The organism is Phaeodactylibacter sp., from assembly GCF_040219495.1.
Taxonomy (GTDB): Bacteria; Bacteroidota; Bacteroidia; order Chitinophagales; family Saprospiraceae; genus Phaeodactylibacter.
Genome location: NZ_JAVJSK010000017.1, coordinates 1 through 57,671, shown reverse-complemented (window position 1 = coordinate 57,671; position 57,671 = coordinate 1). Strand labels below are relative to the sequence as shown.

General features: G+C 52.4%; 40 protein-coding genes and 2 tRNA genes (1 of these 42 running past the window's edge). 19 read left to right on the top strand and 23 right to left on the bottom strand.

Features of this window, described 5'->3' with window-relative positions:
- On the top strand, window positions 1-677 hold the 3' portion of the coding sequence (locus RIC19_RS03325; RefSeq protein WP_350176817.1) for a tail fiber domain-containing protein. The gene continues 754 nt to the left of window position 1, outside the view; 677 of the gene's 1,431 nt are visible here — the last part of the coding sequence; its start codon lies beyond the left edge, outside the window; the stop codon is at window positions 675-677.
- A 106-nt stretch (window positions 678-783) separates the two neighbouring features.
- Here RIC19_RS03325 and RIC19_RS03320 read toward each other — a convergent pair whose 3' ends face one another.
- The 3 genes from RIC19_RS03320 to RIC19_RS03310 all read right to left on the bottom strand — a co-directional run bounded on the left by RIC19_RS03320 (window position 784) and on the right by RIC19_RS03310 (window position 4,094).
- The gene (locus RIC19_RS03320) at window positions 784-3,177 is read right to left on the bottom strand and encodes a DUF5916 domain-containing protein (RefSeq protein ID WP_350176815.1); all 2,394 of its coding nucleotides are present in this window, start codon (window positions 3,175-3,177) and stop codon (window positions 784-786) included.
- Window positions 3,178-3,857: 680 nt separating this feature from the next.
- Window positions 3,858-3,930: transfer RNA gene (locus RIC19_RS03315), tRNA-Gly, on the bottom strand.
- Window positions 3,931-4,021: 91 nt separating this feature from the next.
- Window positions 4,022-4,094 (bottom strand) — tRNA-Gly (locus RIC19_RS03310).
- Between the two features lie 587 nt (window positions 4,095-4,681).
- On the opposite strand from RIC19_RS03310, the gene RIC19_RS03305 reads away from it, so the two are divergent.
- Entirely contained in the window at window positions 4,682-10,642 is a 5,961-nt protein-coding gene (locus RIC19_RS03305) for a T9SS type B sorting domain-containing protein (protein ID WP_350176813.1), read from the top strand.
- Window positions 10,643-10,724: 82 nt separating this feature from the next.
- Here RIC19_RS03305 and RIC19_RS03300 read toward each other — a convergent pair whose 3' ends face one another.
- Both RIC19_RS03300 and RIC19_RS03295 read right to left on the bottom strand, forming a co-directional pair.
- Window positions 10,725-12,530 carry an acyl-CoA dehydrogenase family protein gene (locus RIC19_RS03300; RefSeq protein ID WP_350176811.1) on the bottom strand — a complete coding sequence of 602 codons (1,806 nt, stop codon included), beginning with the start codon at window positions 12,528-12,530 and terminating at the stop codon, window positions 10,725-10,727.
- 99 nt (window positions 12,531-12,629) lie between these two features.
- Entirely contained in the window at window positions 12,630-14,084 is a 1,455-nt protein-coding gene (locus RIC19_RS03295) for an aminoacyl-histidine dipeptidase (RefSeq protein WP_350176809.1), read from the bottom strand.
- Window positions 14,085-14,426: 342 nt separating this feature from the next.
- On the opposite strand from RIC19_RS03295, the gene RIC19_RS03290 reads away from it, so the two are divergent.
- Window positions 14,427-14,723, top strand: a complete 297-nt coding sequence (locus RIC19_RS03290; RefSeq protein WP_350176807.1) for a hypothetical protein — start codon at window positions 14,427-14,429, stop codon at window positions 14,721-14,723.
- Between the two features lie 90 nt (window positions 14,724-14,813).
- Here RIC19_RS03290 and RIC19_RS03285 read toward each other — a convergent pair whose 3' ends face one another.
- From RIC19_RS03285 to RIC19_RS03245, 9 genes are all read right to left on the bottom strand, one after another.
- Window positions 14,814-15,755 carry a class I SAM-dependent methyltransferase gene (locus RIC19_RS03285; RefSeq protein ID WP_350176805.1) on the bottom strand — a complete coding sequence of 314 codons (942 nt, stop codon included), beginning with the start codon at window positions 15,753-15,755 and terminating at the stop codon, window positions 14,814-14,816.
- A gap of 68 nt (window positions 15,756-15,823) precedes the next feature.
- Entirely contained in the window at window positions 15,824-17,155 is a 1,332-nt protein-coding gene (locus tag RIC19_RS03280; RefSeq protein WP_350176803.1) for a PDZ domain-containing protein, read from the bottom strand.
- Window positions 17,156-17,286: 131 nt separating this feature from the next.
- Entirely contained in the window at window positions 17,287-18,324 is a 1,038-nt protein-coding gene (locus RIC19_RS03275) for an Rpn family recombination-promoting nuclease/putative transposase (RefSeq protein WP_350176801.1), read from the bottom strand.
- A 70-nt stretch (window positions 18,325-18,394) separates the two neighbouring features.
- Window positions 18,395-22,045: an AAA family ATPase gene (locus tag RIC19_RS03270; protein WP_350176799.1), complete on the bottom strand. Its 3,651-nt coding sequence runs from the start codon at window positions 22,043-22,045 to the stop codon at window positions 18,395-18,397.
- Between the two features lie 24 nt (window positions 22,046-22,069).
- Entirely contained in the window at window positions 22,070-23,296 is a 1,227-nt protein-coding gene (locus RIC19_RS03265) for an exonuclease SbcCD subunit D C-terminal domain-containing protein (protein ID WP_350176797.1), read from the bottom strand.
- Between the two features lie 50 nt (window positions 23,297-23,346).
- Window positions 23,347-25,005: a S41 family peptidase gene (locus RIC19_RS03260; protein WP_350176795.1), complete on the bottom strand. Its 1,659-nt coding sequence runs from the start codon at window positions 25,003-25,005 to the stop codon at window positions 23,347-23,349.
- A gap of 102 nt (window positions 25,006-25,107) precedes the next feature.
- Window positions 25,108-26,391 (bottom strand): porin, encoded by a 1,284-nt coding sequence (locus RIC19_RS03255; RefSeq protein WP_350176793.1) that lies wholly within the window; start codon window positions 26,389-26,391, stop codon window positions 25,108-25,110.
- Window positions 26,392-26,929: 538 nt separating this feature from the next.
- A complete protein-coding gene (locus tag RIC19_RS03250) occupies window positions 26,930-28,114 on the bottom strand; it encodes a hypothetical protein (RefSeq protein WP_350176791.1) in 1,185 nt (394 codons plus the stop codon).
- A 730-nt stretch (window positions 28,115-28,844) separates the two neighbouring features.
- Window positions 28,845-30,008 carry an exo-beta-N-acetylmuramidase NamZ family protein gene (locus RIC19_RS03245; protein ID WP_350176789.1) on the bottom strand — a complete coding sequence of 388 codons (1,164 nt, stop codon included), beginning with the start codon at window positions 30,006-30,008 and terminating at the stop codon, window positions 28,845-28,847.
- 95 nt (window positions 30,009-30,103) lie between these two features.
- Between RIC19_RS03245 and RIC19_RS03240 the strand changes: the two genes are divergently transcribed.
- Window positions 30,104-31,522: an exonuclease domain-containing protein gene (locus RIC19_RS03240; protein WP_350176787.1), complete on the top strand. Its 1,419-nt coding sequence runs from the start codon at window positions 30,104-30,106 to the stop codon at window positions 31,520-31,522.
- Between the two features lie 91 nt (window positions 31,523-31,613).
- On the opposite strand, the gene RIC19_RS03235 is transcribed toward RIC19_RS03240, so the two are convergent.
- The 6 genes from RIC19_RS03235 to pyrF all read right to left on the bottom strand — a co-directional run bounded on the left by RIC19_RS03235 (window position 31,614) and on the right by pyrF (window position 38,294).
- Window positions 31,614-33,080, bottom strand: a complete 1,467-nt coding sequence (locus tag RIC19_RS03235; protein ID WP_350176785.1) for a T9SS type A sorting domain-containing protein — start codon at window positions 33,078-33,080, stop codon at window positions 31,614-31,616.
- A 126-nt stretch (window positions 33,081-33,206) separates the two neighbouring features.
- Window positions 33,207-34,211, bottom strand: a complete 1,005-nt coding sequence (locus tag RIC19_RS03230) for a succinylglutamate desuccinylase/aspartoacylase family protein (protein WP_350176783.1) — start codon at window positions 34,209-34,211, stop codon at window positions 33,207-33,209.
- A gap of 55 nt (window positions 34,212-34,266) precedes the next feature.
- Complete coding sequence (locus tag RIC19_RS03225) at window positions 34,267-34,707, bottom strand: hypothetical protein (protein WP_350176781.1); 441 nt, start codon at window positions 34,705-34,707, stop codon at window positions 34,267-34,269.
- Between the two features lie 102 nt (window positions 34,708-34,809).
- A complete protein-coding gene (locus RIC19_RS03220; RefSeq protein ID WP_350176779.1) occupies window positions 34,810-36,096 on the bottom strand; it encodes a hypothetical protein in 1,287 nt (428 codons plus the stop codon).
- A gap of 43 nt (window positions 36,097-36,139) precedes the next feature.
- Window positions 36,140-37,477 carry a GntP family permease gene (locus RIC19_RS03215; RefSeq protein WP_350176777.1) on the bottom strand — a complete coding sequence of 446 codons (1,338 nt, stop codon included), beginning with the start codon at window positions 37,475-37,477 and terminating at the stop codon, window positions 36,140-36,142.
- Between the two features lie 4 nt (window positions 37,478-37,481).
- Window positions 37,482-38,294, bottom strand: coding sequence for an orotidine-5'-phosphate decarboxylase (pyrF, locus tag RIC19_RS03210; RefSeq protein ID WP_350176775.1), 813 nt, complete (start codon window positions 38,292-38,294; stop codon window positions 37,482-37,484).
- 181 nt (window positions 38,295-38,475) lie between these two features.
- Here pyrF and RIC19_RS03205 point away from each other — a divergent pair, with 181 nt between their 5' ends.
- The 5 genes from RIC19_RS03205 to RIC19_RS03185 all read left to right on the top strand — a co-directional run bounded on the left by RIC19_RS03205 (window position 38,476) and on the right by RIC19_RS03185 (window position 44,338).
- Window positions 38,476-39,480 carry an aminodeoxychorismate synthase component I gene (locus tag RIC19_RS03205; protein ID WP_350176773.1) on the top strand — a complete coding sequence of 335 codons (1,005 nt, stop codon included), beginning with the start codon at window positions 38,476-38,478 and terminating at the stop codon, window positions 39,478-39,480.
- Window positions 39,477-40,076 (top strand): aminotransferase class IV, encoded by a 600-nt coding sequence (locus RIC19_RS03200; RefSeq protein ID WP_350176771.1) that lies wholly within the window; start codon window positions 39,477-39,479, stop codon window positions 40,074-40,076. The genes RIC19_RS03205 and RIC19_RS03200 overlap by 4 nt, the downstream gene beginning before the upstream one ends.
- Window positions 40,077-40,166: 90 nt before the next feature.
- A complete protein-coding gene (locus tag RIC19_RS03195) occupies window positions 40,167-41,600 on the top strand; it encodes an ATP-grasp domain-containing protein (protein ID WP_350176769.1) in 1,434 nt (477 codons plus the stop codon).
- A complete protein-coding gene (locus tag RIC19_RS03190; protein ID WP_350176767.1) occupies window positions 41,597-42,445 on the top strand; it encodes a mechanosensitive ion channel family protein in 849 nt (282 codons plus the stop codon). Before RIC19_RS03195 ends, RIC19_RS03190 begins: the two co-directional genes overlap by 4 nt.
- Before the next feature lie 222 nt (window positions 42,446-42,667).
- Window positions 42,668-44,338 (top strand): formate--tetrahydrofolate ligase, encoded by a 1,671-nt coding sequence (locus RIC19_RS03185; protein WP_350176765.1) that lies wholly within the window; start codon window positions 42,668-42,670, stop codon window positions 44,336-44,338.
- Here RIC19_RS03185 and RIC19_RS03180 read toward each other — a convergent pair.
- Window positions 44,335-44,586: a hypothetical protein gene (locus RIC19_RS03180; RefSeq protein WP_350176763.1), complete on the bottom strand. Its 252-nt coding sequence runs from the start codon at window positions 44,584-44,586 to the stop codon at window positions 44,335-44,337. The genes RIC19_RS03185 and RIC19_RS03180 overlap by 4 nt on opposite strands.
- 287 nt (window positions 44,587-44,873) lie before the next feature.
- Between RIC19_RS03180 and RIC19_RS03175 the strand changes: the two genes are divergently transcribed.
- The 4 genes from RIC19_RS03175 (at window position 44,874) to RIC19_RS03160 (ending at window position 46,805) form a co-directional block, all read left to right on the top strand.
- Entirely contained in the window at window positions 44,874-45,050 is a 177-nt protein-coding gene (locus RIC19_RS03175; RefSeq protein ID WP_350176761.1) for a hypothetical protein, read from the top strand.
- A gap of 13 nt (window positions 45,051-45,063) precedes the next feature.
- Complete coding sequence (locus tag RIC19_RS03170) at window positions 45,064-45,312, top strand: cold shock domain-containing protein (protein ID WP_350176759.1); 249 nt, start codon at window positions 45,064-45,066, stop codon at window positions 45,310-45,312.
- Between the two features lie 42 nt (window positions 45,313-45,354).
- On the top strand, window positions 45,355-45,570 hold the full coding sequence (locus tag RIC19_RS03165) for a hypothetical protein (protein WP_350176757.1): 216 nt from the start codon (window positions 45,355-45,357) through the stop codon (window positions 45,568-45,570).
- 848 nt (window positions 45,571-46,418) lie between these two features.
- Window positions 46,419-46,805 carry a hypothetical protein gene (locus tag RIC19_RS03160; RefSeq protein WP_350176755.1) on the top strand — a complete coding sequence of 129 codons (387 nt, stop codon included), beginning with the start codon at window positions 46,419-46,421 and terminating at the stop codon, window positions 46,803-46,805.
- Between the two features lie 287 nt (window positions 46,806-47,092).
- Here the strand turns inward: RIC19_RS03160 and RIC19_RS03155 are convergent, their stop codons facing one another.
- Window positions 47,093-48,496: an alpha/beta hydrolase-fold protein gene (locus tag RIC19_RS03155; protein WP_350176753.1), complete on the bottom strand. Its 1,404-nt coding sequence runs from the start codon at window positions 48,494-48,496 to the stop codon at window positions 47,093-47,095.
- Window positions 48,497-48,608: 112 nt separating this feature from the next.
- Between RIC19_RS03155 and RIC19_RS03150 the strand changes: the two genes are divergently transcribed.
- The 5 genes from RIC19_RS03150 (at window position 48,609) to RIC19_RS03130 (ending at window position 55,541) form a co-directional block, all read left to right on the top strand.
- Entirely contained in the window at window positions 48,609-49,886 is a 1,278-nt protein-coding gene (locus tag RIC19_RS03150) for an LVIVD repeat-containing protein (RefSeq protein WP_350176751.1), read from the top strand.
- Window positions 49,887-49,924: 38 nt separating this feature from the next.
- Window positions 49,925-50,530, top strand: coding sequence for an outer membrane beta-barrel protein (locus tag RIC19_RS03145; protein WP_350176749.1), 606 nt, complete (start codon window positions 49,925-49,927; stop codon window positions 50,528-50,530).
- Window position 50,531: 1 nt separating this feature from the next.
- Complete coding sequence (locus RIC19_RS03140; RefSeq protein WP_350176747.1) at window positions 50,532-51,086, top strand: RNA polymerase sigma factor; 555 nt, start codon at window positions 50,532-50,534, stop codon at window positions 51,084-51,086.
- Window positions 51,076-52,335: a hypothetical protein gene (locus RIC19_RS03135; RefSeq protein ID WP_350176745.1), complete on the top strand. Its 1,260-nt coding sequence runs from the start codon at window positions 51,076-51,078 to the stop codon at window positions 52,333-52,335. The genes RIC19_RS03140 and RIC19_RS03135 overlap by 11 nt, the downstream gene beginning before the upstream one ends.
- A gap of 62 nt (window positions 52,336-52,397) precedes the next feature.
- A complete protein-coding gene (locus tag RIC19_RS03130; RefSeq protein WP_350176743.1) occupies window positions 52,398-55,541 on the top strand; it encodes an ATP-binding protein in 3,144 nt (1,047 codons plus the stop codon).
- A 329-nt stretch (window positions 55,542-55,870) separates the two neighbouring features.
- Here RIC19_RS03130 and RIC19_RS03125 read toward each other — a convergent pair whose 3' ends face one another.
- Complete coding sequence (locus RIC19_RS03125) at window positions 55,871-56,479, bottom strand: YceI family protein (RefSeq protein WP_350176741.1); 609 nt, start codon at window positions 56,477-56,479, stop codon at window positions 55,871-55,873.
- A 190-nt stretch (window positions 56,480-56,669) separates the two neighbouring features.
- Here RIC19_RS03125 and proC point away from each other — a divergent pair, with 190 nt between their 5' ends.
- Window positions 56,670-57,473, top strand: coding sequence for a pyrroline-5-carboxylate reductase (gene proC / locus RIC19_RS03120; protein WP_350176739.1), 804 nt, complete (start codon window positions 56,670-56,672; stop codon window positions 57,471-57,473).
- Window positions 57,474-57,671 lie beyond the last annotated feature (198 nt).

Sequence of the window (57,671 nt, the reverse complement as noted above, 5' to 3'; positions counted from 1 at the left end):
AGGTCTCGGTAATAAGTGCTAATACCAATTGGAATAGAGGCGTAGTTGGTTCTGTGCAGGGAGGTACGGGAACTAACTGGGGGGTATATGGAGCTGCAAGCAATGGTATCAACAGTGTAGGGGTTTACGGTTTTGGTAGTACTACCGTAGGGGCTACTGGGGTTCACGGCTTCGGACAGGGAGATTTTAGCCGTGGGGTATACGGTGAAGCGAATGGGGCTTTAGCTTTAGCAGGCGCTTTCAATGGCGATGTAAATTATACTGGAGAACTTATGGGGCCTTCTGATGCCAAACTAAAAAAAGAGGTGATGGCACTGGATGGCGCGTTGGAAAAAGTACTTCAGTTAGAACCCAAAACTTACTTCTTTAAAACGGATGAATTTACAGACTTGAACTTACCAACTGGCGCTCAGATGGGCTTCATTGCCCAGGAGGTTCAAGATATTTTTCCTGGGGTGGTTCACGAAACGGCGCACGTGGCGCATCCCAAGCCGGGAGAAGAAACGGAGCTGAGGACAACCGAATACATTAGTATCAATTACCTCAGTTTTATTCCCGTGCTTACCAAAGCCATTCAGGAACAGCAAGAAGAGATCGAATCCCTGAAAAAGGAGAATGAAACCTTACAAGCGCGGCTGGAGCGGTTGGAGGCTCTGGTAGAGGGGCTGCAGAAATAGCAGGGCACTCTATCTGTACGGAACGAAAAGTAAGCAGGCCTTCCCGGAATCAGGAGAGGGCCTGCTCTTTTTGGGATGAAGATTGATCGTGTTCTTAGAAACTACCCTAATCAAAAATCTTATTATAGCTGGAAACCGTATCAAAAAAGTAAACCACCTTCATAGTTATGGTATTGCGCTGCCCTTCTTCCAGCACAGAACGCACATTATTGAAGTAGGACAACTCGATATCCTGTTCGTCCCGCTGAAGGTCATTCTTGTAAACGATATTCAGAAAGCTGCCCGGGCCGAATTGCCAGGCAAAAATCAAGTCAGTGTTGAAGGCATTAAAGTTGAAATCCGCATTCCCTCCAAAGGAGTCATCCCGGATGATATAGCCCTCGGGGTCAAGCCCCCCGTAGTAGTTATAGAGCCCGTAGGACCAGTAGTGCCGTACCCTCAGGGTCAGGGACAGGTTATTTTTGAACAGGTACTTGCCCTGCAAAATATTGACCAGAGTCCTGACATCCCGGACGCCGTACATGGGCTCCCCATCAAAGTACCCGGCAAAGCCCGCTCCATTCAGAAATATCGAGTAGTTGGAAGACGGCGTCAGGGTTAATTTGTCATTGAGCCGGATGATGGGAGAAAGGTTGATATCAAAGTAGTTATTGACAACATAATCAGTAAAATACCCCTCGCCGTAGCCGATGCTGCCATCAAGGGCCAACCGCTTCCGGTAGTCGGTGGATATACCAATCCCGTTGTAGTAAAACTCCGGAATGATAAAGGGCTGCCCATCCACTCTGGCTTCAAAGAGATCAATCCCGTCTCCAATTTGCGAACTCATATTGATAATGATGGCATTGAAGCTTGGAAAAACAAAAGAAAAACGGCCACTGTATCTTCTTTTCAGGATATCGCCCGTCGTATAGTCCTGGTCAAGGCTCAACGTAAACCGATTGGAGTTCCTGTTTAGAATCCAAAAGGGGTTATATTTATTGTATTGCAGCTCTAGGGCGTGCGTCCGGATATTGGTCGCGAAATTCAGGCCGAGATCATTCGGGTTATAGTTTGGCGATTTGCTTTCACTGGATAAGGCATATTTGAAATTGCCTTTGATTTTAGCGATACTGACTGCGTAACTGATGCCATCGTTAGGATTGGCCTTAAAGATATTTTCCAGTAAGCTGGTATCTCGTTGCGTAATGTTGACATTCCCGGAAATGGAATAAGCAGAGCTTTTTGAAACCAGGTTGAACCCGGCAGCGGAAACGTTCGCATCCGTAAAATCACCGGCCCGCATGGTATTGAGGTTGATGAAATAGACAGAGCTGTTGTTGCGCAGGTTTTGGTCCAAAGAGATAATGCTGTAATTGACCAGGGGGTTGGTTTCCACGACTCTGGTTGTTTCCGTTTCGGTATTCTGAATAAGAGCGTTGGTGGGCGCTGTTATGGCATTCATGACTCCTATCCCTAACCCATGCTGGTTTCTGCCGGAAATTTTGGCCACGTTGACCAGTTGGGCAGTCGCAGGGTTCTCCAGGCCCACTTCCATAGTGTCCAGATTAGAAAAGGCCTGACCATACCGGCTCGGCACGCCTCCAATCCGCCTGGAGTAAAACAAGTCGCCCAGGTTAAACAATTCCACCCCTTCCTGAAAGAAGGGCCGCTGCTCTTCAAAGACCACTTCAAAAGCCCCCAGGTTTTTGACGATATTATCAGAGCGCACCTGAGAAAAGTCCGGCAGGAGTGTCATATCAAGCGTAAAGCTTTCGTTCAGCCCCAGTTTCAGGTCGGCCCCTGCCCCGTACCCGATCGTACTTTGCCCGTTGCTGTATTCGGCAAACGAAGAGACATAGGGCGACAGGGAAAGCCGGAGCGGGTCCCTGATGTTGTCCAGGCCTTTCAAAAGCCCCCAGTAGTTGAGCTCTGTTTCCACCTCCTTAGGCACCAAAGCCCACTGCAGCACCGTACGGCTGCGCCGGATTTCCCTTTCAAAGTTCACGCGCCAGACCTGCTCCTCCCCTTTCGGGAAACGAATCGCATAGTACGGGATTTCGATCTCCACAATCCAGCCATCCTCCACCACCTGAACGGCACTTTCCCAAACGGCATTAAACGATCGGTCTGAAATCCGGGAGTCAGACTGCACCCCGGATGCAGATACCGAAAACGTAAAAGCATCAATCATCTGATTGTAGGTATCAAAAGAGACTGTAAACAAGTCGGCATTCAAGTCGTCGTCTCGTTCGCCCAGCTGTGTAAGGATGCTGTCCGGGCGCTCATCATAGCAGTAACCGAGGACGTAAATACTATTATCATCGTAAAGCACCCTCACTTCCGTAGGGAACCTGGGCGGTTGGCCTTCCGTGGGGTTGAGCTCCAGAAAATGGGTAGCGACCTCTGCGTGGCTCCACTGCTGCTCACTATCCAGGCCATCGACCGTCATCTTTTCATAGGTCCGGGACGCGGTCATTTCCTTTCCCTGCCCCCAGGCATAAAAGGAAATGAACAGCATAATCAATATGTTTAGTAATCTGAGCAGTGTATCCAATTGATGCCGTAAAATGGTAGTTTTCAGAATGCCCGCAAATATATGAATATTTGCAGCGGTACACCAACGGCCAAAGCTGCCCGCAACGCAAACCGTATGAGCATCCCCATTCATTGGACAAAGGCACCGGGGCTCAGTTTGGGATATGGGGAAATGGGAACAGCCCTGCTTGCGCAGAGCTGTTCTTTTTTGTACCCGGAGCGGGGCTTGAACCCGCACGGCCGCAATGGCCACAGGATTTTCTTACCAGCTACAGCTTTCGCTGCCCCTGACGGTCAATGTCAGGATTTGTGGTCTGGACTTTCTCTTCGCCCTGCTCTTGAAAAGAGGGTAGGCGCTTCCCGTCAAGTCTCTACACCTTCCCCGGCTAAGGCCGGGGCTTGGCTCGGGATTACCATTCCGATAAAGGAGAAGGCTTCCCCGAATTTGAGAAGTTCTACATCCGGCGTTTCCGCCGGCGCACTCAAATTGCTTTAAGTCCTGCGTGTCTACCAATTCCACCATCCGGGCAATTGGGTACGTTATTTGAAAAAACGGCAATTCAGTTCTACTCCATTGAGCAAAACTTAAAAAGACAATGGCAAGATAACCAAAACGGTAATTACTTGCAATAAAAAAGGTCCTCTGCGCGCAGAAGACCTTAGAGCGGATGACAAGATTCGAACCTGCGACCTCAACCTTGGCAAGGTTGCGCTCTACCAGCTGAGCTACATCCGCTTGTTGTAAGTACACCGCCTCTATCTAAAAGGAAGGGTACGCTCAAGTAATATTTCAAAAAACCAGAACACCTATTTGTCCTGTTTATTAGAGCGGATGACAAGATTCGAACCTGCGACCTCAACCTTGGCAAGGTTGCGCTCTACCAGCTGAGCTACATCCGCTTATCAAAATTTCAAACACCCTTTTTTCAAAGAGCGATGCAAATATACTTTAATCTTTCAGACAAAAGCAAGCCTTTATGCAGACTTTTTTTGCCGTACTCCACAAGTAACTGATCTACAGATTAAAAAAATCGGGAACCTGCAAGATCAGCAAAACTAATATGACCTAAAAGCTACACAACAAAATCCGTAATTAGAGTGGAAAACCTGAGCGCTTCCCGTACATTTGCCGCATAATATACCTGAATCCCTCCCAATCATTCCCTAAAAAGACCAAAAAGAAGAATACTGCAATAGCTATTCGTGGATGTTTTCCAACGTAATGGAGCACAAAAGTTCAGCAAAACCGAGGCTTCAAAGCGTGAAACAGGCCACGTTACTGCGGGCTGGTGCTTTGTCAAGTTTGAAAAGCAGCGTAAGGTGGCCGGAGATGAGTAGAAGGGCATCTCTTCTGCTAGGGATCACATGCGACTTCTCCGAAGTTTTACAGTGCTTATTGGCTTCGCTCTACCCGTTGTTTCATACTTGACAGAGCTCTAACTATTGCAGAGCAGATCTTTATTGATTAGGAACCTTGCAAATTGACTATGGCACAAAGACTACACTTTTTTTGGATTGGCCTGCTGATGGCTTTTACCGTACCCCTCCACGCGCAGTTCGATTGCTGCGCTGCCACGCCCTTAGCGGGGTCCGGGCCGATCAACGTGCCTACCGTCGCGGGGCCGGGCAACGACAACGATAACCTCGCCAACGGCACTTGCCTCGTGGGCGGAGAACACGACACCTACTACTTCGTTTTTGAGGCGACAAGCTCGGGCACCTTTGAAATGCTGGTCACGCCCAACAATCTAAACGCGGATTATGACTTCGCACTGATTGCGAATGCTTGCCCTGGCAGCCCCGGTGCCCAGCAAATTTCCTGCAACTACGTAGGCCCGATCAATACCCCGCCTTTTGTACCTACGGGTATAGCCACGAACCCGGTGGCCTCCTGGGGCATCAATGGTGCAGCAGAATGGGAGAATACCGTCAACCTGACGGCCGGCACGACCTACCTCCTTATCCTCGACAACATCACGGGCAATGACGTGGGCTTTACGATTGAGACCGGCGGCACCGCAACCATCGCGCCGGGCGACGTCGGCGGTGGCCCTCCCCCAACCATCTTCCCGGCTGGGCCTTTCTGCCCCGAAGACCCGCCTTTCCAACTCACTGCCAACCCACCGGGGGGCACCTGGGGCGGCAGTGCCACAAATACCGGCCTCTTTGTGCCTGCCAATAACGGGACGGGGACACACGAAGTGACCTATTCCACCCCGGGCGCCATTTGCCCCAATGAAACCATGCTTGATATTGAAGTGCTTTCCGGGCCAACGATCATCATCAACTCCGGCCAGCCACTCTGCCCGGACTCTCCGCCCACCACACTCACCGCAACACCGCCGGGGGGCACCTGGGGTGGTGTCGCGACGCCTTCCGGGCTGGTCAACCCGCAGGCGCTGGGGCAGGGCTCTTTTCAGGTGACCTACACCGTCACCGGGCCAAATGGGTGCGAAGGCACAGAAACGGGCTTCGTGACTATCCTGCCTCCGCCTACGGTCTCTTTCTCTACGCCGGGCCCTTTCTGTCTGGATGAGGGTGTGGTCACCCTGCAAGCACTGCCCTTTGGGGGCACCTGGTCCGGCGTTGCTTCCGCTAACGGGCAAATCATCACCGGCGCACTGGGGCCGGGGCCGCATACCGCAACCTATTCTTTTACCAATAACAACGGCTGTACCACCACTGAGGACCTGGTCTTTGAAATCGTCCCCAATCCGGTGGTCGCTATCGTGGAGCCTGGCCCATTCTGCCAGGACGACCTCCCGGTGGTGCTCGAGGCTCTTCCTCCCGGAGGTACCTGGGGCGGCGCAGTATCCGCTAACGGCTTATTCGACCCTCAGCAAGCGGGGCCGGGCTTCCACCTCGTGACTTACACGTTTACCGATGTTAACTTTTGCACGAGCACCGATGACTTCCTCATCGAAGTAGCCGCACCGCCTTTCACTTATATCGATGCTCCTCAGGGGCCTTTCTGCAGCAGCAGCCCGCCGGTGCCTCTTACCGGTGTGCCCGGTGGTGGTGTTTGGGGAGGGGAGGCTGCGCCCAATGGCACTTTCAACCCTGCTGGCCGTACCAATGGCACCTATACCGTTACCTACACCTATACGGACCCCAATGGTTGCGAAGCCACTGCGGCCTTCGATCTCGAAATCAGCTCTGATCTGCAGGTTAGCATTCAAGACCCTGGCCCTTACTGTGAAGGGGCCGTGCCGGATACACTGTCCGGCTCTCCTACCGGCGGCAGCTGGTCCGGCGATGTGGATGCGCAGGGCGTTTTTGACCCCTCCGTCCTCCCGCCGGGCAACTACACCGCGGTCTACGATTATACCGACCCGGAAGGGTGCGAAGGCACAGACACCCTGGATTTGGAAATCCTCCCCTTGCCTATGGTGGCGATCGATTCCGTGGGCGTGCTTTGTGAAGATGCAGCACCGGTAAACCTTACGGCCACACCGGCGGGCGGCGTTTGGTCGGGCGATGCTGCTGCAATGGGCACCTTCAATGCCTCAGCCAATGGCCCCGGTACTTACCAGGCTATTTATACCTTTGAAAATGCTGCCGGCTGCTCGGATGCCGATACGGTAGCCATTACGATCGTGCCTTTGCCCGCCCCTATGATCAGCAATGCCGGCCCCTTCTGTGCAAATGATACCCTGCAAACGCTGAGCGCTATGCCGCAGGGCGGGGTTTGGTCGGGTGCCGCAGACGCACAGGGCGGCTTCGATCCTGCCGGGCTGGGCAGCGGCATATATGACGTAATTTATACCCTCACCTCAGACGAAGGCTGTACCGCTGCGGATACCCTGAGCATTGAGGCCCTCGAACTCCCCACCGGCAGCATCAGCGGCAATGGTGATATTTGCCAGGGCAGCAGCGATACCGTACAACTGTCCCTCGACTTCACCGGGCAGCCACCGTTTACTTACACCATCGCTATCGACGGTAACCCGCAGCCGGCTTTGAACAGCAGCGATTTATCGGCCTTCTTTGCGGCTACCCTGCCTGGCAATTATACCTTACTTGAACTCACGGATGCCAATGGGTGTACCATATCCGGGACAGGCTCCGCCACCGTCAACCTCAATACTGCTCCCACTGTCTCGGGCATCATGACCACCTGCGACTCCACCAACACCAGCTACACCCTGAGCTTTCTGATCAGTGGTGGCGACAGTACCAGCTATCAGCTGCAATTTAGCGATGGCTCAACGGTTGATAATGCGCCGGGCAATTACACGACTCCTCCCCTGCCCAATGGCAGTGCCTACAACATCACGGTAACCGATGCCAACGACTGCAACCCTACGGTGGTCTCGGGCACGTTTTCCTGCGATTGCGCAACCGCCGCCGGATCGATGGGCTCCGGGCTGACGACCGTGTGTGAAGATGATACCGCAACCCTGGTGTTTAATCAGGATGCCTTGCTTGACCCCAATGATACCCTGCTGTTCGTACTGCACGACAACAACGGCACTTCTCTGGGCAGCATTCTGGCAGAAAATGATACCCCCGTGTTTGGCTTTCAGCCGGGCATGAACTATGGTCAGACTTATTACGTCTCTGCCGTAGCAACGGATGTGACCGCTGCCGGGGCACCAGATTACAGCAGCCCCTGCCTGTCCGTCTCTATTGGTGCACCCGTAGCCTTCTACGCCCTGCCCACCGGTACGCTACTGGGAGATACCGCCATTTGCGAAGGCAGCACGGCTATTCTGACCTTTGGCCTGACAGGTACCGCCCCCTTCGACTTTACCTACGAGGCTAACGGCATAGCGGATACCATTGAGAATGTCAATACGCCTTATACCCTTCCGGGAATGCCCGGTGCGGCCACAACTTATGTGCTGACCGGGCTTAGCGACAGTTCTCCCGCGAGTTGTAGTAATGTGTTGGCAGACAGCGCCACCGTTGATCTTAATGTCCCGACGAGTTCCAACCAGGCCCTTGAAATTTGCCAGGGCGACAGCCTGCTGATCGGGGGGGCGTTCCAGACGGAACCAGGCACTTACGTGGATACCCTGACCGGGGCCAACAACTGCGATAGCCTGATATTCTCTACGCTCGTGGTCAATATCCCGGATACGACCTTGCTCAGCGGCACCAGTTGCGACCCCGCTCAAACGGGTACGTTTACGGAAGTGCTCACCAATGCGGAGGGCTGCGACAGTGTCATTATGACCACCGTCACCTTGCTGCAGAGCGATACCGTACAGGTACAGCTTGAGTCCTGCAATCCGGCTGATGCAGGCACCACCGAAGAACTACTCGTCAACCAGGATGGGTGCGATAGCCTCGTCATCACCATTACGTCCTTACTGCCTGTTGACACCACTGTCGTGGAAATCAGCTCCTGTGACCCCGCTGAGGTGGGCACCACCGAAGACCTGCTCCTGAACCAGTTTGGGTGCGACAGTCTCGTGGTCACCACCACCGTCTTCCTGGAAAGTGACACCACCTTGCTCGACGCCACTACCTGCAACCCCGCTGAAGCTGGCACCACCGCGGAATTGCTGTCCAATCAGGATGGGTGCGACAGTTTGGTCATTACCACTACTACCCTACTGCCCAGCGATACGACCTTCCTCGATGCCACAAGCTGCAATCCGGCAGAAACCGGCGTCACCGAAGACCTGCTGATGAACCAGTTTGGGTGCGATAGCCTCGTGATCACCACCACTACCATGCTGCCCAGTGATACGACCATGCTCAGCACCACTAGTTGCGACCCCGCTGAGGTAGGTACGGCAGCCGAGCTCCTGACGAATCAATTCGGGTGCGATAGCCTCGTATTGACGACGACCACCTTGCTGCCAAGCGATACCACACAGCTCAATGCCACGACTTGCGACCCGGCAGAAGCGGGCACCACGGAGGCTATACTGACCAATCAGTTTGGCTGTGATAGCCTGATCATTACCACCACTACCCTGCTGCCCAGTGATACCACTATCGTGGAAGCTGGCAGCTGCAACCCGGCAGAGACCGGCACGGAAGAAACCGTGCTCACCAATCAGTTCGGGTGCGATAGCCTGATTGTCACCATCACGTCCCTGCTGCCCAGCGATACGACCCTGATCGCGCAGAGCAGTTGCGACCCGGCTCAGGTGGGCACTACTGAAACGTTATTGGCGAATCAGTTTGGGTGCGACAGCCTGATTGTCACCATCACGTCCCTGCTGCCCAGCGATACGATCATGCTCAGCAATACCAGCTGTGACCCCGCAGACGTAGGTACCACAGCCGAGCTCCTGACGAATCAATTCGGGTGCGACAGCCTCGTGATCACCACCACGACACTCCTGCCCGTCGATACGACCCTCCTCAGCGCTTCCTCCTGCCTTCCGGAAGAAGTCGGCACCGTAACGGAAGTCCTGGTCAATCAGTTTGGGTGCGACAGCCTCGTGATTACCACCACCACGCTCGCCCCGCTCGAAATAGCAGCAGCCATCACCTCCACCTACGGGCCCTATGAGGTCAGCTGTGCCGGAGGGGACGATGGCATGGCAACGGTAGAAATCCTAAGCGGCGACTTCCAACCACCCTTCACCTACGCCTGGTCGAATGGTGCAGCTTCGGCAGCAGTGGACAATCTTGGGGCAGGCACCCACTCCGTGACCGTCACGAGTGCTAATGGCTGTAGCGCAGTGGACTCGATCACCCTCACGGCTCCTGAGGCGCTGCTCATCAACCTCAACATCAGCCCGATCTCTTGTTTCGGAGAAGCCGACGGCGCGGTACAGGTGGTTGCAGAAGGCGGCACCCCGCCTTACGTATACGCCATCGATGATGGAGCCTTTCAAAGTAACAGCACCTTTACCGGCCTGAATGAAGGCAGCTATACCGTTGCCGTTCAGGATGTGAACGGGTGTATTGAATCCGCAGCAATCCTCATCAATCAGCCCCTGGAGCTGGAGGTAAGCCTGGGCGAAGACATCAGTATCGAAGTGGGTGCCGACGCCATCCTCCAAATCCAAACCAATTTGGAGCCTGAGGATATCGATACGATCATCTGGGAACCGCGCTTCCCCACCGAGTGCCCGGATTGCCTGGAACAGGTGGTCACACCACTGGTCACCACCGCGTACTCCGTCATGGTAGTCGACCTCAACGGTTGTACAGCAGGTGATCAGGTCAACGTGCTGGTGGATCAGCGGCAGAGCGTCTACCTGCCCAACGTATTCTCGCCCAATGACGATGGCACCAACGACGTCTTCTATGTTCAGGGAGATGACCGGGTGGAGCAAGTCGATGTCTTCCAGGTCTACAACCGCTGGGGCGAGATCGTCTTCGAAGCCTACAACTTTCAGGTCAACGATAGTCAGTTCGGCTGGGATGGCACCTTCCGGGGCGACCTGATGAACGGTGGCGTGTTCGTTTATTACGTGGTGGCCACTTTTAAAAACGGGACCACAGCAGAGTTCAAGGGCGATGTCATTTTGATGCGGTAAACCGCTTAAAGCCAGAACACAACGCCCGATGAAATTCAATTTTCATCGGGCGTTTTTTATTCCGTAAAGTCCTGACCTTACCCTAACAGATCAGCTCCTTCTCCTCAAGGATCGTCAAGACCACCTCATCCATTAGGATCTGAGACAGGCTGTCGACCTTCGCCAGTTCATATTTGTAGAAGAACTTCAGAGTATGCACCTTACTTTCATAAAAAGCAGCGGTGTAAGTCTGATCTCCAGTCACCAGAGCCTGCTTGGCAGCAGTAGCCATCTTCAGCCACTGCCAGCCCACGGCTACCGTGCTCATCATTTGCATGAAGAGGGTCGCATCAGACAGGTAGCGCTCGTATTGCCCTTTCATAGCGTAGGGCATCAGTTGGCCCAGTACCTTTTGGACCAGCTGCAACTTCTGACCAAGCATACCCGCGTAAGGCTTTAACTCATCGTAGGTCAGTGCCGCCTCTATGTCTTTCTGCACCTCAGCAGCCAGATATTCCAAAGCTTTACCTTTCTGCATCGTCACCTTACGGCCCAGCAAATCCTGCGACTGAATACCGGTGGTGCCTTCGTAAATCGCCATGATGCGGATGTCGCGGAAGTATTGCTGCAGCACAAAATCAGTACAGAAACCGTAGCCGCCCAGCACCTGCAAACCATTGTCCACAGCTTCCCGGCACTTCTCAGAAGGATAGGTCTTGGCAATCGGCGTGAGCAGCTCCAGCAGGAGATAGTACTTCTCGTGGTCGGCCCCTTCCGATACCATTTCCAGGTCGTGGTACAGCGCCGTCTGATTGACCAGGCTGAGCGCCCCTTCGTAAATGGCTTTCTGCAACAGCAACATCCGGCGTACATCCGGGTGGTTGATGATCAGGGTTTGCTCTTCGGAAACATCCTTCGTGCCGTCGTTTTTCAGGCGGCGCCCCTGCGGGCGCTCCTGAGCATACTGCAGGGAAGCATGGTAAGCCGCCGCCGCAATAGATACGGCGCCCCGCCCTACCGCAATCCGGGCCTCATTCATCATCTGGAACATATACTTCAGCCCTTTGTGAGGCTCGCCAACCAGCCAGCCTTTAGCGCCTTCGTTTTCTCCAAAGACCAGGTGGGTCGTGCAGTACCCCCGCTGCCCCATCTTCTGATAGTCTCCCGCTGTCACCACATCGTTGGGCACCAGGCCGCCGCCTTCGGGGCGCTTCTTCGGTACCACAAACAGAGAAATCCCCTTAGTGCCCGCCGGGGCGCCCTTGATGCGGGCCAGCACCAGGTGCACAAAATTGTCGTTGTGCTCGTGGTCGCCACCGGAAATGAAGATCTTCTGCCCCTTAATCTGATAGGTCCCGTCTTCCTGAGGGTAGGCGGTGGTCGTAATATCGGTAAGAGAGCTGCCCGCCTGCGGCTCAGTCAGGCACATCGTACCGCCCCACTGCCCGCCCAGCATATTGGGCACAAAAGTCTCCTTCAGCCATTCATTCCCGAATGCAATGATGAGATGGGCAGCGCCCGCAGTGAGCCCCATATAGCCGGGTACGTTATTATTGGCCGCCTCCATAATATAGTAGGCCGCATGGGAAGCAATGCCTGGCAATTGCATGCCGCCGGCTTCCATGTCGTAAGGGCCCCCAATGACGCCCAGCTCACCGGCTTTCTTCATCGCTTCCCCGATCTTGGGGTGAACGATGATTTTGCCATCCTTGAAATGGGCAGGCGACTCGTCCATTTCCCGGAAAGAGGGGTACAAATCCTGGTCCGAAAAATCTTTGACGGAATCCAAATAGAGGTCTATCGCGTCTTTGTCGTACTCCGCATATCGCGCATACTGAAAAAGCTGCGGCATATCGTGGACCTGATAGAGCTGAAAGCGCAGGGTGTCCATATTAACGTACTCGGCCATGGGTCGTGCTGATTTTTAGTAGGTAATAATTTTACCCGCATAATATCGGCATATTTGACCGGACACGCAATAAAATTTAGCGAAAATTCGCTAAAGTCTTTAAATCCGCTCCAGCGCCCCCACCAAATACCGCCAAAACTTCTGCACCGAAGCAATATTCACCTGCTCATCCGGTGAGTGGGCATGACGGATGGTCGGACCAAAGGAAATCATATCCAGCGCAGGCATATGCTGACTGAGGATACCACACTCCAGTCCGGCGTGACAGGCAGAAACTTTAGGAGCGTCCCCGAATAAGTCTTTGTAAAGGCCCTCCATCGTGCGCATAATTTTGGAATCGGCATTAGGCGCCCAGCCGGGATAATCACCGTCATTCACTACTGTAGCGCCAACCGCTTCGAAAGCAGCGCGTACCGCAAAAGCGACATCATGCTTACCGGACTCAATGGAACTGCGCTGCAGGCTTTGGGTGACGAAGCTGCCCTCCTTGACGATCACCCGCGCCAGGCTGCTCGAGGTTTCCACCAGGTTGGGGATGTCGGGGCTCATCCGCCAGACTCCGTTGGGCACGGCGTACAGGGCGGTCAATACTTTTTCCTGGTCTTCCGGCTTCATGGCCTTTTCGGGCAAGGCCGTTTCGGACTGCTCAATGGACAAACCCGGTTCGATATTGGCGTATTCCCGCCTGAGTTCCTGCCGGCGGGCGTCAAAGGCTTCCAAAAATGCAGTCAGATGGCCATTCGGTACCACGACCACCGCCGAAGATTCCCGGGGTATGGCATTGCGGAGACTGCCCCCGTCAATAGAGACGACACGAAGCCCGTAGGGCCCGCCGGTTTTGTACAGCAGGCGGTTCATAAGTTTGTTGGCGTTGCCCCGCCCTTTGTGGATGTCCATGCCGGAGTGGCCGCCTTTCAGCCCGCGCACCACCAGCTGCAGTGCAGTATGGCCTTCGGGCACCGGCTCTTCGGTGTAGTCCATTTGGGTATTGCTGTCGATACCGCCCGCACAGCCGATGGTCAGCTCATCGTCTTCTTCAGAGTCCAGATTGAGCAGTACTTTACCCTCCAGCATATGGGCATCCAGCCCTTTAGCACCGGTCATACCCGTCTCTTCATCTATTGTAAAAAGCGCTTCGATGGCGGGGTGCTTCAGGTCATCGGCTTCCAGTACCGCCATAATCGCAGCTACGCCAATGCCGTTATCTGCTCCAAGCGTTGTGCCCTCAGCGGTCACCCAGTCGCCCTCAATAGTACTGCGGATGCCTTCGGTGTTGAAGTCAAAATCGGTACCGGCATTCTTTTGGTGCACCATATCGAGGTGGGACTGTAAAATAACGGTGGGGCGGTTTTCCATGCCGGGCGTAGCGGGCTTTTTGATGACGACATTGCCCAGCGCATCGATCAGGGTGAGCAGTTTCAGTGATTCACCGAAGGCGCGCATGAAGGAAATGACCCGGTCTTCCTTTTTGGAAGGGCGGGGCACGGCATTCAGGGCTTCAAAGTTTTTCCAGATGGATTTGGGCTCAAGGCTCAGGGTGGGAATTTGACTCATGGTATTTTTTGCTATTGTTGTCTTGTTCTTTTGATTTAACAGCTTGGGGGGCTTGCAAGGTTCACGGAGGGGGTTCACGCAAAGGCCGCAAAGGGGGCACGCAAAGGCCGTGGAGGGTTTCCCGCTATGTCCGCAAAGGCATTCGCAGCGTCCGCAAAGGACAGCTGCGAAGGGTTTCGGCAGCAACCGTTACCGGTTTTCCATACCGGGATACCTCAAAAAGATGGTAAAAACGAAAAGATGGGCATCCAAAACGCCCAACCGTTGTTTTCAAATACAACCTTACAGGCTATACCGATTGTTCACCGGGAATCTAGCAGAAAAAATTAACCTCTACTAATTATGGATGCGAGAACTTGTCCAAACTGCCAATACCGATACAGCCCCAAAGCGTACCTCAGCGGCATGCTCTTCCGCAGCCTGGGGGACACCTGGGCCTGCCCGGAATGTGGGACGGACCTCCGTTTTGACCGCAAACGGCGGTTGCTGGTGGCACTGGGATTCACGGTTTGGATGGGCGCGCTTTTCCTGCTAAAGGAAGCGCTCGGGCTGAATGGTGCTCAAATTTTGTGGCTGCTTCCGCTTATCCCGTTTGGGGTTCTGTTTTACCTGTTGGACCGCTTCAGACGGGCAGAATAACATTAGTGCCTCAAGCCATAAACCCTTGACACCCCAAGTTTCGTTCTTTTCCGCCTACTCTTCGTTAAAGAACCGCTCCTTTAGCTCGGGCTAGTGCTGCAACAGCCAGCAGTAGTGGATCTTAGGATTGCGGAAGTCCTTGGGGATCGTCGCCCCGGTGATGTCTTTGATGCGGCTGGCCTGTAGCTTTTCCGGCTCCAGCCTGAATTTGCGGAAGTTGGTGGAAAAGTACAACTGCCCTTCCGGCGACAACCGCTTGAGGCAGGCATTGATGAGTTCCGGATGGTCGCGTTGGGTATCCAGAATATCATACATGGCCTTGGAATTGGAGAAGGTGGGCGGGTCCAGCACAATGATATCATAGAGCTGCTCCACGGGCTTTTGCAGCCAGGCTTTCACATCCGCACGGACCAACTCGTGGGGGCCACCTGCAAGGCCATTGAGTTCCAGGTTGCGTTTAGCCCATTCCAGGTAGGTGTTGGACAGGTCGATGGTGGTGGTAGACAACGCCCCGCCGGCAGCAGCGTACACCGTGAATGAACCGGTATAGGCGAAGAGGTTCAGCACCCGCTTGCCTTCCGCCTGTGCCCGTACGGTCTCCCGCGTCGGGCGGTGGTCGAGAAAGAGCCCGGTATCCAGGTAGTCGGCCAGGTTTATAATAAATTGCAGCCCGTTTTCCTGCACCGTAATTTCCGATTGCTGCTCGCTGAGCTTTTCATACTGCTCCCGCCCTTTCTGCGGTTTGCGCTCCTTGTAGTAAATATGCGGATTGGGCACTTCCAGGGCTTCCGCCATTGCCCGCCGCGCCCCGCCCCGCCACAGGCGATAGGACTCTTCGTCCATGCCGTGGTCGCGTTTGTACTCCGCTACGTGCAGGTAAGCTTCATACCGGTCTACCGTAAGCGGAAAACTAGGTAAGTCAGCATCGTAAACCCGGTAGCAGGTGATGTTCTTCTTGCGGGCCCACTTGCGCAAATGTTTGTCCATTTTGCGCAGGCGATTGGCGAAACTCTCAAAGTCGAAGGAAGCCATAAAAACGATTTGCGCCCAAGGTACAAATCTGTCCCCTGGGCGCAAAGATGAATGATCAAGATTCCTGCCTAAACGCGGTTAATCAACAGCAATTGCTTAGTCGTTTGCTTCCCCTCCTGCTGAATGGTCAGGAACAGATTGCCAGGTGTGGCGCCACTCAGGTCAATGGCTTCATCGTAGTTGCCATCAAACTGATTGAGCTGTTGCTGATGAATGACCCTGCCGGAAACATCTGTAACCTGTACGCTCACCGGTGCCGCCTCTGCCGTAAATTGCACGCGGACAGTACCGTAACTCGGGTTGGGGAATGCGCGGTAGCCGGTCAGCTGCAAAGTGCTTGAAGGCAGGTCCATGACTGGTGCGTCTTCCTCAACAATCGCGGGTGCATCCTCTTCCACGCGCTCACAGAGATGAAACTTCGCCCCCAGGTCTTTGATCATCCCACCACGGTTGACGGTCAAAACGAATTCATCGCCGGGCTCGTGCTTGTTCCGCTCCCGCAGCAGCTCGGCATTGCCGTTGACCTTCACGCCGTCCATCGCCAGAATGACATCACCGGGCTGCACACCGTATTCCTCGGCTGGCGTACCCCCAATAATACTGGTGACTTCCGCTCCTTCGCCTTCAGGGCCCTCGCCCCCTACGTATACGCCAATAAAGACGTCGCAGTCTTCCCGGTCTTCATTGAGCACAGTGCGCATATATTCCCTCGACCCCAGCTTCACCGACAGCACCTGCGGCTGCCCATCGCGCAGGACTTTCACCTCCACCTGCTGTCCGGGCTCCACCTTACGCAACACACCGCCTAAACCATAAGTGCCGTTGGTCGCATATCCGGCAACAGACTGTATCACGTCGCCTTTCTGAATGCCGCCGGCTTCCGCTCCTTCCCCGGAGATGATACCGTTTACGGCTACGCCCACCTGATCATCAGTGTCGCCCGGGTAAATGCCTAAAAAGGCTTTGACCGCTTTTACTTTTTTGGTGCGGCTGTTTGGATGCTTGCCGCGAATGCGCTCTTCAATGACTTCCGAAAAGTCGCCGGCATCGCCATTCATGAAAATGCGGACTTCCTCAATTTCTTCGTTTTCATCATCTGAATTGGCACGGCGGAAAAACAGGACCGGTTCCTCCTCTTCACCGTTCGGGTCCACTTCATCCATTACCACCTGAATGTCAACCGTTACGGCGCCCTCCTCATCCGACAGAGTCTTCAGATAAGCTTCCGGGTCTTCATCGCCGGAAAGGCGCTTTTTAACCGTGGTTACGGTACCGTCCTCGTGCGTCACGGTCTTGATTACAGTAATGGAACGATCGCCCTCCTGCGCCTGCAAAGGCGTGCTCAGGACCAGGCAAAAGGCACAGGCGGCCATAAAAAGATAGGTAAAATGCTTTTTCATAAACGTCGGGTGTTTTGATTTTTTATAATTAAATCATCGCCCGGAAGACGATTGATTTACCCAAAAAGTTACATACACCCTTAGAGACAGATAATTATTTGGAGCGTTGCATAAACCGCCAGATAGATTAATCATCGATTTTGCTCCAGAAGCTGCTCAAGCATAAGCATGACCTTTTCTTTTTCCTCCTTCTTCAATTGCACCTCATCAAGCATTTGCACTTTTAAAAAATCCCAAAGCGCCTCCACATCAGCCTTTTGAATGTTATTCTTAAACGCCGTCACGGTTTCCTGAGGAAGTTTGCTGAGCTCTGATAAATCTGATACACTCAGTGTTGGTAGCTTAAGCTGAAGTTGAAGAAAAGTAAGTACGCGCTCTTTTCTGACACCCTCTTCACGCCCCAATTCCAAAAACTGCTCCAAAGTACTCATAGCATCCGGTTTAGTGGTGAATTCTATTTGTTCCAAGTCTTTCATAAACGCTGCTGGCGACCGCTCCGCGACTCCTAATATGTAGGTAATTGTCGCCCGCATTTTGTCTTTATCCGTTGCTCCTTCAAAAATAACATCCAAATACTGAATTATCAAGTCAGGTTTATGCCGCATTGACATGGTAAGCAGCAAACTCCTGAAGTAACTAAGTTCGAGTTTAGCCATTGCTTCCGGAGACAAACGCCCTACATCTTCAAACAGGAAATTGAAGTCCGGCAGGTACTCCTTTATTGTCTCATAGTAGGGCGCTTTATCAAACAATGCTCCGATCGTTTTGGGAGACCAGGATTCTTTCCCGTTGTAAAACACCACGGGCAGTACAGGTTCCGGTTCTCTCCTACCCTGCTTAACAACATTATACATCAGTTGAAATACATATAGCCCAACCTGAATAGCTACATATTTTTCAGGCTTCGATTTATGTTCAAATAAGAGGCAAAAGTAAAAGCTTGACCCCTCCTCTCCTTTGAAACGGCATCTAAAGACAACATCAGCATTAAACAATTGAAGGTTTGGATGAATGGCTGTAGTTTGCTCTTGCTTTAGGCTTTTCAAATCAGCAATCGCTGCAATAGCAGGATAAAAATAGATTAGATAATCACTTACAACCTGTGGATCACTCATCGCCTGACGAAAAAAACGATCGTCAGGCTGAAAGACTTTTTTATTCTTTTTCATACAGAGGGCGATTAGTCACCCCTAAAATAACACAAAATATATTTAATTACAACATTTTTAAACAAAAAAATCACGATACCACCCGCACCATGCTAAACCCATTCCCCTGCTTCGTCACCTGCACCTGCGTAGCGATGCGCTCTTTCAGGGCTTTGACGTGAGAAATGATACCGATAGTTTTCCCGCTCGCCTGCAGGTTTTCCAAGGTGGCTATAGCCAAATCGAGGGTATTCTCATCCAGAGTGCCGAAGCCTTCGTCAATAAAAAGGGACTGTATTTGCGTGTCCCGCCCGGCCAGTTCGCTGAGGCCAAGGGCCAAGGCCAGGCTCACCAGGAAGCTTTCCCCTCCCGAAAGCGTATTCATGGAGCGCCGGTTGTCGGCCTGATAGGTATCTACGATGTCGAGCTCCAGGGTATCGCCTTCCCGCTTTTGGATGAGGTAGCGCCCGTGGAGCTGTTCCAAATGGATATTGGCCAGATGCGTCAGCTTTTGCAGGGTGAGCCCCTGTGCGAACATCCGGAATTTTTTACCATCGGCTTGCCCGATGATGTCGTTGAGTTGCGCCCAGCGGTGATAGCCTTTGCGTTGTTTTTCAAGCTGTTCGACCAATCCGGTGGCTTTGGCTTGCTGTGCCTGTTGCCGACGTTGCTGTTCGGTCAGGGCACCCATCTGCTGCTGTACGGTAGACAAGGCTTCGGCGGCTTCTTCCAGGGCAGCTTCCAACTCCGGAGCTGGGCGATCGGTGAGGGCGCGGGCTTTTTCCTTTTCCAGTTCGGCTTTTGTCTCTTTCAGGCTTTGTTGAACCTGTTGCTGCTGCTGCCGTAAGGTTTCGGCCTCTTTTTCCAGGGCTTGGGCTTCCGGCTCAGGTAGTAAAGCAGACTGCGCGGCGGCGGCATCCTCAAAACCTGCGGAGTGGGCGGCTTTGACCAGCTCGTCTTCAAATCCTTGCAGTTTAGCGGTCAGGCTGATTTGCTGTTCCTGTTTTTCCCTGAGGCTGGATTGGGTGGTGAGCACAGCCTGCTCTGCTTTAACGGCGGCGGATTGTGCCTCGTCCCGCTGTGCTTCCGCCTGATCCTGCCGCTCCTGTAGTGCCTGCCCCACCCTGACCGGGTTTTTGTCGCCAAATAAGGCTTCGCGTTCCTGCTGCAGTTGGGTAAGGGCTAATTGAGATTCCTTTACCGCGGCTTCCTGTTCCTGCACTAATGCCTGCCGCTCTTCCGCCTGCTGATTGAGTTGCTCGAGCTGCGCTTCCAGCACCGCGATTTCCTTTGCCAAGGCCTCGGCTTGTTGTTTTTGGGCAGCCCAGACCTCCCGCCGCTCTTCCAGGGTTTGGAACATAGCTTTGGCCGTTTTCAGCTCAAAGGCAAAACCGTGGGGCTCCAGCAATTGATTAATGCGGGCGGTGCCTTCCTCAAATTGCCGGGCTTTGTCGGACTGCTCTTGCTGCAATCGGTTGACTTCGGCTTCCAGCAGCCGCTGATCGGCGGCGGCATTGTGGTAGCGGCGTTCGGCTTTTTCCAGGTCTGCCTTTATCGCATCCAGTGATTTCAGAACCTGGCTCAGGGTTTTTCGGTCGGCCTGCCGCTGTTCCAATTCGGCTTGTACGGCGGTTAGCTCGCCACTCAGGGACGAAGCTTTCACCCATTGGCTTTCTTTGGGTTGAAGGGCAGCAATTTGCTCTTCATGGGCCACGAGCTGCTCGTATTGCTCCTGCAATTTGCCGGCCAAGTCTTTTTTCTCATCGCCCTGCAACTGCTCGATGCGCATTTCGATCTGCTGTTGCTCGGTCAGGAGTTGCCGTTGCTGCTGCTGGGTTTTTTCCAGTTGCGCTTCCGCACGCTTCAGGTCTTCCCGTGCTTCATCCACAAAGGGCTTCACCTCTTTTTCCCGAAAAGGGTGATGAGTCGACAGGCAAAGCGGGCAGGCCTCGCCTTCCTCCAGGTTAGCACGGTCTTTCTCATAGTTGGCAATGGCCTGCTGCTGCTCAAAAATCCGGCTGCGGTACTGCCGGGTCTGCTGCAATTGATCGATCTGATCGAGGGTGCCCAGGACTTCGGTGTTCAGAATGCGGTCGCGGGACTGCAGCTCTTCCAGTTCGGTTTCCAGACGGCTGTAGGTCGCCAGCAGTTTTTCGTAATCCCGGCTAAGGGTTTGTAGTTTTTCCAGGCGGGTCTGCCGCTGCGTAAGCCCGGTGATTTCCTCGTGCAGGCGGTCCAGCAGAGAGCTGGTATCGGTGGTGAAGGACTTGGGTGCCAGTTGCTCAAGCCGGCTCAGGGTTTGGTCTCGTTTTTGCTTTAAGTCATCGGCCTGTTGCTGCAGTGCAGACAGGGAGGCCGCACCTGTCTTCTGCTTTTTTTGCTGCTGTTCCAGCTTTTTGCTGATGGCCTGTTGTTCCTTGAAGCTGCCGGCCAGCTGTTTCCGTTGCTCGCGGATGCCGGGCAGGTCTTCGGCCAGTTTTGACCAGGAGGCGTGGGTTTCCAGCCATTGGGCTACCGATTCCGCCTTTTCTCTGGCCGTTTGCAAAGCGGTGGCTGTTTTTTGCTGTTGCTGCGTAGTTTTCTGCAGGTCCTCCCGGGCATGGGCAAGGGCATGCTGCTGTTTTTCCAAAGCCGGGCGTTGTCCGGCGATGGTCAGATCCAGGGCTTTGACTTTTTCCAGCACCGGTGCCTGTTTTTGCTGTACCGCTCTGGCTGATTGGAGGGCATCTGCGGTTGCGCTGCTGTTCTTTTTTGCCGTTTCGAGCTGTTGTTGCAATGCTGGGAGTACCTGTTCATCCTTGGCTATGCCTGCATTAAGGGCATGAAGCTGACCGTTGGCGTCCTGCAGGCGCTGAATGGGCAATTGCAGGGGCAGGGCTTTGCGGTGGAGGGCAAGGCGGTCGGCTTTTGGCTGAAAAGCGGTGGATTGCTCCTTCAGGTTGGCGGCTTCCTGCTGCAGGCGTTGTTCTTTTTGCTGCAGTTTTTCCAGTTGAAGCAGCCAGTTGAGTTGTTCCCGGAGTTGCTGCTCTTCTGCCCGCCGGGATTTGACGATATCTTGTAGCTCTTTTAATTGCTGATCGAGGGCTGCAGCTTCTTCTTCCGAAAGCAAGTCGAGCATGCCCAATTCCTGTTCCAGGGCTTCCAGCTTGTTCTTTTCCAGTTTGTGGCGCTCAAAGGCGGCTTTGCTAAGGTCAGAATAGATAGCGGTACCGGTGATGCGCTCCAACAGTTCGCTGCGGTCGCGCTCGTCTGCCTTCAGGAAGGCGGCAAAATCTCCCTGGGACAGCAGCACGGACCGGCAGAAGCGGTCGTAGTCCAGCCCTGTGATCTCAATTATTTTCTCATTGACTTCCCGCTTTTTCTCTCCGATGATTTCAAAGGCCTGTTTTTCGGCATTCCAATGGGACAGTTCCCGGCGGGAGGGCTGTAGGGCACCCTCAGCTTTCTCATGGGCCCGCCAGATGCTCCACTTGCTGCGGTAGCGTTCCTGCCCGACTTCAAACTCCACCTCGGCCAGGCTTTTGCCAGTGCCGTAGGACATGATTTCACCCTCATCCGCCTTCCGGGGCACTTGCCCGTACAACGCCAGGGTGAGGGCATCAAGAATGGTGCTTTTGCCCGCGCCTGTATCTCCGGTGATGGCAAAAAGCCCACTTTCTGACAAGGGGGACTGATCAAAACGAAGTTCCTGCTCCGTGCGCAGGGAATTGAGGTTCAGAAAGCGTATGGTATTGATTCTCATCGGCTAAAGTCCAGGGTATTAAAGCTATACTTCTTCTTGTTCGGTCATCCAGGATTGCAACTCCCGGAAAGTGGCGAGCAGTTCGTCCATTTGGTCGGGCGGGCTGCCGTATTGTTCACACTTCATTTTGAAGACTTCTTCGGCTTCCAGGGTGTCGAGGTCGGGGGCATTCTGTTGGGACAGCTCCTGTCGTTGCGGGTAACGGGCCTGTATCTTCAGGATGGATGCGCCGCCACCGTTGGCTTCCAGGGCGTCCTGCAAAAGGGTGCTCAGCTCCGGCACCATGCGGTCCAGTTCTACACTGACCTCAATCCAGGGCTCCAGCCCTTCGCGGTCTTTTTGGACGAAGCGGGACAGGCTTTCCAGCACTTCTTCCAGATTCCCGCTGATGCCCTTCAACCGTCGGAATACCGGCACCGGCAGGCTGCGTATCGTATCCAGCGTTTTGCCAGACCATTCCAACACATAAATGGCTTTCTCGTCTTTCGTTTCGCTAAAGCTCAGCGGGATAAGCGAGCCGGAGTACCGCACGTGGTCCAATCCACCGACCACTTGTGCCCGGTGGATGTGCCCCAGCGCTACATAGTCAAATAGCTCCGGAAACTGCCGCGCCTCGATGTTTTCTGTATTGCCGATGTAGATGTTGTCCTGCTTGCCGGAGGCGCCAGCACCGGTGGCGTAGAGGTGCCCGGTGGCAATCACCGGCACGCCCGAGGTATCGAAGTGTTCAGAAATATAAGCCGCCCGTTCATCGTAGTGCTTTTTGATGCCCGCCCGGATTTGCTCCACCCGGTCGTAGCCCGTTTCGCCGGCCACACTGTAGCGCAGGTCGCGGTCGCGCAGAAAAGGGACTGCTGCGATAATCGCCTCTACCCTGCCGGCTTCATCTTTCCAGGCCACGATTTCATCAGCAGGGGCTTCGCCTGCCGCGCCCACCACATGCACATTCAAGGCCTGCAACAGCTCCCGGGGCGCATTGAGCATAGCCGGAGAATCGTGGTTGCCCCCGGTGATCACTACGTGCCGGCAGTTGGTATTCAATAGTTTGCGCAAAAACTGATAGTACAGGCTGCGGGCGTAGTTGGGCGGATTGCCAATATCGAAAATATCACCGGCAACAATAAGCCCTTCGGCCTGCTCCTGCTCAATGGCCTGCAACAGCCAGTCCAGGGCCAGGCGGTGCTCTTCTTCCCGGTCGTTGTACAAGAGTTTCTGGCCCAGGTGCCAGTCGGAGGTGTGGATGATTTTCATAATATTCCGGTAAGGAAGCAGTATACGTTTTTTTAACCAATCAGCGCTACTCAACGACCGATCAAATGCATTTCCAACCAATCGAGCACCGGGTCAGCGGTATTCAGATAGCTGTCCTTATCTGCTTCTACCCAATGATCCGGAAGAAGCACGTCTTTTGGAGCTTCCGGCGCCGGCCGTTTTTTGTACCAGACCGAAATTGAAATTTCTTCCTTGCTGTTAGGCAGGTTCACTCTGGATACAGCGGTTGCCCCTTCCGGCCGTTCACTAACCACTGTTCCAACCAGCTGCCCAATGCCATTGTCTTTTACCAGCGTAGCCAAACCGGCAGCGGCGCTACCAGTTTGAGGCCCAACCAGAAAAATAACCTGCCCGTTATACTCGGGTACGGGCGGCCGAAAGTATACCGGAGACCTGGGGTCTCTGGCAGGAGCAAAGAAATCAGCCGGTTCTAATCCGGCAGCGATTTCCAGACTGTCTACATTCACGAGTGTACCATCGGCGGGCAATGATTGATTGAGTTTTTGGCAAGCACGGTCCAGCGCTTTCCACTCTTCCTGGAATTGGGACCTTGATAAGGGAGAAAGGTAAATGTAGTCCTGTATGGGGCGCACAGCTGCCTGCGGGGCCAAAGCGTAGAGTAAAGGACGGGCCATTTCCAGATCGCCTCCACCGTTATTGCGCAGGTCGATAACCAGGGTCCGAAGGTTTTTAGCGTTTAAATCGGTAAATACCTCCTGTAAAAAGGCATCAAAGTCCCCAGCATTGGGCTTGACCCAGCGAGTGGATTTCCCCTTTGCTGCCCGCAGGTACTCCCGCCTGAGAAATAATCGGGCGAGCGGGCGGATAGGTGCCCGGACGTAGGTCTTCAGGCCATCCATCACTACTTCCCGATCAAACATACCATTGAATTGAAAGTACCCGTAACCTTTGTCTTCAATGGCCTGATACCAGAACCCATCCTGGCGGGGTTTGGAATGGCTACGGCGGGGCTTTCGGCTTTGCAGGTTGAAGGACTTACCGGGACCGGGGGCAACCTTAAGCTGCCTGGGGCCATCCGGGCAGGAACACTCAAGGGATAGGCCCTGTGCCGTATCGACATCCATACGGGCCAGGAGGCGGGGCCGGGAAAACAGCCAGCGCCGATAGAGGTCATCGCGAATGCCATATTCATGTTCCCGGGCCGTCATTTCCCCAAAAGCTGCGGACAGGCTGTCCAAGCTTCGGTTGCCAATTTGATCCACCCAACAACCAATCCAAGATGCCCCATAAATGGAATCGATGCGCTCAATATACCAGCCATAGCCTTCGTTTCGGGGGGCATAATTCAGCTGATAAGGATAAAACAGAGGTTCTTTCGGGTACCAAGACTTTAGCTGCCGGGTATGGTCATTACGGAAGGTGGCCAGTAATCGCTGCAATTCCCACCGGAATTCCTGTGGGCTGCATGGCAGGGCTAACGCTTCGAGTCCAGCTTGTTCCACGGAGTCAAACACTGCGGGAGAAAGGATAGATTCCCAATGCGGATAACTTTCACGTATCAGCCGGGCTGCGAAGAGGTAATCTTGCTGATAAGGGTTGAGCGCCCCGTAAGCTGGTGTTTGAGTGACCGGGTGGCTGACCGGCTTGGTGCCCTTGAGCAACACCTGTTCAAAGGAACAGGAAGAGAGCAGGTGCCAGACCAGTAGCCAGATACCAATCTTCTTCATTGGATTGACTGTTGTTGAGGTATCGAAAGTACGCATTCCTCACTAAGAGCTACCCCTGATTCAGAAAATCAATTTTTTCTGCCCTTCAACTTAGGTCTCCTATCAATTAATCTCCACCTGATACTGCAAGACCGCCATCCACAGCCGGTCCGTTTCGAAGACGCCGTTTTCCTGTGCCTGGAAAATGGGGCGGTTCTGTGCGCCCAGCGTTAGCTTGCTGTTGTGCCCGTTGAACAACAGGTTGACCGCCAGCTCATAGGCCAGCATAGGGTCCGAAAGCCGGTCGTAACGGGCGTATTCCACGGAGGCATTGGGCTGCAGGCGGGCTTGAGTTGGCGTGACCCCTTTTGGCAATAAATAGCCGGTTTGCCAAAACAGCACCTGCCCGGTACCGATCATTGGGAAGGCAGCGCCGGTGCCATTGAAGCTGGCTTCACTCACTAATAAGCCGGTGGCAGGATTATTAGCGCCAAGGTTGCGCAGGTAGCCGGGCCCAAAGTCATAATTGAAGTAACCAAGATAGGCCGTAAACGCATCGGCAGTGCCCTTAAACACGGGCCACTCCACGTATAGGTCTGCAGCAAAGTGGAACATATCATGGTAATCGGGGCTCAACGCGCTGCCCGTCCACATCGCGCGGGGCTGCCAGGCAAAGCCTGCGCCCAGGTTGAAAACTTTCTTTTTGCCCAGGTAAGTGCCCGCTCCGAATGGCCCGTTCCCCTCGTGGTCGGCAAACTGATGCTTGAGGTAGAAAGACCAGCGGTGGCGGGGACGCGTATTGGCCCAGTCGGCGAATTGCCCAGGCTCACCACTGTCGTACTTTAGCGGATTGTTGACAACTGCGCGGTAGTCCCAGTTGCCGGCCTGCCCTTTGACCCAGATGCCCAGATTGCGCCCCAGGTGGTCGGTCCGGTTGACAGAGTAGAGGGAAAACAGGGGCGCATCCAGCCCCAGCATGGACCGGCTGCTGCGCAAATTCAGGCGGCTCAGCCCGTGGTAACCTGACTTTCCAAACCCTACAGCCAGCGCCCGGTGAAAGGCATACTCTGCGTAAAGGTCCAACACCCCAATTTGGAAGTCTGCACTGTTGCGGTAATTGAGGTTGTTATTGCCAAAACCGGCGTAAACGAAAAGTTCGGGCGTCAACTGCCCGCAGAAGTTCATCCGCAAACGGCGAATGGATACATCGAAGTACTCGCTGGTCGGTTCACCGTAGATGACGGTGCCGGGGTTCATCTGCGTATACCGCCCCCAGAGCTGAGCGCGAAGACTGGCTTTGAGGTAAGTCTGCCCGGTGGTATCAAGGTTGTAGCGCAGTACGCCCTGCCCTTGCAGCACGCTCCATCCCATCATCAACACCACCAGAATTTGCAGGAACCGTTTCATATCGTCATGCTTTTGCCCGCAAGGAACAAAAGGCGGCACACTTCCGCAGTGACTTATCTCAGGGCAAGGGGTGATTTAGTGTTAAAATTACACTATGTGAGGCAATTAAGCAGCATGATACCGGTAGAGACCGGGAAAAAGCTCCCCGACAGGAGCCTAGCTGCTGGTGTAGAGCTTAAGCCCAAACCGCCCCCAGAGCTCTGCCCCAGCTTTCTCAAAGAGCAGGAAGCTCACCGGCAAAGCAAAGCACACCGGATGAATCCCCCGCCAACGGCTTAGTTTAGTACACCCGGTGAGACTGTCTCGCCGGGCGCTCTACTTTCGCCCGGCGTGCTGACCACGCGCAAACGAAAAGTACGCAAGGTGAACCACGGTATATGAAGTCTTTTATCCTTGTAGAACCTGCCGGACCCCGATAAAGTATCGGGAGAAAGCGCCACGACAGGAGCACTGGGCTGCTGGTGTAGAGCTTAAGCCAAGCCTTTTCCAAGCGCTCTGCCCCAGCTTTTCCTACAGAGCAAACCTCCTCCCCCAAGCCTTAATCCACAAATAATATGCGACCGCTCGTGGTACGCTGAAACGGCTGTTGATCCAACTCCCTAAAGCAATCAAGCCTTGCGTGCCAGAAATAAATGCCCGCCGCCAAAGAAAGCTTTGTCTGGCTTAGCCTTTCCTGATCGCCTGACCAGACTTTCTGCCCGGCGGCATTGAAGAGTTCAAGCGTGTAACTTTCCACATTACGGGAAGGTAAAGGACGTAATTCGGCAGGCAGCCGACTGGGAGAAGGGAAGGTAATATCACAGAAACACCCATCAGTTTGAACGGTAAAAGACTGCTGGAGGATATCACATCCATAGTAATGGTTGAGCATATACCTTCCTGGCCTCCGGGTTTGCAGCACAGGTTCTATACCTTCCCCAACCCAGTAATAACCATCTGCATCAGGCAACCCTTCGAGCATTGCACTGCCACTATCGCAAATCACAGTATCTTTTGGAGGCAATTGTGTGACAGAGCTGCCTGTTTCTCCGCATCGTTCCAACACGACCTGATCTACATAGTAGTAAGCCCAGGGCAAAGCATTCCCAACCCCTGTTTCCTCAAAAGTGGTACGTGCCTGATCGTATAGATTGCCAATAAGCAAGTATTCTTCACCACCCTCAGCCAGGTACTGCCCCCGGATTTCCATCCATCCGGAAGTATCCGAAAGAACGCGGCCTTCAAGGTTTTTTACCGAATAATGGTACCTGCTCAAGCTGTCCTGTTCAGGTCGGTTGTGCAACAGCATAGCCCCAAAATCATCAGTCCGAAACTTTGACCGCTCCAAGAGACTAACCTGAAAGGTTAGGGTATAAACCTCTCCCGGCTCCAATGGCGCTGTCAACTGCACTGCAAGAAACTCCCGGACATCCAAAGGATAAACAATCATACCTGCATATCCATCTCCCATATAAGGGTCCTGAAATCCACGTTGATTAGCCGGCACACTGGCAACAGCGGCATAAGACCGATGAAAAAACTCTGTCGTAAACAGCAATTTGAACCAGTCTACAGAACTATTGACCCCTGTTGGCCTGAATTCCGGATCATCAATTACCAGCTCAAAGGACGGATTCGGTACCAGGTTTTGAGCGGATATATGCTGAATGATTAAAGCATGAAACGTCAGGCAAACACCTATACGGAGGAAAAAAGAGATCACGCTCAAAATTTTGATGGACATAGTTGGCAAGAGAGGTTTTTTCATAGCTTAAACAATGTACCATGTAAGATGCAAAAAAAAACAGAAGCTCCTAATTTTTAACACTTCGGGAGCAGAAAACTGAAAGGCATGATGAGCTATCCATTTGCCGGTTACACGGGTTTTCTACGAAACCTGCCGGACACCGGTAGAGTACCCGCGATGTAAGCTCCGCAACAGGAACACTGAGCTGCTGGGGTAGAGCTTAGACTATGTTTGGAGCTTACTTAGATCAGGCAAAAGCTTTGTCTGAAATATACCACGGTAGAGCTTAGACTATGTTTGGAGCTTACTCCTATTGCAAACCAAGGACTTATGAACCTGGCGTCATCTTTTTTAGCTTATTTGACCCGCCAAACGCGCTAAAAAAGATTTAGCCAGAACCACAATTCCTTGATTTTCATGACGAACCCGCTCCAAACATAGTCTAAGCCTGGTCCTTCCCAAGCGCTCTGCTCCAGCTTTTCCTGGGAGAACCTGCCGCAGAGCAGAAAGCTCTACGACAAGCACTGGGCTTGCTGGTGTAGAGCTTAAGCCTGGCACTTCCCAGAAGCTCTGCCCCAGCTTTCCCTATGGAAACCTGCCGGATCCCGGAAAAACCAGGACACGACAGGAACACTGAGCTAGCTGCTGGTAGCTTCTCCCGTGGGAACCTGCCGCAGAGCAGAAAGCTCTACGACAGGAGGGATGCGCACCCTAACAGTTTGCGCCCTCAGGGATACAGCAAATACCCCTCCCGCATCTCCCGGTAAGCGGCCAGCCCTTCTGCCCAGGAGGCTCGGATTTCTTCTGCTGACTGACCGGCGACAATAGCCTTACGCAAGGCATCTGTACCCGCCAGCTTGTCGATGAAGAGGGTCTCCAGAAAGAAGTTCGCCTTTTCCGGGTAGGCTTGGTAGAAATTAACGAGGTAGTCAAGGTTCAGATAGCCTTCCTGACGAATGAGTTCGGGTGCAGTGCTGACCAGGGAAAAGCCACGGCAGCGCTGGCCTTCCAGTTTGGGGTATTTGGCGCCCGGCATGGGCTCCGGCGTGAAGTAGTAATCGCCAATGGTAGCGTCGGGATGGCCATAGACCTGGAATTGGGTGTTCGTCCCCCGCCCTACGCTGACTACTGTGCCCTCGAAGAAACAGAGCGACGGATAAAGGTAAATGGAGCGGTTGTTGGGCAGGTTCGGGCTGGGCTTTACCGGCAATTCATAGGGCGTGGAATGGGTGTAGTTTAGGCAGGGCACCACTTCCAGGTCACATTTGATGCCACCTTTTAGCCAGCCTTCGCCATTGACCATTTTGGCATATTCCGCAACCGTCACGCCATGTACAATCGGCACCCGGTGCATGCCTACAAAGGACTTGAAATCCGGGTCAAGGATTGGACCGTCCACGTAATGCCCGTTAGGATTGGGGCGGTCGAGGACGAGGACTTTGATGCCTTGTTCCGCACAGGCCTCCATGACGTAGTGCAGGGTGGAAATGTAGGTGTAAAAGCGCACCCCCACATCCTGAATGTCGAAAACCACGACATCCAGGCCTTGCAGTTGGGAAGGTTTCGGCTTTTTATTGTCGCCGTAGAGGGAAATGATGGGCAGCCCGGTTTGTTTGTCTTTGCCATCCGTCACCGTCTCTCCGGCATCAGCCGTGCCCCGGAAGCCATGTTCGGGTGCAAAAATCTGCTGCACCGCCACGCCCGATGCCAGCAGGGTATCCACTATATGCTGCCCACCGATCACGGAGGTCGGGTTGACCACTAAACCGACGCCTTTGGCTTGCTGCAACGCAGGCAGATAGGCCGGCATACGGGCAGCACCTGTCACTACGGCTTTGGCCTCCTCGGCGACCGGAGTAAAGGAAGATTGCTGCACCACGTTTTCTGACACACTTTTTGCACAATTTAGTGGCAAAAAACTCAAAATAGCAAACAAAATTTTTAACTTCACAATCATATTGTTTTACAATTGACGGATATTCCAGTATGAAACCTAAACATTACGCGATTGTCGACCTGGAAACTACCGGAGGCCGGGCTTCCCGCCACAAGGTCATTGAAGTAGGTATTGTCCTCCACGATGGGCAACAAGTCCTGGATACGTACAGCACCCTAATCAACCCCGAGTGCTACGTCCCCTACGGCATCACACAGTTAACGGGCATTACGCAGGAGATGGTACAAGATGCGCCCAAATTCTACGAAGTAGCCCGAAAGATAGTGGAAATGACGGAAGACGCCATTTTTGTCGCCCATAATGTAAGGTTCGATTACAGCTTTTTGCGGGAAGAATTCAAGCGGCTCGGCTATACCTATTCCCGTAAGAACCTATGTACGGTCCGCCTGAGCCGGAAAGCTTTCCCCGGGCTGCCATCCTACAGCCTTGGGAAGCTGATCCAATGGATGGGCTGGAAAGCCGATGCCCGCCACCGGGCGCTTGATGATGCCCTGGCCACCGCTGAGCTGCTGCGCCGCATACTAGACGAGGAAGACAATCAAAAACAGGTAATCGAGATGGTCAACCTGGGCATTCGGGAGTCGCTCCTGCCGAAGTCCTTTGATATGGAAAAAATGCACGCCCTGCCCGAAGAGTGCGGAGTGTACTATTTCCATAATGCAACAGGTGAGGTGGTTTATGTAGGCAAGAGCATCAATATTAAAAAACGCATTGCTGAGCACTTCGCCGACAAAACAGAGAAAGCCGGGAAGCTGCAACGGCATGTGCATGATATTACCTACGAGATTACCGGTAGCGAGCTGGTGGCACTTTTGCTGGAAAGCCACGAGATCAAACGCCTCCACCCGCCTATCAACCGGGCGCAGCGGGTACGGCGCTTCCCTTATCTCATACATACCTACACCGATGAGGCCGGGTACCTTTGCTACGAAGCCACACAGGCCACTGCGGCCCAACGCAAAAAGCTACAAGTCATCTCTGAATACCCAAAGCTGGCACACGCCCGCAACCACCTCAACCGGGTGCGGGAAACGTTTGAGCTTTGTGCCCGCCTTTGTAAACTCCAACCTGGCAACAGCGGACCCTGCTTTCACTACCACATCAAGCAGTGCCACGGTGCCTGCGCGGAGCTGGAGCCGGCAGCAGATTACAATGAACGGGCTTTAGCCGCAAAGGAAATCTTATCGACGGTTTTTGAGGAGGACTTTTTCCTGCTTGATGAAGGCAGGGAGCCTGGAGAATTGGCGGTCATTCTGGTTGAAGATGGCAATTACCAAGGCTTCGGCTACCTCGATGAGGAAGGGCTGAATGGCAGCATGGACAACCTACGGGATGCCATTACACCCTACGCCGGCAATCCGGAAACCACGCGCCTCATACAGCGCTACCTCAATAAAAAGCCGCACCTGAAGCGCATTCCGGTGCAAACGCAAGCGGTGGAATGGTAGAGGGTTAGAACAATAGCCAGCGCATCAGGAGGTAGCCCCCAGCCAAAACAGCCCCAATCAGGAGCCGCTCCACCCACAACCGCCGCCGTGTTTACTGAACAACAAATTTAATGGTCCCCCTTCCTTTGCCATTATCCAGTTCCATGAGGTAATTTCCCTTAGGCAGAGATTCGACATCGACAGGGAAGACTTGCTGACCAATGGTTGTCATCTCTTTCTGCTGCCTGAGCAGGACGCCGTTTATGCTGTATACGCTTATCGTGACTTCGCTCATTTCTGCTGAATCGTAGCTTAAGAAAAGCGTAGACGAAGTGGAAGGATTAGGAAATACAGTGAACGAAAGCGTAGTTTCTGTTTTCGAATATTCCGTTGAAGAAGACTCAACTCCCTCATTGATGTACAGTTTCGAGATTAAAGTACCCGGGCCACTTTGTCCAGTGATGAGTACATCCAGATTGCCATCACCATTTACATCTGCAAAGGCGCTTGAGCCGGAAGAGGCGTCATCGAATGGCACATTTGCTAATTCAGAAAAATTGCCCGCTCCATCATTGACATACAATTTTGATATTGCAACTTCTGCACTAATACTTCCTGTGAGGAGTACATCCAGGTCATTATCATTGTCTACATCCGCAAAGGCAATTAAACTTCCTGATACGGGTTCGAAAGGAGCACCTTGCATTTCGGTGAAATTACCTTCGCCGTCATTTATATACAATTTCGAGGTTCGCGAATCTGAGTTATCCCGCCCGGTAAGCAGCAAATCTTGATCATTATCGCCGTCTACATCCGCAAAGGCGATTGAGCCCGCATCAACACTTTCTAACCCCCCCTCTATCATCTCGGTGTAATTACCCGCTCCATCGTTTACATAGAGTTTCGATATTTTAACCTCCGAACTGTTTTGCCCGGTAACTAGTAAATCTTGGTCATCGTCACTATCTATATCTGCAAAGGCAACCGAACTCATAAAAACGCCCTCTAAGAACAGATCTGCTTTTTCGGTAAAAGTGCCTGCACCATCGTTAAGGTATAGCTTAGAAACCAGTAGTGGTCCGGGAGGAAGCCTTAATCCCGAAATCAGTACATCTAAATCATTGTCATTATCTACGTCCGCAAAGGCGATCGATCCGAACGCAACTCCATCGAAAGTTGTGCCCATCACTTCCGTAAAATTACCTATCCCATCATTAGTGTAGAGTCTAGAAATATGTCCCGATGAACTACTTAGCCCTGTGATAAGTATATCCTGGTCATTATCACTATCTATATCTGCAAAGGCAACCGAACTTCCATATACGGGTTCGAAGGGGTTGGCTTGTACTTCAGTGAAGTTACCTAAACCATCATTTGTATACAGTTTTGATACACGGTTAGTCGAGATATCTCCTCCTGTAATCAATACATCCTGGTCGTTGTCACCGTCTATATCCGCGAAGGCAACCGAACTCAAAAATACAGCTTCAAATGGTGGAGTGGGCGTTGCCTCTACAAAGGTTTGTGCGGAGAGCGTTTGCGATAGCATAAGAAACGAGAGCAGCCATTTCAACTTCATTGGAATTGGTTTTTAATAATTAATAAACAGGTTCCATTATCAGCCCTGCCACCAATGCCATGCCTACCTGCGAGACACCGCCAGCAGTTGCTTATTTTTACCTATCACACCAATTACTATTTAACCCTAATTTAACAACTCCTTCGCAGTAATGCAAGGTATCTTTTTCGTATTAATGCCTAAATGCAGAATCCTGCTGCCAGATTGATTGATGGGATTGACGCTCTTCCCTATAACAACTCCATCTTCCGGGCAAAAGTACTCCTTGACGGTTTTTCCAAAAATAGTCTTGACGGCGGCAATTTTATCTCCCTTCTTTAATTGCTGCCCAAGCTGCGGGAAGACATGGAGGATCCCCCCTTCATCCGTGTACAGCCAATAGGAGGACTCGCACAGGGTGATGTCATCGGCAGGGCAAAGGATTTCACCGGGCAGCATCTTCAGATCGTAGAGTATATTTCGGACGCCTACCAGGCTATCGTTGATCACATCCCGTTGAAATAAATGAGGGTCTCGCAACTCTATAGTGATGGTCTTGATGCCATGTATGGCGGCCCGCCCCCTCAGCGTTATCCCGATTGGGGTATGGTTGAGAATGATCTCGGGGTTCTGCAACCTTGCCATCCTTGAGCTCATTTTATCAGACATATCAGCGCGGATGTAGTAGGTGTTCACACGCCCGAAACTTGCGGTATGCAAATCGATCAGGTAGTCGAATTTCTTGACGATCCTTTCAAAAAGGCGGTAGACATACAGCTCGCTTTGGGTACCATCGCGCTTGCCCGGGCTGATCCGGTTGAGGTCGACACCATCGTTGAAAGCCCTTTGCTCCAGCAACAGCCCAGGGACATTAGCGACGAGTACGCCCACAATAGTACCCTTCAGCTCCTCGAGGTTTAAGTCGTTGATGAGCTTTTGGATGACTGGGATGCCATTCAGTTCGTTGCCGTGCAGGGCGGCATTCAGTCCAAGCACCGGACCATCTTCCTTGCCCCTGGCAATAATAATGGGTATCCGGACCGGCTCACCAATCCCATTGTTGATGATGTGCAACCACGCTTCGCTGATCTGCCCCTTTGGGAAGCTTTCAATATTTAGCTCTTTGATCCGATAAGAATGCTGTCCTTCCATTGCCCTGTTGTTTTTTATTCATGACAACCAACGGTACAATATACGAAAGCCCCGTTCATCGTTGCCTAAATTCCAAACGATCGCCATCGTCATTAAACCGGATCGTGTTTTGGTCAATGGAAATGAAATACCAATCGTCATCGAGCTCGTCAAAGTTTCCGACATTAGGAAAGTCCATATACAATTCCACTCTCCCATCATCACGAAAAACATTATATGCACCTGTAATAGTATCACTATTATCCACTACCACTACATTGCCATTTGAACTGAAGTTAAAAACAAAGGACTCAAAATAATCGGTCTCATCATCTCCATCATCTGTCAAAAGGGTAATGATTAAACCCGCATCATGCATAAAGAAGGAGGTAACAGCATCAGCATCATTTGTGGATGGACTAATGTTGCTCCCATCATTCTGAGTACATCCGATAAACACCAATGAGCAAGCTAGCATGGAAGCAAAGTATACGAAAGCATTGCAATCAACCTTCATAGTGTTACTTTAATTTTTAAATAATACCCTATTGACACTTTATCTTAATTTTGGTTCTGACCGACAGTATTTTTTTATTCAAAAAAACGCTATGCTCCCCTGTCATCGCAATGCCCGCTGCATCCGCTTTATCCGGCCGGGATAAAGCACCAGCTGAATGAAGTTGAACTCCAGCTGCCGGAAGGAGACTCCGCCCTCAGGTCCTATATTTTGAGTTGGCGTATACCGCAAATGGGTACGCAGGATAAAGCCCTGCAGCGCATTGGGCCGGATGTCCCAACCAAAGGTAATACCTGGCACCCATTGTACTTCGCTGCCCTCATAAGGCGTAGACCGCTGCACCGTTTCCTCCATGCTGAGCCACTCCCGGCTCAGGTGAGGCCCAACGAATGGGACGAAACCGTGGTAGTCAAACAGAAATTTGTAGGCTTCCAACGTTAATGCCCGACGCTGCAGCAACTGTGTAGACTCATAAGCCGAGCGCTCCGACCGGTTGGCCCGGAAAGCCAGGTTCAGGTGGGCATCCCAGGGATAGTGGTAGTAGCCCAGCCCGAATTCGGGGAAGACAACCGCTCCGTTGTGCTCGCCTATCGCCGGGTACAGCTTATCATTGCGCGGTGAGCGGCCTAGTATGAAGGCCGATGAAGGGCCCACAGCTACCGACCAGCCGCTGAGGGCTCGCTTTTCTTCCAGGCGCTCCACAGTTGCAGCCGTCTGACCGCTCTTCCAGCTTTTCTCCGCACTGAGGGTCGTCTCAATCTGCCAGTTGCACCCCAGCCAGAAGTAAGTGGAGGGGAGCTCAATCTCTACCGCATCATTCGGGTTGACGTAGTAATCCGTTTGATTATTCAAAAACTGACCCACGCCCAATTCAAACAACAGCTGCTTCCGCTGATAGGTCAGCCCCAACTGTACCGGATACCGCGTCTGATGCGCAAATGCCCCCGAGCCCCGGTTGCTGTTCTGTTGCCAGTCGCTTATTGCAAAGGCGGCACCGGCGAAAGGCCGGAGTTTCTTTTCCTCAATGCGCCAGGGGTATACCCGCAGCCCGGTTTCCACGCCGGGGTTGAAGGTGTAATCTCCACCGAAAGGCACACTGCTGTCCAGCACATTCGCAACGGGTATGGAAATATAGAAATTGGCATGCCCCCAAAAGTGCGTCCCTGCGATATTAATGCGCGGGACAAGTGCCGCATTGGGCGTAAAATCCGATAATCTGCCATTACTCTCCAGCGCAAAAGTCTGACCGGAAGCCGGCAAGTACATCGCATCCGCCCCAATCAGCAACTGAGCAAAGCGGTGGCGGGTCTTCCCGCCCGAAACATAAGGCTGAGCCAAAGACGGCAAACACAACCACCCGGCAAACAGGTAAAGCAGTAAGTAGCGCATACATCAGGTTTTATCTCCGAAAGATAGGAAACCTTCCTAATAATTACACCAAAATCAAATAAAGCAACAACACCCCCGCCAAGACCGTAACGCCCTGCGCTGCGGTGATCAGCGTAAAGCTCCGGTACGCCTCCCGCATTTCCATACCACTAAACTGCGTGACCACCCAAAAGTAGCTGTCGTTGGCATGAGAGACCGTCATTGCGCCACCGCCAATGGCCAATACCAGGAGCGACAGTTCCACCGGGCTCTCCATCCCGAGTTGCAAGGCTACCGGTGCCAGCAGAGAAGAGGTAATCACCAGCGCATTGGTAGAGGAGCCCTGCGCCGTTTTCAAAAACGCCGCAATCAAAAAAGCAGCCACCAGCACACCTGCTCCGGCATAACCGCCAATTCCCAGGCTGCCCTCCACCAGCTCCGCGACCGGCGTGGCTTTCAGAACGCCCCCAAAAGCACCGCCCGCACCCGTTATAATGAGAATAGGGCCTGCCAGTTTGATCCCCTCTCCTATCCAGCCGCTAAGATGGGCGCTGTCCCATTTGGGCATTAGCCAAAGGGCGGCCACCGTGCCCAGCGTCAGTGCAATAAGCGGGTGGCTGAGAAACAGTAGCACCGACGTGCCCCGCCCTTCATATCCTAGTAATTTCAGGACTGAACCTGCAGCGATGAGCAAAATCGGAAGGAGTAGGGGCAACACGGAGCGCCCCAATGAAGGTAATGTACCCGTCTCCGGGGCTTCCTCAACCATTTCCGGTAGCTCCAGTTGCTGCCCCAGCCGCTTAGCCAGAAATACGGCGACCAGCATCGTGGGCAGGGCGACCAACAGCCCAAGCAGCATAATCGTGCCCAGGTAATCCGCAGCCCCCAGGTTGCCGGCAGCTGCGATCGGGCCCGGAGTGGGTGGCACCAGCGTATGCGTCGTGTACAGACCAGCAGATAAGGAAAGCGCCAGCACGCCTTTCTTAACGCCCGACTGCCGGGCCACTGCATCATTCAGCCCCGACAGGATGATGAAACCGCTATCGCAAAAAACCGGAATACTGGTTATCGCTCCAATTGCCGACATCGTCAGAGCAGGGCGCCCCTGCCCTACGCTACTGAGCAGCGCTATAGCCAGCCGGTGGGCAGCACCTGATTTCTCCAGAATATACCCGATGATACTCCCGAATACCACAATGAGCCCGATGTAGCCCATCAGCCCACCAAAGCCGTCGTTAACAGCCGTAATCAGACCAGGGAGCGGCATGCCGGAAACCAGACCCAAAAAAAAGGTAGCGCTCAAAAGGCTGAGCAGGGGGTGGACGCCCAGCCGTGCCGACAGCACAATAATCAAGGCAATAGAGGCGATAATCGCCAGAAATAGCGGGAGACCGGTAAGCATGAGGTTATAGGTTTTGGAGTAAGGTAGCCATTGACTGCTGTAATACTTGTGCCGCCGCTCTTGCTTTTTCCGCAAAATCCGCTCCATCGCCGGCGAAAATGATGCCCCGGGAGGAGTTCACCAGCAGGCCTACATCGGCATTAGCACCATGCTGGGTCAGGGCCTCCAGATCACCACCCTGCGCACCCACACCGGGCACCAGAAGAAAATGATCCGGAGCAATTGCACGGATTTCCTTAAACTTTTCGGGGTGGGTGGCTCCAACCACGTACATCAGGTTACCGGGGGTGCCCCATTCCTGCGCTTTACGCATCACTTTTTCATACAGGGGCTGACCATTTTCCTGTTTATCGAATTGAAAATCACGGCTGCCCTTATTGGAGGTCAGCGCCAGCAGGATCACCCACTTGCCTTCAAACTCCAGGAACGGCTTTACAGAATCCACGCCCATGTAGGGCGCTACGGTGACCGCATCAAAACCCATTTCTCCAAAAAAGGCTTGCGCATAAAGGCGGGAGGTATTGCCAATATCTCCGCGTTTAGCATCGGCGATGGTGAAGTGAGTATCCGGAATATAATCCAGCGTCTTGCGCAGGCTTTCCCAGCCTCTACTGCCCAGCGCTTCGTAGAAAGCCAGGTTGGGCTTGTAGGCCACGCAAAGGTCCTGTGTCGCGTCAATAATGGCTTTATTGAATTCAAAAACCGGGTCTTCCTGGTCTAAAAGATGGCGGGGCAGGCGGCTGATGTCGGCATCCAGGCCTACGCACAGGTAAGACTGCTTTTGCCGGATTTGGGAAGTGAGTTCCGCTCGGGTCATGTTCTTTTGGAGCGAAAATAGGGAAAAGTGCCCATTTCTGCCTGCTCAACTACTCTGCTCTTTCTGTGTTATTATGGCTGGCACGAACGTCTTAGAGCTTGTTGGGGTTTTGGGTTTGGAACGAACGTAGCCAAAAGTAAAACCCCAATAAGCGCTAGAACTGGCAAACCCAACCCGGACTATGACCATAACCACCGACCGGCCAACGGCTCAGCAACTGATGAACAAGCTGGGCCACGACCGCCGGCCTTTTATCTTTTTGATTGACTTCGAGATGCAGCGGCCCATCGTACTCCCACTCGATGAAGCAAACCCTGCACAACTGCAGTATGCCATTCACGGCCATCGCAATTTCACCGGTATCGCTACGCCCGCCGATTTCCACTTCCACCGCTACCCTGTAGACCGAGAACGCTATGCCGCTGCTTTCCAACAGGTACAGGCTGCCCTGAAAGCCGGCAATTCCTACCTCCTGAACCTGGCATTCCCCACGCCTATCGAAACGAACCTGAGCCTGCACGAAATATTCCTGCTCAGTAATGCCCCCTACCGGATTTGGCTCAACGGGCAGTTCACCTGCTTTTCGCCGGAGCCCTTCGTACGCATCCGCCCGGATGGCGGCATCGCTTCCTTTCCAATGAAGGGGACGATAGACGCGACCCTGCCTGGGGCGCAACATCAACTACTGAGCAACCTCAAGGAGCAGGCAGAGCACGCCACGATCGTGGATCTGATCCGCAATGACCTAAGCATCGTTGCCAAAAACGTCCGGGTAAAACGCTACCGGTACGTGGAGAGCATCACTACCCACAACGGCAGCCTGTTACAGACCAGTACGGAGATTGAAGGGCAGCTACCACCTGATTTCCATCAGCAGCTCGGCGACTTGCTTTTTAAGTTGCTTCCGGCAGGATCCATCAGCGGGGCGCCTAAGCAGAAGACCGTAGAAATCATCCGGGCAGCCGAACAGCAAGACCGCGGGTACTATACCGGCGTCTGCGGCATTTACGATGGCCAGTCAGTAGACAGTGGCGTGATGATCCGGTTTGTGGAAGAGACGCCCTCGGGCCTGGTTTTCAAAAGCGGTGGGGGCATCACCGCCCGCAGCACTATGGAAGCTGAGTACCAGGAGCTCTTGCAGAAAGCCTACCTGCCGTTCGCTCCCGTAACCGAGCCGGTGCTATGAAGCCACAGCTGCTCGAGACCATTTGCTGTCAGGATGGCCAGCTGCATGGGCTGCCGTTTCATCAGGAGCGGGTGGCCCGCAGCGCCCGGGCACTCGGATTTTCCAACTATCCGGACCTTCAGTCCGTGCAGGTGCCTGCCTCAGCCAGCATAGGCCGGCAGAAGTGCCGGGTCCTCTACCGGGAGCAGATAGAAGCCGTGGCTTTTACGCCCTACACCATCCGTCCGGTGCATCAGTTGGCGCTTGTGGAAGCTGACCATATCGACTATGCCTGCAAATATGCCAACCGGGGTGCGCTTGATGAAGCCTTCGCACAACGCGGCACCGCCGATGACATCCTTCTGGTCAGAAAGGGCTACCTGACCGATACCTATTATGCCAATATTGCGCTGTGGGACGGCGAACGGTGGCTTACGCCTGCCTCCCCCCTGCTGAAGGGCACGCGCCGCGCCCGGCTGATGGCCAACGGGAGCCTGCACCCTGCCCAACTCCACGTCAGGGACTTATACCAATTTGAGCAGATCGCTCTTTTTAATGCGATGATGGATTTGGGAGAAGGCCCGATTATTCCTGTCCTGCACAGCACAATCCGGTAAGGCAGCCGTTTACAAAAAAATAACTCTTTGCATCTTGTAAATCCCATTTTGAAATCCATACCTTACCTGCAAAAAGGCAAAACATAACGCATGAAGTCCCAACTATTCAAACCCGGGCAGTTCGAGCCTGAAGATCATTGGTATGCCAAAGCGCTGAATGCTACCATTCACCCGATGGTCTCTTTTTTCCTGAACCTGAACCAGGAACGTATCATCAAGCGGTACTGCCACCTACATCCGATGGTCAGCCCCGAAACCCTGCGCAATCTGCTCAACTATAAGCCCCGCCACTTCGTCTGGGCAGGAGCTGACCTGATGCACGTCACCAGCGAAAAAGGCAAGCGGCAAATGGTGGTCATTGAGAATAACTCCTGCCCTTCCGGGCAAAAGTCTATGCCGCTGCTGGATGACAATCAGGAGCAGGGTGGCTACCGGGTGCTCATGGAGCGCACGTTTAAGCCCCTCACCAAATCCCGGCGGGGCGCTTCGGGCGAGCTGGCGGTGGTTTATGATAAGAACCCGATGGAAGCCATTGGCTACGCTAAAGTGATGGCCGATGTATTTCAGGAGCCTGTACATACCGTCACTTATTATAATAATGATGAAGACCCGGCGGTGCGCTTCAAAGATGGGTACATGTACGTACTGGGCACCGATGGGGAGTGGCATAAGATCAGAATGGCTTTCCGCTATCTGACCCAAAGCCCCTGGAACCGCCTGCCGGTAATGTGCAAGACGCAAATTTTCAATCCTATCGTAGCGTGCCTGGCTGGCGGCCGCAATAAAATGCTGGCCTCAAAAGCTTATGACCTTTTCAACGCCGAATTGGAAAACAGCGGGCTGGAAATCCTTACGCCCGAAACCATCTGGGATGTCAGCCTGGAGGAGGTCCCGATCTGGGTAGGCAAATTGGGCGGGCAAGCCGTAGTCAAAAACCCGTACAGTAATGCCGGGCAGGGCGTTTACACCATCGTAAATGAGCAGGAACTGGAAGCGTTTATGAAGCAGGACTTCAAATACACCCGCTTCATCGTGCAATCGCTCATCGGCAACTACAACTGGAGCTCAACCAGCAGCAAAGGAAAACTTTACCACATTGGCACCGTGCCTTCGAGCAAAGGGAATGCCTACGTCGCTGACATCCGGATGATGGTCAGCTACACCGCGGAAGGTATCCGGCCCATTTCCATTTACGCCCGCCGGGCCGCCGAGCCGCTGGCCAACTACATTGAAGATGGAACGGACTCCTGGTCTATGCTGGGGACCAACCTCTCCATCAAAGAGGGGTCCAACAGCTGGGGCTCCGACACCAACCGCCTGTTGCTGATGGACCGACGGGACTTCAACAAACTGGGCATCGGGCTGGATGACCTCGTGGATGCCTACATCCAAACGGTGCTGTCTATGGTAGCGATCGATAAAATGTCTGCCCGGCTGTTCAACACCAAAAATAAATTCCGGCCCCGCCTGTTCAAGTCGCTCGATGACGATCAGGTATTATTAGATGAAATTATGTTGTCATGATGGAGCAGATCAAGCCTTATGCTCTTTTTATCGGCATCATCGCAGCTACTATTGTAGCAGCCGTAGTTATTAGTTGGTTATTCCGGCGGTTCCTGAAGCGCTCCACCGGGATCATTATGAATGACCCCACCAACTATATTTTCCTGCGGCATGCCCTCACCGGGCTAATCTATATTATTGGCTTCAGCTGGGCGGTTTATACCATGCCTAATATGCGGGCGATTGCCAACTCCCTCCTCGCAGGTGCGGGTATTCTTGCGGTAGCCGTTGGTTTTGCTTCCCAGCATGCCCTGAGCAATATCATCAGTGGTGTGTTTATTATTGTTTTCAAGCCTTTCCGGATCAATGACCGCCTCCGTTTCCAGAATGGGCTGCAGGGCGCCGTGGAAGACATCACCCTGCGCCACGTAGTGATCCGGGACTTTGAAAACCGGCGCATTCTCATCCCCAACTCCGTCATTAGCGAGGAAGTGATCATCAACTCAGACTTTGGGGACGATAAAATCTGTAAGTGGCTGGAGCTGACCCTGAGCTACGAGGTAGACTTAGAACTGGCGAAGGCGATTGTAGAAGAAGAAGCGAAAGCACACCCCAACCTGATCGACAACCGTACGCCCGAAGAGGTTAGTACAGGGCTGCCGCTGGTCCGGATCCGGGTCATTGGATTGGGCGATTCGGGGCTACGCCTGCGTGCTTACCTGTGGGCGGAAGACAACGCCAGTGCGTTTGCTATGGGCTGCGATGTGATGGAGCGGCTTGTCCAACGGTTTAAAGCGGCAGGTATTACATTTGCTTACCCGCAGCGGGTGGTCAGTATGCGCGAACAAGCCGACAAAGAGGCATGAAAAAACCGCACCCTTTACAGAATGCGGTTCAGCAAATAAATTAGTATGAAAAAACTCTAACCCGTCTTACTGAATGAGGAGATTTTTGTTTCACTTTTTTATTTTTTTTAATAAAAGATCACGTTTAGGGCTTTTTTGTTGAGATATATCATTGAAAAAGCTATCGTAAATGTGGATAATGCCCATCCGTTACCGAACCAAGACCAAACCAGATAAAACCACATGAATAGAGACATTGAAATTGCTCAGCAGGCAAAGCTTCAGGATATTGGAGCAATCGCCGCACAGCTCGGTATTCCGGAGCCCCAATTGGAGCGCTACGGCCACCACAAAGCCAAACTCCCACTCTCCCTTATCCATCCCGAACGGGCCCGGCAAAGCAAACTGATCCTGGTCACGGCCATTTCCCCCACCCCGGCGGGAGAAGGTAAAACGACTGTATCTATTGGGCTGAGTCAGGGACTGCAACACATCGGAAAAAAGGCGGTTGTCGTACTGCGGGAACCTTCCCTGGGGCCAGTTTTTGGTATCAAGGGCGGAGCGGCCGGCGGCGGGCAATCACAGGTACTGCCGATGGAAGACATCAATCTGCACTTCACGGGAGACTTTGCCGCCATTGAAAAGGCACACAATCTATTAGCGGCGCTCCTTGACAACAACATACAAAGCAAACAAAACAACCTCGGTATCGATCCGCGTACAGTGCTCTGGAAGCGGGTGATGGATATGAATGACCGTGCCCTCCGGCAGGTCATCGTAGGGCTGGGCGGCACGGGCAATGGTTTGCCCCGTGAGACCGGGTTCGACATTACCGCTGCATCCGAGATCATGGCTATTCTTTGCCTAAGCGAAAACCGCACCGATCTAAAGGAGCGGCTGGGCAATATCTTCCTGGGGTTCACCTACGGCCGTGAGCCCGTCTACGCGCGCGACCTCGGCGCACAGGGGGCTATGGCGGCTTTGCTCAAAGACGCCATCAAGCCAAACCTGGTGCAGGCACTGGAGGGCGTTCCGGCGATTCTGCACGGTGGCCCCTTCGCTAATATCGCACAAGGGACGAACTCCGTTATTGCGACCCGCATGGGCATGAGCCTGGCAGACTACGCCGTGACGGAAGCCGGCTTCGGTGCCGACCTCGGAGCGGAGAAATTTTTGGACATCAAATGCCAAAGCGCGGGCCTTGCCCCCCGGGCAGCGGTACTGGTCGCAACCGTCCGGGCACTCAAGTACCACGGCGGCGTAGCTTTAGCCGATCTGAAAGCGCCCAACCCAGAGGCCGTCATCAAAGGCTTGCCTAATCTGGAAAAACACCTCGAGAATTTACAACAGTTCGGGCTCCCGGTCGTAGTGGCCATCAACCGCTTCGTACAGGACAGCGCGGAAGAGCTGGCTGCGATTGAAGAAGCCTGCGCACGCAAAGGCGTAAAAGTAGCCCTTTCCGATGGCTGGGCCAAAGGGGGCGAAGGCACCAAAGCTCTGGCTGAAACTGTAGTCGAGCTGATCGATAACACCAAATCCAACTTTCGGCCCCTCTACGACTGGTCCCTACCGGTCAAAGCCAAAATTGAGGCCATTGCTACCAAAATATACGGAGCCAGGGACGTCGCTTACAGCCGGGAAGCAGAACGCGACCTGAGGCGCATCAAAAAACTAGAACTGGAAGGCCTTCCGGTCTGCATTGCCAAGACGCAGAAATCCCTTTCGGACGACCCTAAGCAAATTGGCCGGCCAGAAGGGTTCACCCTCCACATCCGGGGTATTGAGATTGCCGCCGGGGCAGGTTTTTTGGTGCCCCTTAGCGGCAACATGATGCGCATGCCGGGCCTGCCGGCCACACCGGCTGCCCTGAATATAGATATTGATGACGAAGGCGTGATTTCAGGATTGTTCTAATCTTGCCCCTCGTCAATCAGATGGTCTTCCAACGGCAGGCCCTTGCGCAGTAGGTGCAGGCGTTCCTGGCAGTGTTCGCAGGTGCCCAGGTGGGTAATCAGCTGTCGGTGGGGCTCACTGCCCGCCCGTAGCTTACCCCGCCAGAAAGCAGTGAGGATTTCATCTGACGGGCACTCATACACGCGAAGGATCTGCCGGACAGCCCGGTAGACGATATAGGCAGCGATAAGAATAAAAATAGTGAACATCGGAACTTTGTTAGCTTGCAAAGATAAACGGAATAATGCCCCTGATCGATCCCGAATTGAACTATTTATTGGAGAAAGCAGTTTCTAATAATGTAGTGAGTTGTTTAAAAGTTTGTGCAATTTTTAGGTTTTTCTTGCCTTTTATCACTAACTATCTGACAGCCAGTTTTTTAAAACAATCGGGCAACCCCACTCTTTAATCATGGAGCGGTACTCCCAAAAAAATGGCGCAGATCGGCATCTCTACATCTTAAACAGAAAGACACATAAAAACTGGGAAAAATTTCATGGCAAAAATAAAAACCCGCAGGGTACAAGTCATCGAAGCTGGCGCAAAATATATTACGTTGCTCTTTCTCGATCAACATTGCCAAATTCAGCTGCCAAGATTCACCTTCCTTCTCCGGGAAGAACTGGGGCTGTATGAGATTTTGAATCCTGAATTCATGAAATCTGCAGTATAAAACCAAGAATACCATGTGGTTAAAAAAAGTTGTGAATTACTTCAGTGGTGAGGACGAATCTTTTGAAAAGAAAGGGAAAGTAAAGTTTTTTAACCGCAAACGCGGCTATGGCTTTATCGAGCCCGAAAATATGGATAGAGATGTTTTCGTCCACGTCACCAGCCTTGAAGACAAAATTTCTAAGGGCGACGAAGTAGCTTTTGAAGTAGAAGCCAGTGATAAAGGGCTGGAAGCCCGGAAAGTCAGATTGCTTCAAGGCTAGGGAGCCTGAAAATCAAACCTATCTTTTCACTAAACTATCATTATGAAATTGCGTAAGAACTTTGCAATGGGTAAAGGCAAATACTATTTTACCATAAAGTCAGTACCTAATAATATCACCATATTCCGGAAATCGAAGGATGCCGCGATCTCTACCTTTAAGAAATACCAAAAAGCAGGTAAAGAGATCGAATGGCTCGGAAAGTGGGATGGCAAAAAATTCACAGATAACTCTGTGCCCGCAGCAGTAGCTTCCTAAACGATCAACGATTCCATGGCTCTGACCAGGTTTTGCAGGATGTTTAATGAATTAAATGACCGCAAAATCGAATGCTATGGTTCGTAAAGCGCTGATTTACAACGCAAACCTGCTCAAATTCACGCTCAGCCTGCCAGCCTAAAAGCACTTCAGGCTAGCGCCGGACAGAAAACAGCGCCCGTTTGTAAATCTAGGGTAGACTAAAGAAGAAATTTTGACTCTTTATTACAGTGTTTATGAAGGTGCCTTTTGTGTAAGACATGGATCGAAGTGATGCAAAGGTGATTCAGGGGCTACCAAAAAATCACGTTCATAAACGCTGTTATAGCTTTATTGCGAAGCTGATGTCCTGTAGGGGCGCACCCCTGCTTACTATAATTAGTCAAAATCCAAATCTGCCATACTTTATTGCAACCTCAAGCCTCCCTTTGCAGTATAAACAAAACACAGGTAAATGGCGTGCCCCTATAAAGTATTGCTGATCTTATCGCACTTTCCGTCTCCTGTCAGGTTTTACAGATAGAGCGCTTATGAGCGTACTGGGACTTTACTTTTGGAGCGAATGCAGCCAAATTTTGTTCTGATCAAGGCGTGATACCTTTAAGAATGGGATTAAAGGGGTCCATTCTTGAATCACATAGCCTTAGCTACGTAACCGACCTGTCCGTGCCCCGTCGCCGGTGGGCTTTGGCCACCGGAGACCGTACAAGACTATGGCAGGCGGGAGAACAACGAAGAGCAGGACAAAATTTGACAAGAGCAGCCCGAAGTGTAAACCCCTAACACGCTCTAAAGTCTCAATACACTCTTACAGAGCTATTGTTCAATAATTTTAAAGCCTCCACAATATGGTTACCTCTGAGAAAGATGATAAAGTTTATGAAAAAGCCATTACCTGGGTCAAGCAAAGAGGTTACTCCAGGGTAAAGGCGAATGTGGAAAATGAGGAGATTGAAAAGCCGAGTTCTTTTAAGCAGCCACCTGCTTCTCCAGACGAGGAGGAGTCCTACATCACGCCAGACATTACAGCCGTGATGAGGGGTAATAAATGCTACTTCGAAATTGCCATGAAGTCGGACAACAAACAGGACCTCATTACCAAATGGAAGCTGCTCGACCGGGTGGCCTCTATCAAAGAGGGGAAGTTTTTTCTCTTCACCCCGCATGGTCACCGGGCTTTCGCAGACCGGCTCATCAAACAGCATGATATTAACGCAACGCTGATCAACATTTAGAGCGCGTTGTTCAGAACGAAATCTGCCGGCATCCGCTCCAAAAGCGAATGCGCAATAGGGTCTGAGATACCGGTTCAACTACTTTCTTCAACAATTTTAATCGATAGTTATTATGATAGATCGCAGCATCAAAGTCAAAGTATTGAAAGAAACGTCAAAGACAGTGACTGTACATTTGACAACTTTAAACAGGAAAATGCCTGTTCCCCGCAAGGAATTTGAAAAGCGGGTAAAGAACGGCCTTTACGAAGTAATTGGTGGTTACGAAGTAGAGGCTGAGGAGTAAGCTACTTCTGTATCAGTCGTTTCGTACCTACACACTGGCCATTTTCGAGATAAAAACCGATCAGGTATGTGCCAGCGGGCAACCCTGTAAGGCTCATTTGCTGCCCCTCGGGCTGAATGAGCCTTACTTGCTTGCCCTGCATTGTAAAAACCCGGATATTCAGGGGGTCGGCAGAATCCCATCTGATCTCAACGGTATCGCTGCCGGGGTTAGGGTAAACTTCTACCCTCTCCATATTTAAGTTGCCCTCCTGCAGGTCACTGGCTATCGCAGCAAACAGCCATTCGTAAGCAGGCGGGAATTCCCGCCTCCAGTACCATTCTGAATGCGTACCGTCCGGGTGCCCCACCGTATTAATTTCTGAAACCGAGAAGCCTGCTGCCAAAAGCGCCTGCTCCATGGCTAGCATATCGACCACCTGCTGCTCGCTACTGCCTTCCTGCTCACCCGCTATCATATAAATCCGCATATCCTCCTGCTTGCCCTGATTGCCAACGTGGGCATAGCACTCGTCCGCAAACCAGAAAGAAGCCGAGAACACGCCTGCCTTGCTGAATACATCTTGGTGCTCGATAGCAGCGTACAGCGAAATCAGCCCTCCCATAGAAGACCCCATGATGCCGGTGAAATCACGCTCCGGGCGAGTGCGGTACTGCGCATCAATATAAGGTTTCAGGGTCTCCACAATGAAGTCAACATAAGCATCGCCCTCTCCCCCACCATAGCTGGGGTTTACCCAGGGGCTGTACTCGTCCAGGCGGGAACTGCCGCCATTATCTATACCCACCACGATCACGCCGGCATCCCCCTCTTCAAACAACGTATTCAGCGACTCGTCGACTTCCCATTCCCCGAAAGCAGCAGTGGCAGCATCAAACAGGTTTTGCCCATCTTGCATGTACAGGACCGGATACGTCGCGGTCGAGCTATTGTAATCCGGTGGCAGATAAACCCAAATCCGCCGGTCCCGGTCCAGCTGCGGCATGTAGAAGTCCTCTGCAATAACCGTTACATTATCTGCGGCAGTGGAATTACCAGGGCTGTCACCCTCCCAGGATAAAATTTCCAGGTCGACTTCCAGTACGCCCCCCGGATACTCAAGCGAGCGGTTGGGGAGAAAGCCTCCATCGGCATTCCCCTCTACAGTGGCCCAACTGCCACGCGTGAACTTAAACATGAGCGTGCCGGGCTCCGGCTCGAAAGTCAGTGTGTAGGTACCATCAGGCTGCGCGGCCAACGCAAAATCCGAAGCCCCCTCATCCCAGCCATTGAAGTTACCGGCTGCGTAGATGGTCGCCCCTGCAGGTGTATTGCCGGGCACCTCCGTGATGGTAAAGGTCACCTGCGCAATTGCAGTAAGCCCAATCGCAATCCATAAAGCAGTAGCAAGGAATAAACGCCTCATTTTTTTTTGGCAAATATACACCTTTCACCCAACCCTTCATCGGATATTGCTCGTCTGGCTTTTTGGAAGTCATCGGGAATAGATCCATTCTATTTTTCACAAAATGATTCACATGAAAAATTTCCCGACTTTTTATTATCTCATCGGCCTGCTGAGCTTGTCGCTCGCCCTGCCTTCCTGTGTGCAGGATAGCTGTGAAGCCACCGTGGTCTATCAGGGGTTCGAGCCCGTATATGCCAAGCCGGAAAACTTCCGGCTCCCTATTGAATACCAACCGCCGCGCCATTTGGAAAACCCCGGTAAAATTTACGTCTACCAGGATATTTTGCTCATTAACGAGCGGGAGGAAGGAGTCCACATCATCAACAACAGCAACCCGTCCTCCCCTGTGCCTATCGGTTTCGTGGAAATCCCGGGCAATGTAGATATGGCGGTGCGGGGCAATATGCTCTACGCTGATAACTACGTAGACCTTGTTGCCATAGACCTCACCAACCCGGAGAGCCCGGTATTTGCTGGCCGTACCGAAGATGCCATCCCCCATCAGGGCTACGATGAAGAGCTCGGCTATCTGATCCGCTACGACCAAATACCCGTGACCGAAGAAGTGCCTTGTGACCAATACGCAGGGGTCTCTTTTCGGAGAGGCGGCACTATTTTTATTGACGTGGCTGCGGGCGGCGGTGCATTCGACCTTTCGAATGAGTCTTCCGGGCAGGCACAGGATGTAGGCGTGGGCGGCTCTATGGCCCGTTTCACCCTTGCACAGGACCACCTTTATGTCGTAGATGAATACAACCTGCATGTTTTTGGCCTCGCAGCTCCCAAACAACCCGAAAAGCTCACTACCGTAAACGTCGGCTGGGGCATAGAAACCCTGTTCCCATACGGTGATAAGCTATTCATTGGTGCCAACAACGGGATGTATATCTTTGACAACAGCGTGCCTACTGCGCCGGTCCAACTATCCCTATTCCAGCACGCTACAGCTTGTGACCCGGTATTTGTAGACGGGAATACAGCCTATGTGACCCTGCGCGACGGGCAGGAGTGCGAGACTTTTACGAACCAGCTTGATGTGGTAGACATCACCTCGCTTACCAATCCCGTGCTCATCAAAAGCTTTGAGATGCACAATCCGCACGGCTTGTCTAAGCTGAATAATGCCCTGTACATTTGTGAAAACGAGCAAGGCGTCAAAATCTTTGATGCTACTAACCCCGAAACTATTGGCAGCAACCAAATTGGAAAAATGACAGGCTTCCAGGCCTACGATATCATCACCCTGCAGGGCGATTTGGCTATTGTGATCGGCGAAGATGGACTGTATCAGTACGATATTTCAGACCCGGCTGCACCACGCCGGCTCAGTAACCTTTTATCGTTGTAAGAGATACTATGTATAGCAGCTCTAAAATAATGCACCACATGAAGCCATGGAAAGCCGCCCTGCTGTTGATGTTTCTAAGCCTTACGCCATTATTGGTTAAGGCGCAGGCCACCGCAGGGGTCGGCGAACAGGAAGTATTCAGGCCCCACCTGCAGCACGAGGTGCAGTACGGCAACCTGTTTGGAAATGATGGGCAGGAAGTGCAAAACGGGGTATCCCTGCAATATATTGGCACCTACCGGATAAACCCTTATCTTGCCATAGGTGCAGGCTTGGGTGCCCAAACTTATCGTTTCAACAGTGGGTACAGTTACTTCCCCTTTTGGGCAGTATTCAAAGGATATATACCGGCTGCCGGGCGTGTCCGCCCTTTCGGGCAAATTGCCCTGGGGTATGGCCTGGCACTCAACCGAAAGGAAGAGGATCTTCTGCTGGTAGATGCCAGGGGCGGTTTCAACGCCAACAGCGCTGTGGGTATTGAGATCCCTGTGCATGAGGAGTTAGGGCTTTTGATAAGTTTGGGGTACCAATACCAGGCCGCAGAGTCGACTTATGATATTGCAAATTGGTGGCTGACGGACTCTAAGGAAATTCAGCAACTTAGATTCCGGCGTATCCACCTACAGTTAGGTGTTAAATTTTAGTATGGCGAAGGATGCATCCGCATATACCGATGAAGAGCTGGTCAGAGGCTGCCTGAACAACAAACGGCTGTCTCAGGAGATGCTCTACCGCAAGTACTTCAACAGTATGATGCGGATGTGCCTGCGCTATACCCAGGATAAATCGGTGGCACTGGAAATCCTGAATACGGGTTTCCTGAGGGTGTTCAAAAAGCTGGAAAAGTATTCGTTCAGCGGTTCATTGGAGGGCTGGATCAGAAGGCTGGTTTTCCACAGCCTGTCCGACTACTTCAAGAAGCACAACAATCAGGTCCACTTTCTCGATCTCGAAGAACGGGATGGGCCGGCGCCAGACAACGCCCTGAGCCAGCTTTACCTGGAAGACATCCTCAAGCTGGTCTCCTATTTGCCGGATGCTACGAAGGAAGTTTTTTACCTGTACGCCATTGAAGGCTACACGCATGTGGAAGTTGCCAAACAGCTCGGCATTAGCACGGGCACTTCTAAATGGCATCTTTCCAATGCCCGAAAACGATTGAAACAGTTAATCAGAACGCATTATAACCATGCAGGATAACAATACACCGGAAGTGAATCCGGAATGGGTGGAAGAAGGCTGGTCAGGCATGAGCCAATTGCTTGATCAGGAGATGCCTGTTCCAAACCGCCGCCCCGTTGCCAGGCCTTGGTGGGCAGCAGCGCTATTGATGGTCGTGCTGAGCATAGGTTTCCTGTGGTTACAGGGCATTGGCGCCACCATGCAAGCTGTCGGGCAACTCCCCGTACCGGTAAAAGGTGGGGCTGCCCCAACTTTAGCAAGCTCTGGTGCGGTCGCCCCGCCGGCTGCTGATCAGCGCACCCTACGGCCCGCTGCAGCAGAGGCCTTAGCTCCTCAGCAACAAGCCGTGCCCCCTCCTCCTGCTGATTTAATGCCTACCCAAACCGCAACAGTGCAAACGCCGCCTTCTCCGGCCCAATTTGCCACGCAGTCCACCGCAGTAGAACAGCCCAGGGATGAGCCTGGAACAACAGCAGTCGCTGCCTCCGGAAATACCAAGGCCCAACCACCCGCAAATGCCCTTACGGATCTGTCCCCGGCACGCATTCTGGCAACGCCCTACCCTACACTCCTCAAGGCAAAACAACACCCTGCAGATTTTTCTGCCACGCTCCGCAGCCACCCCACAGCAACCCGCAGCCGATGGGGGGTTGGACTCCTGCTCAGTGGCCTGTATGGCCCGGAACAACCTACTGCCGGCTTTGAAGCAGGCACCTTCCTTTCCTGGCAGGCACCGGGCATAAAATGGTACGGGCGCCTTCAGTTGTCCTATCTACAAATTGCTGCCAATCAGCAGGTAGACGAAAGGCAATTCGCCGCTTCGGTCAGACCGATGGCAGCGGCTCCTGCTCCCGCTACTTTGGTTACTTTTAGTGCTGCTGTTGAGACCCTGCACCTGGCTGGCATGGCACTGTATACAGGATATCAGGTTACACCAAGACTAGGGCTTGAAGGAGGGCTGTTTTCCGCCTATCTGGTGAATGCCAGGCAAAAAAACTCCTGGGCTGAAAACTTAGAGACCAATAGTGGTGGCGGGACAGATGGCAGTCAGGCAGACCGGACAGCACTCAACAGCACTCGTCATTTTACCTCTGCTACCGGGCTCGCCCGATGGAATACCGGATGGGCTGCCGGAATCCGTTACCGCATCAACGGCAATTTGGCTACAACGCTCCGGTATCAGGCCCCGTTCGGCAACTTCCTTGAAGCCACCAACCCAACCAGTATAAACAACAACATTTCCCTGTCACTTTTTAGACATTTTTAAGTTCAGTCTGAAGGATATCTTCCATACCTTTCTGGCTCAGAAATCCGGAGACCCTGACGATAATGAATACGCCTAAGCTAGAAGAAGGCTTTAGTCTTCTTAAGTATACTTTTGTGTTTGTGCTATTGCTAGTCTGCTATCCGTCATCTGGCCAGATTAGTACGCAACAGTTCATTCATTTTGATATTGCGGACGGGCTCCCTTCTAAGGTCATTTACAGTACCCAACAGGATAGTACTGGTTTCATCTGGATAGCTACAGACGTTGGTCTTGCCTACTTCGACGGCTATGCCTTCCATACCATGACCACTAAGGATGGCTTGCCTGGTAATGATATTATTGACACCGACTATGTGAATGGTAAACTTTGGGTCAATACCTTGGGGCCACTCTCTTACATCACGCCCGATTTCAAGATTCATCAGGCGCCCGTTTCCTCTACTGATTTTTCCAGTTATATCGACCATCAGTTTGTACAGGACGATTCTTCGCTCTGGATCTCCCGCTATAATGCACTTTTCCTGCTCGACCACAACTCCCTGCTCCGCAAGCCGGTGAACCCTTCGATCTTGCTGGATAATGACACTGAGTACTGGGTTTTTGAGCATCAGAGTGATCCCTGGATGATGAGAAAAAAGAAAGGGCGCAAGATCGAACTCCTTCAAATTGCTGGCAATCAGATCAATAAACGTTTCCAGATTGGAGAACCCAACGATGAAATCTTCTTCTTCTACCAAACTTCCAAGGGCAAGTACCTGTATTGCCACTTTAATGGCAATATTGTTGTCATCAATACGGATACTGGCGTAGTTCGTACCCTCATTAAAGGAAGAGACCTGACCAGCCAAATCATTCTGAACGGTGACCAACTGTGGATTGTACAACCCCGGAACGGCATTGAAATTTTCAAACTACAGGAAGATACCCTGGCCGTTTATCAAAAAACGCTCCTGAAAAGCCTGCAACCAGCAAGTGCCCTGCAAGACCGGGAAGGCAATCTATGGATTTCCACACTCGGCAACGGGCTCTTTTTCCTGCCCAGGAAGGCTGGCGCTATACATGTGCTGCAAAAAGAAAACGGCCTTTCTGAAAATACGATTAACAGCTTGGTGGCTAATGAAAGCTTTTTAATTACCGGCAACCGGAGTAACCTTCTGGAATTTTTTGAAGCCGATCAAAACGGAGAAGTGGCGCTGGTAAATCGCCATCAATTGAAAGACAAACCGAACTTCTCCATCACCAACCGGATCTTAAAAATTATAACCACCGGCCCGGACCAGTACTTTTTGGCTACTGACATCGGGTTGATCCATTATTACCAGGGCAAAGAAGAACTGCTCCTGGGGGAATCTATTAAGAACCTGAAATTGGGCCCAACAGGTGAATTGCTCATATCCAGTCACAAAGCGGTCTGGAAAATTGCGGCCTCAAGACTAGCGGCATTCCCGGCTTTCCCCTATCGCCAGAATCCAAAGACCCGCATGGCATACGACATCGAAAAAGTTATTGATGGACGGTCTTATGCCAGTGGTATGGACTACAGCGGGCACATTTGGGCGCACACCATAGCCGAAGGGCTGATGCAAATTACGCCCACGGACACGGTCTACTGGAAAGAACGGGACCCTGTTTTCTCCACACAGGTCGTCGACCTTGTTATTTTGGCAGACAGTACAATCTGCCTGGGCACCAGAGGTGATGGGCTGATTTTGATCAAAAACAATCAGTACCGGCTCCTCAATCAGGACAACCTTCTGGCCAGTGACTTCATCAACGTGCTTTACAAGGATGACCGTGGTGATTTGTGGGTCGGCACCAATAAAGGCTTATCTCACTGGCCATCCCCTTCCTTCAATATGAACGACGCTTCGCTCATCACGTACAGCAAGTCAGACGGGCTGCTTTCCAATGGCATCAATGATGTGACGGTGTGGAAAGACCAGGTATTCATTGCAACCAACGAAGGCCTGATGTATTTCAAACCCAGCGAAATTATTAAGGTTTCCAATCCACCCAAACTAGTGCTCTACCCGCCGGAAGTGAATGACTCGTTAGTGATAGCAGCGGCAGTAGCTGACCTGAGTGCAGATGAGAACAATATCCGGTTCAGATTTGCGGCCCTCAATTATCAGGACCGAAATACCACTACCTTCCTCTACAGGCTAAAGGGGCTCGACCAGCACTGGCAAGCCACCAAAACGCCAGAGGTACGCTATCTTGGCCTGCAGCCGGGCAGCTATGCTTTTGAGCTGAAAGCCATAACCGACAAAGGGCTCGAAAGCCAGATCAGCACTCCTTTTTACTTCAAGATCGACCGGCCCTTTATGCAGTCTCCAATCTTTTACTGGCTACTCATCATTTTCGGGTTCGGGATTTTGATGGTCCTGCTGCAAAACGAAAACCGAAAAGTAAAAAACCGGGAGCTCAATCAACTGGTAATGGACAAGACCAAAGCGCTAACGGCACAAAATCAGGTGCTCGAAGAGTCTAATATCAAGCTCCGCAGGTCCAATCAGGAGCTGAACCAATTCGCCTACGTTGCTGCTCATGACCTGAAATCCCCTTTACGCAATATTTCCGGATTTGTGCAACTCCTGCGCCGCCGTGCCAAAAAGAAACTGGACGCGGAAGAACTGGAATTCATCGATTTTGCAGTGAAAGGGACTCAGCAACTGGAAAAGCTGATTGACGACCTTCAGGCTTATTCTCAAATTACGTCTTATGCCCAGGAGAGAACGTGGCAGGAGGTAGCCGATATCGTTCAAAATGCTATTACCCATCTCCCTGAATTACAGGATGAAAACGCTATTGAACTAAAAAAACCGCTGCCCCAAATCTGGATTAATACACAGAATGGGCAACTCCTTTTTTACCACCTGCTGTCCAACGCTTCCAAGTTCCGTCATCCGGACCGCCCACTGCAAGTAAAGATTGGCACCACACAGTATAAAGGTCAAACCTGCTTTTACGTCAGGGACAACGGCATAGGGATCGCCCCTGAGTACCAGGAAAAGATTTTTAAGATTTTCCAGCGCCTCCATACCAGCAACGATTATCCGGGAACCGGTATTGGACTGGCGATCTGCAAAAAAATCATTGAAGAAGAGGGTGGGAAAATCGGGCTGTCTTCAGCGGAAGGACAGGGAGCAACCTTCTACTTCTCCTTACAAACGAACTTAGAGCGTGTTGGGACTTTTGGCTTCTAAGTCGAAAACCAACCATTTTTTGTTTAGACGAGGCACGAAAACCAGAGTTTAGCCATAGCTGAATAGCCTGTCCCGCAGTTTGCAGGAAGGATTTTCGGGACGAAGTATAATCAAACCTGCCTGCGTGTCGAACACTTCGGTCTCCGGTGGCCAAAGCCCACAGGCGACGAGACACAGGCAGGAAAGTGTCCCGGTGCACCTGGACAAACTGATTACTAAATTCCCAACACCCTCAAAAAAAGGGAGGCAACTAACGCTGCCTCCCCCTTTCTGACCTGATGCCAGCATGTTTTCCAGCGCAATTGAAACACGCGCTGAGCAATGGACGGTTACTTGTTCACCACCAGATTAATCTGAAGGTCAAACTCATCGTAAATCGTCTTGTCGCCCAAGTTGTCAAAGAAACTGCCCGAGCCGTAGCGCACGTTGAACTCAGAGCGGTCTACAACCACTTCAGCTACCGCTTTCGCCTTATCGCCCATGTCTTCCAGATCAGCCTGGAACTTAATCTCTTTGGTGATATCCTTGATGGTCAGGTCACCTACAATCTTGTACTCTCCCGGCTTACCACGGGAAACCACCTGAGTGATTTCGAAACTTGCAGTGGGATGGTCTTCCACACCAAAAAAGTCTGCTGATTTCAGGTGGCCCACCAGCTTCTGATTCCACTCGCCTTCCAGGTCTGTATTGGAAATGGAGGTCATATCGATCACAAAGCGGCCGCCTGTGAGCTTATCCCCGTCAAATTCCAGTTCGCCTGACTTAAGTTGAATATTGCCCGTGTGAGAACCGGTCACCTTGTAGCCGTTCCATACGATGTCACTTTCCGCTACGCTTATCGTGCGGCGCTCTTTTTCGCCCTCTACCGGGTTAGTGAAACTCATGCCGATCATTGCGATGGCTGCCAGCATAACAGAGAAAATACTTGCCTTTTTCATAATGGTTTGGTTTGATTGTTGTTTTATAAAGTGGATAACAGCGTTACCCTATTAATGTTTAAACTTTGAATGGCACAAATATAGAAGACTTAGATCGAAGTTGCAACATTAAAATGAAAATTTCTTCCAATCGCCTTAATAATCGTAGCTTTACGCCCCGCCCTGACTACAAATATTAATTCTAATTTTTATGAAGATACTGATCATTGGTGGTGGGAATATGGGCCTGACCTACGCCCAGAGTTTCCTCCGCTCCCACATTACCAGCAAAGAAGACATGATGATCCTGGAGAAGTCCCCGCAAAAAGCAGCGGAGCTGGCCAAGAAAGACATCGGTACGGTATACGGCCGCGCTGAGGACTGCATCAAGCAATCCGACCTCGTCATTTTTGCGGTTAAACCTCAGGACGCAACGGTACTCCTGGAGCATATCAGCCCGCTGATTGATACACAGCAGGTGTTTTTATCCATCATGGCAGGCGTTAAAATATCTACAATATCGGAAAGCCTGGGGGCAGAGAAGGTGATCCGCGCCATGCCCAACCTGCCGGCACAAATCGGTATGGGCATGACGGCTTTCACTTCTTCCGATGCCGTCACCCGGATCGAGCTCGTCATGGTCCAAAACCTGCTCAACACTACCGGCAAAACCGTTTACGTGGAAAAAGAAGAAGCCATTGACGCTGCTACGGCTATCTCCGGGAGCGGCCCGGCCTACGTCTGGTTCTTTATGAAGTCGATGATGGACGCTGCCCGTAGTATGGGCTTTTCCTACTCAGAGTCGGAGCTGCTCGTGAGTCAAACCTTCCGGGGTGCAATTGAGCTCTTCAACAAAACCGACTTCACCTGTGAGGAGTGGATAGCAAAAGTCTGCTCCCGGGGCGGTACTACAGAGGCAGCCCTGGCTTCCTACGATAAAAACCTGGTCCGTGACGATATTATCGCGGGCGCACAGGCCGCACTGGAACGGGCAGTGGAACTGGGGAAGAATTAAATCTTACAGGGCAGAAGAATTGAAATGGCCACGCAAAGAAACTACCCTTCGTGGCCATTTTAGAGCATGTTTGGAGCGGTTTCGTCATGAAAATCAAGGATTTATGGTTCTGGCAAAGTCACTAAATTTGAGTTTAGCGGGCTAAATGAAAATTTAGTGAGGAAGTCAGAGCTTGCCCCGCATTTCTGCGGGGTTCAT

Excerpts from the sequence above, each read along its gene's own strand:
- RIC19_RS03320 (WP_350176815.1), bottom strand. The coding sequence starts at position 3,177 with ATGCTGTTCATTTCCTTTTATGCCTGGGGGCAGGGAAAGGAAATGACC.
- RIC19_RS03305 (WP_350176813.1), top strand. The coding sequence starts at position 4,682 with ATGGCACAAAGACTACACTTTTTTTGGATTGGCCTGCTGATGGCTTTT.
- RIC19_RS03300 (WP_350176811.1), bottom strand. The coding sequence starts at position 12,530 with ATGGCCGAGTACGTTAATATGGACACCCTGCGCTTTCAGCTCTATCAG.
- RIC19_RS03295 (WP_350176809.1), bottom strand. The coding sequence starts at position 14,084 with ATGAGTCAAATTCCCACCCTGAGCCTTGAGCCCAAATCCATCTGGAAA.
- RIC19_RS03290 (WP_350176807.1), top strand. The coding sequence starts at position 14,427 with ATGGATGCGAGAACTTGTCCAAACTGCCAATACCGATACAGCCCCAAA.
- RIC19_RS03285 (WP_350176805.1), bottom strand. The coding sequence starts at position 15,755 with ATGGCTTCCTTCGACTTTGAGAGTTTCGCCAATCGCCTGCGCAAAATG.
- RIC19_RS03280 (WP_350176803.1), bottom strand. The coding sequence starts at position 17,155 with ATGAAAAAGCATTTTACCTATCTTTTTATGGCCGCCTGTGCCTTTTGC.
- RIC19_RS03275 (WP_350176801.1), bottom strand. The coding sequence starts at position 18,324 with ATGAAAAAGAATAAAAAAGTCTTTCAGCCTGACGATCGTTTTTTTCGT.
- RIC19_RS03270 (WP_350176799.1), bottom strand. The coding sequence starts at position 22,045 with ATGAGAATCAATACCATACGCTTTCTGAACCTCAATTCCCTGCGCACG.
- RIC19_RS03265 (WP_350176797.1), bottom strand. The coding sequence starts at position 23,296 with ATGAAAATCATCCACACCTCCGACTGGCACCTGGGCCAGAAACTCTTG.
- RIC19_RS03260 (WP_350176795.1), bottom strand. The coding sequence starts at position 25,005 with ATGAAGAAGATTGGTATCTGGCTACTGGTCTGGCACCTGCTCTCTTCC.
- RIC19_RS03255 (WP_350176793.1), bottom strand. The coding sequence starts at position 26,391 with ATGAAACGGTTCCTGCAAATTCTGGTGGTGTTGATGATGGGATGGAGC.
- RIC19_RS03250 (WP_350176791.1), bottom strand. The coding sequence starts at position 28,114 with ATGTCCATCAAAATTTTGAGCGTGATCTCTTTTTTCCTCCGTATAGGT.
- RIC19_RS03240 (WP_350176787.1), top strand. The coding sequence starts at position 30,104 with ATGAAACCTAAACATTACGCGATTGTCGACCTGGAAACTACCGGAGGC.
- RIC19_RS03235 (WP_350176785.1), bottom strand. The coding sequence starts at position 33,080 with ATGAAGTTGAAATGGCTGCTCTCGTTTCTTATGCTATCGCAAACGCTC.
- RIC19_RS03230 (WP_350176783.1), bottom strand. The coding sequence starts at position 34,211 with ATGGAAGGACAGCATTCTTATCGGATCAAAGAGCTAAATATTGAAAGC.
- RIC19_RS03225 (WP_350176781.1), bottom strand. The coding sequence starts at position 34,707 with ATGAAGGTTGATTGCAATGCTTTCGTATACTTTGCTTCCATGCTAGCT.
- RIC19_RS03220 (WP_350176779.1), bottom strand. The coding sequence starts at position 36,096 with ATGCGCTACTTACTGCTTTACCTGTTTGCCGGGTGGTTGTGTTTGCCG.
- RIC19_RS03215 (WP_350176777.1), bottom strand. The coding sequence starts at position 37,477 with ATGCTTACCGGTCTCCCGCTATTTCTGGCGATTATCGCCTCTATTGCC.
- pyrF (WP_350176775.1), bottom strand. The coding sequence starts at position 38,294 with ATGACCCGAGCGGAACTCACTTCCCAAATCCGGCAAAAGCAGTCTTAC.
- RIC19_RS03205 (WP_350176773.1), top strand. The coding sequence starts at position 38,476 with ATGACCATAACCACCGACCGGCCAACGGCTCAGCAACTGATGAACAAG.
- RIC19_RS03200 (WP_350176771.1), top strand. The coding sequence starts at position 39,477 with ATGAAGCCACAGCTGCTCGAGACCATTTGCTGTCAGGATGGCCAGCTG.
- RIC19_RS03195 (WP_350176769.1), top strand. The coding sequence starts at position 40,167 with ATGAAGTCCCAACTATTCAAACCCGGGCAGTTCGAGCCTGAAGATCAT.
- RIC19_RS03190 (WP_350176767.1), top strand. The coding sequence starts at position 41,597 with ATGATGGAGCAGATCAAGCCTTATGCTCTTTTTATCGGCATCATCGCA.
- RIC19_RS03185 (WP_350176765.1), top strand. The coding sequence starts at position 42,668 with ATGAATAGAGACATTGAAATTGCTCAGCAGGCAAAGCTTCAGGATATT.
- RIC19_RS03180 (WP_350176763.1), bottom strand. The coding sequence starts at position 44,586 with ATGTTCACTATTTTTATTCTTATCGCTGCCTATATCGTCTACCGGGCT.
- RIC19_RS03175 (WP_350176761.1), top strand. The coding sequence starts at position 44,874 with ATGGCAAAAATAAAAACCCGCAGGGTACAAGTCATCGAAGCTGGCGCA.
- RIC19_RS03170 (WP_350176759.1), top strand. The coding sequence starts at position 45,064 with ATGTGGTTAAAAAAAGTTGTGAATTACTTCAGTGGTGAGGACGAATCT.
- RIC19_RS03165 (WP_350176757.1), top strand. The coding sequence starts at position 45,355 with ATGAAATTGCGTAAGAACTTTGCAATGGGTAAAGGCAAATACTATTTT.
- RIC19_RS03160 (WP_350176755.1), top strand. The coding sequence starts at position 46,419 with ATGGTTACCTCTGAGAAAGATGATAAAGTTTATGAAAAAGCCATTACC.
- RIC19_RS03155 (WP_350176753.1), bottom strand. The coding sequence starts at position 48,496 with ATGAGGCGTTTATTCCTTGCTACTGCTTTATGGATTGCGATTGGGCTT.
- RIC19_RS03150 (WP_350176751.1), top strand. The coding sequence starts at position 48,609 with ATGAAAAATTTCCCGACTTTTTATTATCTCATCGGCCTGCTGAGCTTG.
- RIC19_RS03145 (WP_350176749.1), top strand. The coding sequence starts at position 49,925 with ATGAAGCCATGGAAAGCCGCCCTGCTGTTGATGTTTCTAAGCCTTACG.
- RIC19_RS03140 (WP_350176747.1), top strand. The coding sequence starts at position 50,532 with ATGGCGAAGGATGCATCCGCATATACCGATGAAGAGCTGGTCAGAGGC.
- RIC19_RS03135 (WP_350176745.1), top strand. The coding sequence starts at position 51,076 with ATGCAGGATAACAATACACCGGAAGTGAATCCGGAATGGGTGGAAGAA.
- RIC19_RS03130 (WP_350176743.1), top strand. The coding sequence starts at position 52,398 with ATGAATACGCCTAAGCTAGAAGAAGGCTTTAGTCTTCTTAAGTATACT.
- RIC19_RS03125 (WP_350176741.1), bottom strand. The coding sequence starts at position 56,479 with ATGAAAAAGGCAAGTATTTTCTCTGTTATGCTGGCAGCCATCGCAATG.
- proC (WP_350176739.1), top strand. The coding sequence starts at position 56,670 with ATGAAGATACTGATCATTGGTGGTGGGAATATGGGCCTGACCTACGCC.